The 57453-nt window shown below is 70.6% G+C and carries 44 protein-coding genes (2 of these 44 running past the window's edge); 19 read left to right on the top strand and 25 right to left on the bottom strand.

Annotation, left to right across the window (positions count from 1 at the left end; translation table 11 throughout):
• On the bottom strand, positions 1-410 hold the 5' end (the start) of the coding sequence (locus tag BP68_RS04245; RefSeq protein ID WP_496369370.1) for a DNA topoisomerase III. The gene continues 2515 nt to the left of window position 1, outside the view; the window shows 410 of its 2925 coding nt (coding positions 1-410); its start codon is at positions 408-410; the stop codon falls past the left edge of the window.
• A gap of 119 nt (positions 411-529) precedes the next feature.
• Between BP68_RS04245 and BP68_RS04240 the strand changes: the two genes are divergently transcribed.
• Genes BP68_RS04240 through BP68_RS04230 form a run of 3 tightly spaced genes read left to right on the top strand, consistent with a single transcriptional unit; the run spans position 530 to position 2742 of the window.
• Positions 530-1129 carry an SET domain-containing protein gene (locus tag BP68_RS04240; protein ID WP_496369369.1) on the top strand — a complete coding sequence of 200 codons (600 nt, stop codon included), beginning with the start codon at positions 530-532 and terminating at the stop codon, positions 1127-1129.
• On the top strand, positions 1126-2004 hold the full coding sequence (locus BP68_RS04235) for a biotin--[acetyl-CoA-carboxylase] ligase (RefSeq protein ID WP_496369368.1): 879 nt from the start codon (positions 1126-1128) through the stop codon (positions 2002-2004). The genes BP68_RS04240 and BP68_RS04235 overlap by 4 nt, the downstream gene beginning before the upstream one ends.
• A gap of 12 nt (positions 2005-2016) precedes the next feature.
• The gene (locus BP68_RS04230) at positions 2017-2742 is read left to right on the top strand and encodes an SPOR domain-containing protein (RefSeq protein WP_496369367.1); all 726 of its coding nucleotides are present in this window, start codon (positions 2017-2019) and stop codon (positions 2740-2742) included.
• Between the two features lie 33 nt (positions 2743-2775).
• Here BP68_RS04230 and BP68_RS04225 read toward each other — a convergent pair whose 3' ends face one another.
• From BP68_RS04225 to BP68_RS04215, 3 genes are all read right to left on the bottom strand, one after another.
• The gene (locus BP68_RS04225; protein ID WP_496369366.1) at positions 2776-3741 is read right to left on the bottom strand and encodes a tripartite tricarboxylate transporter substrate binding protein BugE; all 966 of its coding nucleotides are present in this window, start codon (positions 3739-3741) and stop codon (positions 2776-2778) included.
• Positions 3742-4066: 325 nt separating this feature from the next.
• Entirely contained in the window at positions 4067-4993 is a 927-nt protein-coding gene (locus BP68_RS04220; protein ID WP_496369365.1) for an N-formylglutamate amidohydrolase, read from the bottom strand.
• 18 nt (positions 4994-5011) lie between these two features.
• The gene (locus BP68_RS04215) at positions 5012-5971 is read right to left on the bottom strand and encodes a Bug family tripartite tricarboxylate transporter substrate binding protein (protein WP_496369364.1); all 960 of its coding nucleotides are present in this window, start codon (positions 5969-5971) and stop codon (positions 5012-5014) included.
• A gap of 113 nt (positions 5972-6084) precedes the next feature.
• Between BP68_RS04215 and BP68_RS04210 the strand changes: the two genes are divergently transcribed.
• Positions 6085-7023 (top strand): LysR substrate-binding domain-containing protein, encoded by a 939-nt coding sequence (locus BP68_RS04210; RefSeq protein WP_496369363.1) that lies wholly within the window; start codon positions 6085-6087, stop codon positions 7021-7023.
• Positions 7024-7113: 90 nt separating this feature from the next.
• Here the strand turns inward: BP68_RS04210 and BP68_RS04205 are convergent, their stop codons facing one another.
• Positions 7114-7827 (bottom strand): Crp/Fnr family transcriptional regulator, encoded by a 714-nt coding sequence (locus BP68_RS04205; protein ID WP_496369362.1) that lies wholly within the window; start codon positions 7825-7827, stop codon positions 7114-7116.
• 79 nt (positions 7828-7906) lie between these two features.
• On the opposite strand from BP68_RS04205, the gene BP68_RS04200 reads away from it, so the two are divergent.
• Positions 7907-9541 carry an adenylate/guanylate cyclase domain-containing protein gene (locus BP68_RS04200; protein WP_496369361.1) on the top strand — a complete coding sequence of 545 codons (1635 nt, stop codon included), beginning with the start codon at positions 7907-7909 and terminating at the stop codon, positions 9539-9541.
• A 124-nt stretch (positions 9542-9665) separates the two neighbouring features.
• Positions 9666-9983 carry a DUF4148 domain-containing protein gene (locus BP68_RS04195; RefSeq protein WP_496369360.1) on the top strand — a complete coding sequence of 106 codons (318 nt, stop codon included), beginning with the start codon at positions 9666-9668 and terminating at the stop codon, positions 9981-9983.
• 18 nt (positions 9984-10001) lie between these two features.
• On the opposite strand, the gene BP68_RS04190 is transcribed toward BP68_RS04195, so the two are convergent.
• The 3 genes from BP68_RS04190 to BP68_RS04180 form a co-directional block, all read right to left on the bottom strand.
• Complete coding sequence (locus tag BP68_RS04190; protein WP_496369359.1) at positions 10002-11435, bottom strand: sensor histidine kinase; 1434 nt, start codon at positions 11433-11435, stop codon at positions 10002-10004.
• Positions 11436-11515: 80 nt separating this feature from the next.
• Positions 11516-12190 carry a response regulator gene (locus BP68_RS04185; RefSeq protein ID WP_496369358.1) on the bottom strand — a complete coding sequence of 225 codons (675 nt, stop codon included), beginning with the start codon at positions 12188-12190 and terminating at the stop codon, positions 11516-11518.
• 65 nt (positions 12191-12255) lie between these two features.
• Positions 12256-12744: a MarR family winged helix-turn-helix transcriptional regulator gene (locus BP68_RS04180; protein WP_496369357.1), complete on the bottom strand. Its 489-nt coding sequence runs from the start codon at positions 12742-12744 to the stop codon at positions 12256-12258.
• A 150-nt stretch (positions 12745-12894) separates the two neighbouring features.
• On the opposite strand from BP68_RS04180, the gene recA reads away from it, so the two are divergent.
• Together recA and recX are read left to right on the top strand one after the other, a co-directional pair.
• On the top strand, positions 12895-14004 hold the full coding sequence (gene recA, locus BP68_RS04175) for a recombinase RecA (protein ID WP_496369356.1): 1110 nt from the start codon (positions 12895-12897) through the stop codon (positions 14002-14004).
• Positions 14005-14086: 82 nt separating this feature from the next.
• Entirely contained in the window at positions 14087-14596 is a 510-nt protein-coding gene (recX, locus tag BP68_RS04170) for a recombination regulator RecX (protein WP_496369355.1), read from the top strand.
• Positions 14597-14706: 110 nt separating this feature from the next.
• Here the strand turns inward: recX and BP68_RS04165 are convergent, their stop codons facing one another.
• The 5 genes from BP68_RS04165 to BP68_RS04145 form a co-directional block, all read right to left on the bottom strand.
• Complete coding sequence (locus tag BP68_RS04165; RefSeq protein ID WP_496369354.1) at positions 14707-17076, bottom strand: DUF1631 domain-containing protein; 2370 nt, start codon at positions 17074-17076, stop codon at positions 14707-14709.
• A 90-nt stretch (positions 17077-17166) separates the two neighbouring features.
• A complete protein-coding gene (secF, locus tag BP68_RS04160) occupies positions 17167-18120 on the bottom strand; it encodes a protein translocase subunit SecF (RefSeq protein WP_496369353.1) in 954 nt (317 codons plus the stop codon).
• Positions 18121-18135: 15 nt separating this feature from the next.
• The gene (gene secD, locus BP68_RS04155; RefSeq protein WP_496369352.1) at positions 18136-20037 is read right to left on the bottom strand and encodes a protein translocase subunit SecD; all 1902 of its coding nucleotides are present in this window, start codon (positions 20035-20037) and stop codon (positions 18136-18138) included.
• Between the two features lie 93 nt (positions 20038-20130).
• Positions 20131-20463 (bottom strand): preprotein translocase subunit YajC, encoded by a 333-nt coding sequence (gene yajC, locus BP68_RS04150; protein ID WP_496369351.1) that lies wholly within the window; start codon positions 20461-20463, stop codon positions 20131-20133.
• 294 nt (positions 20464-20757) lie between these two features.
• A complete protein-coding gene (locus BP68_RS04145; RefSeq protein ID WP_496369350.1) occupies positions 20758-24381 on the bottom strand; it encodes an indolepyruvate ferredoxin oxidoreductase family protein in 3624 nt (1207 codons plus the stop codon).
• 171 nt (positions 24382-24552) lie between these two features.
• Here BP68_RS04145 and BP68_RS04140 point away from each other — a divergent pair, with 171 nt between their 5' ends.
• Positions 24553-25059 carry an Lrp/AsnC family transcriptional regulator gene (locus BP68_RS04140; RefSeq protein WP_496369349.1) on the top strand — a complete coding sequence of 169 codons (507 nt, stop codon included), beginning with the start codon at positions 24553-24555 and terminating at the stop codon, positions 25057-25059.
• 204 nt (positions 25060-25263) lie between these two features.
• On the opposite strand, the gene BP68_RS04135 is transcribed toward BP68_RS04140, so the two are convergent.
• From BP68_RS04135 to BP68_RS04110, 6 genes are read right to left on the bottom strand one after another with little or no spacing between them, the layout of a single operon-like run.
• Positions 25264-28584, bottom strand: coding sequence for a pilus assembly protein (locus tag BP68_RS04135; RefSeq protein WP_496369348.1), 3321 nt, complete (start codon positions 28582-28584; stop codon positions 25264-25266).
• A gap of 33 nt (positions 28585-28617) precedes the next feature.
• Entirely contained in the window at positions 28618-29169 is a 552-nt protein-coding gene (locus BP68_RS04130; protein WP_496369347.1) for a pilus assembly PilX family protein, read from the bottom strand.
• The gene (locus tag BP68_RS04125) at positions 29166-30257 is read right to left on the bottom strand and encodes a PilW family protein (protein ID WP_496369346.1); all 1092 of its coding nucleotides are present in this window, start codon (positions 30255-30257) and stop codon (positions 29166-29168) included. Before BP68_RS04125 ends, BP68_RS04130 begins: the two co-directional genes overlap by 4 nt.
• On the bottom strand, positions 30254-30859 hold the full coding sequence (locus tag BP68_RS04120) for a type IV pilus modification PilV family protein (RefSeq protein WP_496369345.1): 606 nt from the start codon (positions 30857-30859) through the stop codon (positions 30254-30256). The genes BP68_RS04125 and BP68_RS04120 overlap by 4 nt, the downstream gene beginning before the upstream one ends.
• Entirely contained in the window at positions 30856-31335 is a 480-nt protein-coding gene (locus tag BP68_RS04115; RefSeq protein WP_496369344.1) for a GspH/FimT family pseudopilin, read from the bottom strand. Before BP68_RS04115 ends, BP68_RS04120 begins: the two co-directional genes overlap by 4 nt.
• A complete protein-coding gene (locus BP68_RS04110; protein ID WP_496369343.1) occupies positions 31326-31751 on the bottom strand; it encodes a type IV pilin protein in 426 nt (141 codons plus the stop codon). The genes BP68_RS04115 and BP68_RS04110 overlap by 10 nt, the downstream gene beginning before the upstream one ends.
• Positions 31752-31985: 234 nt before the next feature.
• Between BP68_RS04110 and BP68_RS04105 the strand changes: the two genes are divergently transcribed.
• From BP68_RS04105 to BP68_RS04095, 3 genes are all read left to right on the top strand, one after another.
• On the top strand, positions 31986-32843 hold the full coding sequence (locus tag BP68_RS04105; protein ID WP_496369342.1) for a DUF6502 family protein: 858 nt from the start codon (positions 31986-31988) through the stop codon (positions 32841-32843).
• Positions 32840-34300 carry a DUF5666 domain-containing protein gene (locus tag BP68_RS04100; RefSeq protein ID WP_496369341.1) on the top strand — a complete coding sequence of 487 codons (1461 nt, stop codon included), beginning with the start codon at positions 32840-32842 and terminating at the stop codon, positions 34298-34300. Before BP68_RS04105 ends, BP68_RS04100 begins: the two co-directional genes overlap by 4 nt.
• 95 nt (positions 34301-34395) lie before the next feature.
• Complete coding sequence (locus BP68_RS04095; protein WP_496369340.1) at positions 34396-36123, top strand: MFS transporter; 1728 nt, start codon at positions 34396-34398, stop codon at positions 36121-36123.
• Positions 36124-36185: 62 nt separating this feature from the next.
• Here the strand turns inward: BP68_RS04095 and BP68_RS04090 are convergent, their stop codons facing one another.
• Both BP68_RS04090 and mltA read right to left on the bottom strand, forming a co-directional pair.
• Positions 36186-38174, bottom strand: a complete 1989-nt coding sequence (locus tag BP68_RS04090; protein WP_496369339.1) for a DUF2868 domain-containing protein — start codon at positions 38172-38174, stop codon at positions 36186-36188.
• Positions 38175-38250: 76 nt separating this feature from the next.
• Entirely contained in the window at positions 38251-39465 is a 1215-nt protein-coding gene (mltA, locus tag BP68_RS04085) for a murein transglycosylase A (RefSeq protein WP_496369338.1), read from the bottom strand.
• Here mltA and BP68_RS04080 point away from each other — a divergent pair.
• Both BP68_RS04080 and BP68_RS04075 read left to right on the top strand, forming a co-directional pair.
• A complete protein-coding gene (locus tag BP68_RS04080) occupies positions 39398-39556 on the top strand; it encodes a hypothetical protein (RefSeq protein ID WP_496369337.1) in 159 nt (52 codons plus the stop codon). The genes mltA and BP68_RS04080 overlap by 68 nt on opposite strands.
• 122 nt (positions 39557-39678) lie before the next feature.
• A complete protein-coding gene (locus tag BP68_RS04075; protein ID WP_496369336.1) occupies positions 39679-40323 on the top strand; it encodes a YiaD family glycine zipper/OmpA-like lipoprotein in 645 nt (214 codons plus the stop codon).
• Positions 40324-40408: 85 nt separating this feature from the next.
• On the opposite strand, the gene BP68_RS04070 is transcribed toward BP68_RS04075, so the two are convergent.
• Genes BP68_RS04070 through BP68_RS04055 form a run of 4 tightly spaced genes read right to left on the bottom strand, consistent with a single transcriptional unit; the run spans position 40409 to position 48098 of the window.
• Positions 40409-41053 (bottom strand): response regulator transcription factor, encoded by a 645-nt coding sequence (locus BP68_RS04070; protein ID WP_496369335.1) that lies wholly within the window; start codon positions 41051-41053, stop codon positions 40409-40411.
• Positions 41053-43137, bottom strand: a complete 2085-nt coding sequence (locus BP68_RS04065) for a two-component system sensor histidine kinase NtrB (RefSeq protein ID WP_496369334.1) — start codon at positions 43135-43137, stop codon at positions 41053-41055. The genes BP68_RS04070 and BP68_RS04065 overlap by 1 nt, the downstream gene beginning before the upstream one ends.
• Before the next feature lie 36 nt (positions 43138-43173).
• Positions 43174-43989: a carbon-nitrogen hydrolase family protein gene (locus tag BP68_RS04060; protein WP_496369333.1), complete on the bottom strand. Its 816-nt coding sequence runs from the start codon at positions 43987-43989 to the stop codon at positions 43174-43176.
• Positions 43986-48098, bottom strand: coding sequence for a YhdP family protein (locus tag BP68_RS04055; protein ID WP_496369332.1), 4113 nt, complete (start codon positions 48096-48098; stop codon positions 43986-43988). The genes BP68_RS04060 and BP68_RS04055 overlap by 4 nt, the downstream gene beginning before the upstream one ends.
• 123 nt (positions 48099-48221) lie before the next feature.
• Here BP68_RS04055 and glnE point away from each other — a divergent pair, with 123 nt between their 5' ends.
• The 5 genes from glnE to BP68_RS04030 all read left to right on the top strand — a co-directional run.
• Entirely contained in the window at positions 48222-50966 is a 2745-nt protein-coding gene (glnE, locus tag BP68_RS04050; protein ID WP_496369331.1) for a bifunctional [glutamate--ammonia ligase]-adenylyl-L-tyrosine phosphorylase/[glutamate--ammonia-ligase] adenylyltransferase, read from the top strand.
• 66 nt (positions 50967-51032) lie between these two features.
• Positions 51033-51770 (top strand): CerR family C-terminal domain-containing protein, encoded by a 738-nt coding sequence (locus tag BP68_RS04045; RefSeq protein ID WP_496369330.1) that lies wholly within the window; start codon positions 51033-51035, stop codon positions 51768-51770.
• Positions 51767-53206: an efflux transporter outer membrane subunit gene (locus BP68_RS04040; protein WP_496369329.1), complete on the top strand. Its 1440-nt coding sequence runs from the start codon at positions 51767-51769 to the stop codon at positions 53204-53206. Before BP68_RS04045 ends, BP68_RS04040 begins: the two co-directional genes overlap by 4 nt.
• Before the next feature lie 39 nt (positions 53207-53245).
• Positions 53246-54418 (top strand): efflux RND transporter periplasmic adaptor subunit, encoded by a 1173-nt coding sequence (locus tag BP68_RS04035; RefSeq protein WP_496369328.1) that lies wholly within the window; start codon positions 53246-53248, stop codon positions 54416-54418.
• Between the two features lie 21 nt (positions 54419-54439).
• Positions 54440-57453 carry the 5' portion of an efflux RND transporter permease subunit gene (locus tag BP68_RS04030; protein ID WP_496369327.1) on the top strand. Its footprint extends 85 nt past the window's final position, so only the first 3014 of its 3099 coding nucleotides appear in the window; it begins with the start codon at positions 54440-54442; its stop codon lies off the right edge, out of view.

The following is a 57453-nucleotide window of genomic DNA, read 5'->3' as shown; positions in this document are numbered from 1 at the left end:
TGCACGGGCTTGCCCAGGGCGCCCTTGGCGCCGCCGGCGTACTGCTCGATCAGGCGGAAGATCAGCTCGCCCTCGCGGCCCGCGTCACAGGCGTTCACCAGCTCGGTCACGTCCTTGCGCTTGGCCTGCTTGACCACCGCGTTCAGGCGGCTCTTGGTCTTGTCCACGGGCTTGAGGTCGAAGTACGGCGGGATCACCGGCAGGTGGGCAAAGCTCCACTTGCCGCGCTTGACGTCGAATTCCTCGGGCGCCTGGATTTCCACCAGGTGGCCCACGGCGCTGGTGACGACGTAGCGGTCGTTTTCAAAGTGGTCCTCGTGCTTCTCGAACTTGCCCGCGACGGGCGTGAGGGCGCGCACGATGTCTTGCGCCACCGAGGGTTTTTCTGCAATTACCAGGGTCTTGGTCATTTTGTGGGTCGCTTTCGCCTTAGCACCTGTTTCCAGCGCTTCTACAATCCGCTCCACATGCGCGCGCATGTACGCGTACGTGCGCATGTGTGCACACAATCAAATTAACAGGTTTTTTCATGGCCCCCACCGCTTCGTCCGTTGCCCCTGCAGTTCTGCCGGGTCGGCGCATCCAGACCCGCCGTTCGGGTGTGCATGGCAAGGGCGTGTTCGCCGTGCAGGACATCGCCGAGGGCGAGGTCGTCATCGAGTACACGGGCGAGGTCATCAGCTGGCAGGAGGCGCAGGACCGGCACCCGCACGATCCGGCGCAGCCCAACCATACCTTTTACTTCCATGTGGATGAAGACCGCGTGATCGACGCCAAGTTCGGCGGCAACTCGGCGCGCTGGATCAACCACAGCTGCAATCCCAACTGCTTTGCCGACGAGCAAGGCGGCCGCGTCTTCATCACCGCGCTGCGCAACATCGCCGCCGGCGAGGAGCTGAACTACGACTACGGCCTGATCATCGAAGAGCGCTACACCAAGAAGCTCAAGGCCGAGTACCCCTGCTGGTGCGGCAGCAAGAACTGCCGCGGCACGCTGCTGGCGCCCAAGCGCGGCTGGGCGCCGCCGGGCCTGCCGCTGCCGCCGGCCAAGGCTGCCAAGAAGCCCAAGGCCGACAAGGCAGACAAGAAACCCAAGAAGGCCAAGGCCCGCAGGAGTACATCGCGGTGAGCGCCGCCCACACCCCCGTGCGCTGGCCCGCCGAGGCCATCTGGCAGGCCGTGGCGCCGCTGCTGCCCGGCTTTACCGTGGAGGTGCTGCCCAGCATCGACTCCACCAACAGCGAGCTGATGCGCCGCGCGCGCGCCGGCCGGCTGGAGCCCACGCTGCTGGTGACCGAGGAGCAGACCGCCGGGCGCGGCCGCCTGGGCCGCGACTGGCACAGTGCCGCCACCTACCGCGACACGGGCGTGGTGCCCGCGCTCACCTTCTCGCTGGGCCTGCCGCTGGCGCCGCGCGAATGGTCGGGCCTGTCGCTGGCGGTGGGCGTCAGCGTGGCCGAAAGCCTGCAGCCCGAGCTGCCCGCCGTCGGCAGCGGCCGCCCGCGCATCCTGCTCAAGTGGCCCAACGACCTGTGGCTGCACGACGGGCGCAAGCTTGGCGGCATTCTGGTGGAGACGGCCACCTTCTCCGGCCCGCAGGACGCAGCCGCGCCCTCCGGCCAGGGCGGCCAGAGCCGCTACGTGGTGATCGGCATCGGCCTGAACGTGCTGCCCGTGCTGGCCCAGGGCCTGGCCACCGCGCCCGCCTGCCTGCGCGAGGTGGACACCACGCTCACCGCCGCCAGCAGCCTGCAGCGCCTGGTCGTCCCGCTGGTGCAGGCCCTGCAGGGCTTTGCCGAGCATGGCTTCGCGCCCTTCCAGGCGCGCTTTGCGCAGCGCGATCTGCTGAACGGGCGCAGCGTGACCCTGAGCGACGGCACCAGCGGCACCGCCCATGGCGTGACCGAGGATGGCACCCTGCTCGTGCACACCGAGCGCGGCATGCAGACCATCACCAGTTCCGAGATCAGCGTGCGCCCCACCGGCCCGTCGCTGACAGCCTGAAGGACACCCGCCATGCTGCGCCTCGCCGTCCTGGTTCTGCTGCTGGCCAACGCCGGCTACTACGCCTGGTCGCAGGGCCTGCTGCGCGACTGGGGCCTGGGCCCGGCCAGCGAGTCCGAGCCGCAGCGCCTGGAGCAGCAGATCGAACCGCAGAACCTGCGCCTGCTGCCCCAGGGCCAGGGACGTAAGAGCAGCGCCGCACCGCCCCCGGCCGCCAGCGCATCGGCCGCCAGCGCATCGGCCGCCAGCGAACCGGCCAGCCAGCCCCAGGCGGCGGCGCCCGGCGAGCCGCTGGCCTGCCTGCAGGCCGGCATCTTCGACGCCCGCCAGGCCGACGCCCTGCGCCTGGCCGCGGCCCAGCTGCCCGCGGACAGCTGGAGCCTGGAGCCCACGCCGATCTCCGGCCGCTGGATGGTCTACATGGGGCGCTTTGCCGACGAGGACGCCGTGGCCAAGAAGCGCGGCGAGCTGCGCGCGCTCAAGATCGCCTACGACCGCCCGGGCGCGGCGCTGGAGCCGGGGCTGTCGCTGGGGCGTTTTTCCACCGAAGAGGCCGCCCAGCGCGGCCTGGGCCTGCTGGTCAACCAGGGCGTGCGCACGGCCCGCGTGGTGCAGGAGCGCGCCGATGCGCCGGGCTTCACGCTGCGCCTGCCAGCGGTGAGCGAGGCGCTGCGCAGCCGCCTGGACGGAGCGCTGCAGCCGGCCCTGGCCGGCAAGACGCTGCGCCCCTGCGCCTGAGGGCGCGCGCGGCCCGGCCGCGGCGCGCCGGGGTCAGGCGTCCAGGCTGATCTGCGCGAAGCGGCTCACGCGGCGCATCTTGTCCACTTCCTTCTGGATCTGGGCGCCGAACTCCTGCGGCAGCGAGCCCGACGGGAACAGTCCCTGGCTGGCCAGTTCCTTGCGCACGGCCGGCTCCTGCAGCGCCTGGGCCACGGCGTCGCGGCGGGCGCGGACCACCACCGCGGGCGTGCCGGCCGGCGCCACCAGGCCGAACCACGACGGGTCGTTGTTGGCGAACAGGCTCAGCTCGGCATAGGTGGGCACCTGGGGCAGCACGGTCAGGCGCTGGTTCCACGACACGGCCAGCGCGCGCAGCTTGCCCGCCTGGATATGCGGCAGCGACGAGGCCACCTGGTCGCAGTACACCTGCACCTTGCCCTCCAGCAGGTCGGCCACGGCGGGCGCCGCGCCGCGGTAGGGCACATGCTTCATGGAGGTGCCGGTGGTGCTTTGCAGCAGCTCGGCCCACATGTGGCCGATGGTGCCCGCGCCCGGCGTGGCGAAGGCGATCTTGCCCGGCTGGGCCTTGAGCAGCTTGATGAACTGCTCGAAGTTCTGCGCCGGCACGCTGGGGTGCACGGCCAGCACGCCGGGCGCCTTGACGATCTCGGTCACCGCCGCGAAGTCCTTGACCGCGTCGTAGCCCAGTTTCTTGTACACGGCGGGGTTCACGCCGTGCGTGGACAGCGTGGCCACGCCCAGCGTCATGCCGTCCTGCGCCGCCTTGGCCACGGTTTCCATGCCCTTGGCGCCGGCCGCGCCCGGCAGGTTCTCCACCTTCACCGGCATGCCGAGGATGCGCGCCAGCGGCTCGGCCAGCACGCGGGCCGTGATGTCGGTGGCGCCGCCCTGCGGAAAGGGCACGATCAGCCGCAGGGTGCTGGCGGCGCTCTGCGCGCCGGCCAGGCCGGGAATGGCGCCCGCGGCGGCCAAGGTCAGGATGTCTCTACGCTGCATGGAATGCTCCCTCTGGTTTCGTTCTGGGTGACGGGCCATTCTGGTAATCCCGTAGAGGGCTGACCAATGAGCATTGCGACTGACCTTATTCCATAAGGGAATGTGCCGCCCTTCCCCGTGCCGGCAGCCGACTCAGCCGCAACGTGGATTTCAAGCAAAAACAGGCACAAAGCCTTTATCCACAAGCGCAAACAGCTATTTATTTAATAGCAAACTATGTCGACAACCTCGCCTTGGAACGACAAAGGCCCGTCCAGGAGGACGGGCCTTGCGGATGGGTACCTTAGCGGCACCCGCGGGTATTGCGGCGCGTCCGGCCCGGCGCTCAGCGGCGCGGGTCGGTGGCCAGCAGTTGCTCGACCAGCGCCCGCAGGTCGGTGCGCAGCCGGTCGAAGCCGGCCTGCTCGATCGCCAGCGTCTGCTCGTTCATGTAGAGCTTGCGGTTGATCTCGACCTGGATGCTGTGGCGCTGCTGCGCCGGGCGGCCGTAGCGGCGCACCAGCTCCACGCCCTTGTAGGGGTGGTTGTAGTCCACGCTGTAGCCGCGCCCCCGCAGGAAGGCGCAGATGCGCTGCGACAGCGCCGGGTCGGCCGTCGTGCCGTCGCGGTCGCCCACGACGAAGTCGGCATGCACCAGCCCGGGGTGCAGCGTGGCGTGGCTGGCGGCCACGGCGGGCATGGAGTGGCAGTTGATGTGGATGCTGTAGCCGTGGCGGGCGTGGGCGTCGTCGATGGCGCGCGCCACGGCCGCGTGGTAGGGCCGCCAGCAGCGCTCGATGCGCGCCTGCACCTCCTGCACGGTGAGCGGGCGGTCGTAGATCGGCACGCCCTCGTCGGTGAACTTCCAGATCAGGCCCTTGCCCAGGCGCACCTTCTGCAGCACCACGGGGTCGGTGGTGACCGGGTCGGGCCAGGGGCCGTCGATCATGGTCGCGTCCACCTCGGTGGTGTCGCGGTTGGCGTCCAGGTAGATGCGCGGGAAATGCGCCTCCACCCAGCCCACGCCCAGCTCGGGGGCGAAGGCGTAGAGCTTTTCCACATGCGTGTCCTCGGCCCGGCGCAGCACGGGCAGCGCCAGGGCGGCACGGAAGTCCTCGGGGTAGACCGTGCCGCTGTGCGGCGAGTCCAGCACCAGGGGCGTGCGCCCCGGGGCGCTGGACAGCATGCGCGCGGGCGCCACCGCGGGCGCGCCGGCCGCGCCCGGCTCGGCCTGCAGGTACTGGCTGTGGATCAGTTTCAGCACGGGTTGCATAGGCAGGCTCGCAAAGACTTAGTCCAGTTTGATCTTGGCATAGGCGGCCACCTGCTTCATCTTCTCGATCTCGCGCACGATCTGCGCGGAGAAGTCCGCCGACGAGGTGCCCGAGGCGTACAGGCCCTGGGCCGCCAGGCGGTCGCGCACGGCCGGCTCCTGGAGGGCCTGGGCCACGGCCTGCTGCACGCGCTGCACCTGCGCCGCCGGCGTGGACTTGGGCGCCACCAGGCCGAACCACGAGGCGTCGTTGGCCTGCTTGTAGCCCAGTTCTGCATAGGTGGGCACGTCGGGCAGCACGTCCAGGCGCTCATGCCAGGACACGGCCAGCGCCTTGAGCTTGCCGGCCTTCACGTGCGGCAGCGACGAGGCCACCTGGTCGAAGTACACCGGCACCTGGCCGCCCAGCACGTCGTTGATGGCCGGGCCCGCACCGCGGTAGGGGATGTGCACCATGCTGGTGCCCGTGGAACTCTTGAACAGCTCGCCCCACATGTGGCCGATGGTGCCGTTGCCCGGCGTGGCGTATTCCACCTTGCCGGGGTGGGCCTTGAGGTACTTCACGAGGTCGGCGAAGTCCTTGACGGGCAGCACCTTGGGGTTGACCACGATGATGCCGGGGGCCTTCACCACTTCGGTCACGCCGGTGAAGTCCTTGATGGGGTCGTAGGGCAGCTTGGCCAGCACGGCCGGGTTCACGCCGTGCGTGGACAGCGTGGCCACGCCGAAGGTCAGGCCGTCGGTGGCGCGGGCCACGTCGGCCATGCCGATGGAGCCGCCGGCGCCGGCCTTGTTCTCGATGACCACGGGCTGGCCCAGCAGGCGCTGCAGGGGCTCCTGCAGGGAGCGGCCGGCGATGTCCGTGGCGCCGCCCGGCGGGAAGGGCACGACGATGCGCAGGGGGCGGTCCTGCGCGAAAGACATTCCAGAAGCGACAGATGTTGCGGCCAGTACGGCAAGAAGGTGACGACGTTGCATGCTTGTACTCCTCTATAAAAAAAGCAGATTACCGGAATCGGTGCCGTTGCAAAAGCAAATGGTATGCCTGTTAATATTCCTAGTAAGAATATGTTGATCCCGCTCAGCACACCATGTCCCTGCGCCGCCTCACCCCACCGCTGCACCTGCTGCGCGCGTTCTGCACCGTGGCGCGCTTCGGCGGCGTCTCGCGCGCCGCGGAGGCGCTGCACCTGACGCAGAGCGCGGTCAGCAAGCAGGTGCAGGAGCTGGAGCGCTGGGTGGGCATCGGCCTGTTCGAGCGCAGCCGCAAGCGCCTGACGCTCACCCCCGCCGGCGAGCGCTACGAGAAGGCCGTGAGCGCGCTGCTCGCCCGGCTGGAGGCCGCCACGCTGGAGCTGATCACCAGCAGCGACGACGGCGGCGCGCTGCACCTGTCGGTGCTGCCCACGTTCGCCGCCAAATGGCTGATCCCGCAGCTGCCGCAGCTGCACCGCCAGCACCCGCAGGTCACGCTGCACTTCGTGCCCTACGTGCACGGCTACGACTTCTCCAACCCCGAACTGGACTGCTCGATCCTGTTCGGCGACGGCCACTGGCCCGGCGCGCGCTCGCACTACCTGGCGGGCAACGACGTGGCGCTGATCGCCCCGCGCCAGGGCCTGGCGGAGGTGGACATCCGCCAGCCGCAGGACCTGGCGCGCTGCACGCTGCTGCGCCACGTGACGGTGCCCGAGGCCTGGCAGCGCTGGAGCGAGGCGCACGGCGTGCAGGGCATGGACACGCTGGCCGGGCCGCAGTTCGACCAGTTCCAGACCATGATCCGCGCGGTGTCGGTGGGCATGGGCGTGGCACTGGTGCCGCGCTGCCTGGTGCAGGACGAGATCGCCGCCGGCACGGTGGCCGAGCCGCTGCCCGGCGGCGGCTACACCAGCACGCTGGGCTACTGGCTGTGCTACCCCGAGTCCCGCGCGCAGCTGGGCACACTGGCGCGCTTTCGCGACTGGCTGCTGGCGCTGCCGGCCCTGCCCACCCTGCCCGGGCCGGCCCTCGACGAGCCGGCGGCCGCCTGAGCCGGCACCACCTTCAAGCCGAATCAGGCTCTACGCCTTTCTGGACAAGCGCAAACAACTATTAATTAGATAGCAATCACCGCGCCCACATCAATCGCCGCGCACCCCCGCCACCAGCGCCTCCAGTGCGTGCATGTCGGCCACCACCAGCACATGCGCGCCGTCCCTGCGCAGCACGCCACGCCGGGCCAGGGCGCTGATCTCGCGCGTCACCTGCTCGCGGTTGGTGCCGATGCGGCTGGCCAGCACGGCATGCGGGGGCGCCGGGTCGATGCGCGCCGTGCCGTCGCGGGCCACGCCCGCCGCGCGGGCCAGGCCCAGCAGCTCGGCATGCAGGCGGGTGTGCACGCCCAGCGTGCTGAGGCCGATCACGCGGTCGGTCAGGCCGCGCACCATCGCCGTGAGGTCGCGCAGCATGCGCACGGCCACGGCGGGCTCGCGCCGCAGCAGGGCCACGAAGGCCTCGGCAGGCAGGCTGGCCAGCAGCGAGGGCTCCAGCGCCACCGCGTCGGCCGAGCGCGGCCGCCCGTCGATGGCGGACAGGTCGCCGAAATGCTCGCCCGGCACGCAGTCGTGCAGGCAGACCTCGCGTCCATGGGCCGAATAGGTGGTGATGCGCACCCGGCCCGCAACCAGGAAGTACACCTCGCCGCCGCCAGTGGCGCGCAGGAACAGCGGCCGGCGTGCCTCGACGCTGCGCCAGTCGCACTCCTGCGCCAGGCGCTCCAGGCACGCATCCTCCAGGCCCTCGAACAATGCGATGCGGCGCAGGGCCAGGCTGAAGCGGGCGGCGGGAACGGTCATGCGAAACCCTGGGGCCCGGCTGCCAAACGCCGGGCATTGGCGCATTATGCGCACCGTAGGCACCCCGCTCTGCTCCGCCATGGCCCCGCCCCGCCCCCGCGCCCCGCCCTCCGTGCGCCCCCTGCGCTGGAGCAGCGGCCTGCTGCTATGGGCCTACGTGGCACTGCACCTGGCCAACCACGCGCTGGGACTGGTATCGCTGGATGCGGCCGAAGCCATGCGCGTGGCCGTGCATGGGCTGTGGCGCACCTGGCCCGGCACCGCGCTGCTCTACGGCGCCCTGGCCGTGCACCTGGGCATGGCGGCCGCCGCCCTGTGGCAGCGGCGCTGCCTGCGCCTGCCGGCCGTGGAGGCCGTGCGCCTGGCGCTGGGGCTGTGCCTGCCGCTGCTGCTGGCGGCGCACCTGGTGTCCAGCCGCTGGGCCCAGGAGACGGCGGGCGTGGAGCCGTCGTACACCCGCATCGTGCAGGCGCTCTGGACGCCGGACGGCATCGCCCTGCAGTTGCTGCTGCTGGCCGCCGCGTGGGTGCATGGCTGCCTGGGCCTGCACCTGGCCCTGCGCCGGCATGCCGCGTGGCGGCGCTGGCAGCCGCTGCTGCTGACCGGGGCCGTGCTGCTGCCGGTGCTGGCCGCGCTGGGCCTGCTGGCGATGGCGCGCGAGATCGCCGCCAGCGCCCGCGCCGCGCCCACCGGCCCCACGCCGCAGGCCGCCCAGGCCCTGCAGGGGCTGACCGATGGGCTGCGCGGCGGCTGGCTGCTGGCACTGGCCGCCCTGCTGGCGCTGCGCCACGCCTGGAACGGCGCGCGCCGGCGGCGCGCCGGCGGCCCCATCACCCTGCGCTACCCCGGCCGCGCGGTGCAGGTGCCACGCGGCTTCAGCGTGCTGGAGGCCAGCCGCGCGCACGGCATCGCGCACCTGTCGCTGTGCGGCGGGCAGGCGCGCTGCTCCACCTGCCGCGTGCGCGTGCAGGGGCCGGCGGGCCATCTGCCCGAGCCGCTGCGCGACGAGCGCCTGACGCTGGAGCGCGTGCGGGCCCCAGCCGACGTGCGCCTGGCCTGCCAGCTGCGCCCGCGGGGCGACATCGCGGTCACGCCGCTGCTGCACGCGGCCGCGCACCAGGGCGAGGAGCGCCAGGCGGCCATCCTCTTCGTGGACCTGCGGCGCTGGTCGGACCTGGCGCAGCGGCAGTGGCCCGTCGATCTGGCCTGGGTGCTGGACCAGTATTTCGCCCGCGTGGGCGCGGCGGTGCACGACTGTGGGGGGCTGGCCAACCAGTGCGTCGGCGACAGCGTGATGGCCATCTTCGGCCTGCAGGCCGACCTGCCCACCGCCTGCTGCCAGGCGGTGCAGGCGGCGGCGCTCATCGAGCAGCGCATGGAGGCCTGGGGCGAGACCTTCGGCGCGCAGTTCGGCCAGCCGCTGGACTTTTGCATGGGCCTGCACGCGGGCCGCGTGGCCGTGGGCCGCGTGGGGTATGCGGACGCGACCACCTTCACCGCCGTGGGCGAGGTGGTCAACACCGCCAGCCGGCTGCAGGACCACGCCAAGGCGGCCGGGGCGCGGCTGGTGCTGTCGCTCGACGCGGCACGCCTGGCCGGCGTGGCGCAGCGGCTGGGTCCGCCCGTGGCGGTGCAGGTGCGCGGGCGCTTGCAGCCGCTGCAGGTGCTGCAGGTGCGCAGGCCCTCGGCGCTGTGGGTCGCGCCCGCCCGCTAGGGCCGGGCCACCTGCGCCAGCCGGTGCGTTTGCGCACTGACGCGGCGAACGCAGCGGCAGACACTTTCAGTCTTGCAGGGTGCCAAGCCACCCTGCAAGGCCCCCACCATAAAGAGGCACTGCCATGAAGAACACCTACAAACCCGTCGCCATCGCCGCCATTGCCGCCGCCGCGTGGGCCGGCGCCGCCTTCGCCGCCATCCCGTCGCAGGAGGAATGGTTTGGCATGGAACCCATGACCCAGCAGGGCGCCGCCATGACCCGCGCCGAGGTGCTGGCCGATCTGAACCTGTGGAGCCGCGCGGGCCTGCGCGACTACCAGATGGGCGAGAGCACCTACGCCGGCGACCCGGCCTATGAGCGCCGGCTGGCCGAATACCACCGCATGCGCGACGGCCCCGAGTTCCAGGCCGAGGTCAGCCGCCTGAGCATGAGGAAATGAGCCGCGCGGCCGGCAGACTCAGCGCGCAGCAAAGCGCACGCTGAAGCGCGCGCCCGGCATGGTGGCGCCGGGGCGCACTTCCTCCAGCTGCACCTCGGCGCCATGCTGGCGGGCGATCTCGCGCACGATGGGCAGGCCCAGGCCGGAGCCGTCGGCTTCGGAGCCCAGGGCGCGGTAGAAGGGCTGGAACACCAGCTCGCGCTCGGCCTCGGGCACGCCGGGGCCGGAGTCTTCCACCTGCAGCAGCACCACGCGCCCGAAGGTATCGGGCAGCACGCGGGCGGTGACCACGCCGGGCCGCTCCATGCTCGACGGCGTGTAGTTGATGGCGTTGTCCACCAGGTTGCGCACCAGTTCCTTGAGCAGTGTGGGGTTGCCGTCCACCCACACGCCGGGCGTTCCGGGTTCGGCGCCGTCGTAGCCCAGGTCGATGTGCTTGTCCATGGCGCGCGGCACGCTGCCCTCCACCACCTCGATCACCAGCCGCGCCAGGTCGGTGGGCTGACGCTGCACCACGGCGCTGCCGCCCTCGGCGCGCGCCAGCGCCAGCAGCTGGTTGACGGTGTGCGTGGCGCGGATGGACGAGCGCCCGATCTGCTTGAGCGACTGCTTGAGTTCCTCCGTGCTCGTGCCCTCGCGCTGCGCCAGGTCGGCCTGCATGCGCAGGCCGGCCAGCGGCGTCTTGAGCTGGTGCGCGGCGTCGGCCAGGAAGCGCTTTTGCGTGGCGATGGAGTCCTGCAGGCGGCCCAGCAGGTCGTTCACCGAGTCCACCAGCGGCGCCACCTCCATGGGCACGGCCTTGTGGTCCAGCGGCGAGAGGTCGTCGGGCTTGCGCGCGCGGATGCGCTCCTCCAGCTGGTGCAGCGGCTTGATGCCCCGCGCCAGCGCCAGCCACACCAGCAGCACGGCCAGCGGCAGGATGACGAACTGCGGCAGCATCACGCCCTTGATGATCTCGGTGGCCAGCACGCTGCGCTTGGCGCGCGTCTCGGCCACCTGCACCAGCGCGGCGGGCGCGTCGGGCAGGGGCACGCGCACCCAGATGTAGGCCACGCGGATGTCGATGCCGCGCAGCTCGGCGTCGCGCAGCCGCACCTCGCCGGAGAAGGTGCGCTCATCAGGCGGCGGCAGCGGCAGGTCGCGCTCGCCCGACAGGTGCTCGCCCGTGGGCGAGAGCACCTGGTAGTACACGATGTCGGACTCGTCGGCGCGCAGGATCTCGCTGGCGGGCTGGGGCAGGTTGAACAGCACCCTGCCGTCCTGCACGGTGACGAGCTGCGCCAGCGCATGGGCGTTGTACTCGAGCGCCCGGTCAAAGGGCTTGTTGGCTAGGCCCTGGGCCACCAGCCAGGTGAGCGCCAGGCTCACGGGCCACAGCAGCAGCAGCGGCGTGAGCATCCAGTCCAGGATTTCGCCGAAGAGGGAGCGCTGCTCGCGCTGGAAGATTTTCAAGTGCCGGCCCTGCTGGTATGTAGTGTTTCAGGCCATCAGCGCCCGCCCATCAAGCGTGAATAGCTATTTATTTAATAGCGTCAGCTGGGGATTTTCTCCAGGCAGTAGCCCAGGCCGCGCACGGTGGCGATGCGGATGGGGCCGCGCTCGATCTTCTTGCGCAGGCGGTGGATGTAGACCTCGATGGCGTTGTTGCTCACCTCCTCGCCCCACTCGCACAGGCGCTCCACGAGCTGCTCCTTGCTCACCAGGCGGCCGGCGCGCTGCAGCAGCACCTCCAGCAGGCCCAGCTCGCGCGCCGACAGCTCGACCATCTTGCCGTCGATGGTGGCCACGCGCCCGGCCTGGTCGTACACCAGGGGCCCGTGCTTGATGGCGCTGCTGGTACCGCCCATGCCGCGGCGCGTGAGCGCGCGCACGCGCGCCTCCAGCTCGGACAGCGCGAACGGCTTGGCCATGTAGTCGTCGGCCCCCAGGTCCAGGCCCTTGACGCGCTCATCCACGCTGTCGGCCGCGGTGAGGATCAGCACCGGCAGGGCCGAGCCGCGCCCGCGCAGGCGCTTCAAGACCTCCAGCCCGTGCATCCGGGGCAGGCCCAGGTCGAGGATCAGCAGGTCGAACTCGTTGTTGGTCATGAGCGCGGCATCGACCTCGGTGCCGCTGGCCACATGGTCCACCACGGCCCCCGAGCCGCGCAGCGTGCGCAGGAGCCCGTCGGCGAGCACCTGGTCGTCTTCGGCAATGAGGATGCGCATGGGGATATCTCCTGTGGTGCCCAGGCGCTGCGGGTGCGCCTCGGGCCTTGAATTTGGGCCAAATTCTAGGCCGTACCGCCACCCGCGTAGGCCTCCAGCCCCAGCGCGACCACCGTGGCCACCTCCGGGCCCACCTCGGCGCGGAACTCCGCCTCCGCCTGCGCCACCGCGGCGCGGAAGGCCTCCAGCCACGCCAGCCCCGTGGGCGTGAAGCAGACCCGCCGCGCACGGGCGTCGTGCGGATCGCTCTCGCGCGTGACCAGGCCCCAGGCCACGCACTGGTCCACCAGGCCGGCCATGGACTGCTTGGCCATGCCGGCGCGCTCGGCCAGGTCGGTCAGCCGGTCGCCCGCCAGCGACAGATGCCGCGTGATGTGGATGTGCGCCGCGCTCACCTGGTCGCGCGCCGCCAGGTTGGACAGCGCCAGCGGCACCTCCACGTTGCGCGCCATGAGCTGCAGCACGCGCGCGTCGAAGCGGCGCATGGCATGTCCCAGCATGCGGCCCAGATGCGTCTGGCGCCAGCGGTCGTCGGGCAGGGGGAGAGCACTCATGGCTCAATTGTCAGCCAAACTGACCAAAAATTCGTTGGAACAATCGGCAGACGCCCATAGACTACTGTTCAAGCATCCAGCCTGTCATTGAAAACAGTGGCAGCCCGGCCCTACCGAACCACCCCGATTCCAGACCCGAAGGAGCATTCCATGGACGCCACCGTCAAAGGCAACGCCGCCGCCAACAGCGAAAAGGCCAAGGCCCTGCAGGCCGCACTCGCCCAGATCGAGAAGCAGTTCGGCAAGGGCACCATCATGCGCCTGGGCGAGGGCGAGGCCATCGAGGACATCCAGGTGGTTTCCACCGGCTCGCTGGGCCTGGACGTGGCGCTGGGCGTAGGCGGCCTGCCGCGCGGCCGCGTGATCGAGATCTACGGCCCGGAAAGTTCGGGCAAGACCACGCTGACGCTGCAGGTCATCGCCGAGATGCAAAAGCAGGGCGGCACCTGCGCCTTCGTCGACGCCGAGCATGCGCTGGATGTGCAGTACGCCAGCAAGCTGGGCGTGCAGCTGCCCGAGCTGCTCATCAGCCAGCCCGACACCGGCGAGCAGGCGCTGGAGATCGTGGACAGCCTGGTGCGCTCCGGCGCCGTGGACCTGATCGTCGTGGACTCGGTCGCCGCGCTCACGCCCAAGGCCGAAATCGAGGGCGAGATGGGCGACGCCCTGCCCGGCCTGCAGGCCCGCCTGATGAGCCAGGCGCTGCGCAAGCTCACGGCCACGATCAAGAAGACCAACTGCATGGTCATCTTCATCAACCAGATCCGCATGAAGATCGGCGTGATGTTCGGCAGCCCCGAGACCACGACCGGCGGCAACGCGCTGAAGTTCTACGCCTCGGTGCGCCTGGACATCCGCCGCATTGGCACCATCAAGAAGGGCGACGAGGCCATCGGCAACGAGACCCGCGTGAAGGTGGTGAAGAACAAGGTCTCGCCCCCGTTCAAGCAGGCCGAGTTCGACATCCTGTTCGGCGAGGGCATCTCGCGCGAGGGCGAGATCATCGACATGGGCGTGAACGCGCGCATCCTCGAAAAGAGCGGCGCCTGGTACGCCTACAACGGCGAGAAGATCGGCCAGGGCCGCGACAACGCGCGCGAATTCCTGCGCGAGAACCCCGGCCTGGCCGTGGAGATCGAAAACAAGGTGCGCGACAGCCTGGGCATTGCCCTGCTGCCCACGGCCACCCCGGCCAGCGCCCCCGAGGACAAGCCCGCGCGCGGCAAGAAGGCCGACAAGGCCGGCGACGCCGAGGCCTGACCCTGTCCCGCTGGATTTGCGATGAAAACCGCCTCCAGCGCTTGTGAGACAAGCGCTGGCAGCTATTTTTATTAGAGCAACCATGGGATTTGCCACGCCCTCCCTCAAGGCCCGCGCGCTGCGCCTGCTGGCCCAGCGCGAGCATTCGCGCAACGAGCTGCAGGCCAAGCTGGCGCGCCATGTACAGGAGGGCGAGGACCTGGCCGCGCTGCTCGACGAGCTGCAGGCCAAGGACTTCATCAACGCCGAGCGCGTGGCCGAGTCCGTGGTGCACCGTCGCGCCGCGCGCCTGGGAACCCAGCGCGTGCTGCAGGAGCTGCGCCGCAAGGGCCTCGACGAAGACCTGGTGCGCGCCGCCGGCGCGCGGCTGGCCGGCACCGAGCTGGAACGCGCCCAGGCCGTGTGGCGCCAGCGCTTTGGCGGCCGGCCGGTCGCCGCCACGCCGCAGGAGCGCGCGCGCCAGATGCGCTTTCTGGCCGCACGCGGCTTTGCCGGCGATGTGGTGCGCCGCGTGGTGCAGGCCGCAGGCACGCTGGAGGCGGACGATGGCGGGGACGGCTGGGACGGCACCGGCGAGGACGGCGGCGACTGATCTTGCCACTCCCGCACCGGCGCCATCCAGGTGAAAAGCGGCTCCAACGCCCGCCCATCAAGCGCCAACAGCTTCCATTTCAATAGCAACCGCCGGCCACGGCGGCGGCCTCAGCCGAGCAGGCGCTCGGGATTGGCGTCGAGCTTGGCCAGCGCATCGCGCGTGGCGCGCAGCGTGAGGCCTTCTTCCTCCTGCGCCACGAGCAGCCCGGCCTGCAGATAGGCGCCCAGGCGCCGCAGCTGCAGGAGGTAGCTGCTGCCGTCCATGGCCGCGAACAGGTGCAGCTGCTTGTGCTGGCTGTGCCAGGCGTACTGCACCTGGGCCGAGGCGCCGTTGTGGTCCAGCGTGAACCAGGTGCCCAGCTGCAGCTGCTGCGCCCAGGCCACCATCTCGTCCTGCACCGGCGCGCCGTTGTCGGCGATGACGTGGATGGACGAGGCGTCGATGCCCAGCAGCATCTCGATGTTGTCCGCGCTCAGCGGCATGTCGCCCAGCGTCGCGTCGCCGATGTAGTCCTCGAGGTTGGCCAGCCGCTTGGCCATGGCGTCGATGTGGGCCTGCGGGATCGTGGCCGTCTTGGACAGGAAGGCGTCGGCCAGCGTGTCGGTCAGCAGCTTGATCTGCGCATCCTGCTCCGCGCCCGTCACGCCGATCAGCGCCAGCCCCTGGCGCAGGCCCTGCAGCAGCGCCGGCAGGTGCTGGATGACCTGGGCGCGGTCGGCGCGGTTGGGCTTGGCGCTGGCCGCCCACACCAGGTCGGCCGCGGCGCGCTTGTAGGCGGTGGTGTCGGCGTGCTGCGGGCCGTCGCGCACGGCCGAGATGGCCAGCACCTCGGCCCAGGTCTTGAACAGGAACTCGCGGATCTCGTCGCGCACCGGCATGTCCTTGAGCATGGTGCGCAGCTCGATCGTGTACTGGATCGCCAGCGTCTCGCGCTGCTCGACCTGCTGGGCCACGCTGACGATGCGCGAGGTGCCCTGCTTCTCGGTCAGGAACTTGGCGAGGAAGCTCTCGAACTCGCCCAGCACCAGCTCGAACACGCGCCGCCCGGTCTCGGGGTACTGCTCGATCACCTGCACGATGCGGCGGATCTCGGCCTCCAGCGCGCTGCCGTTGATGGAGCTGGCATCGAAGCCCAGCACGCAGGCGCCCATGCGGTCGATGAGCTGGCGCGCGGGGTGGGTCAGGTTGCTGAAGAATTCGGGCTCGGCCAGCGCCACGCGCAGCACGGGCACCTGCAGGCGCGCGAACCACACGCGCACCGCGGGCGGGATGCGGTCCTCGCTCAGGATGCTCTGGAACATCAGCGCCACCACCTCAATGATGGCCTTCTCACTGGCCGTGGCGGCCTTTTTCTTGAACTCGGCCGAACGCTCGCGCACCACGCTGGCGACCTGCACCACCGCCTGCGGGCTGTAGTCCTCCACCAGGGTGGCCATGCCGCTGTAATAGCTGTCGGCCTGCACGCGCTGGGCCGCCAGGGCATGCACCAGCGCCGCGGATGCGGGCGGCGCCTTGGCCATGTCGTAGCCCGTGGTGGGCTGGGTCAGCAGGCGCCGCAGCTGCACCATCACGCCCTGGGCGCGTTGGCGCGCACGCACCAGCGGGTTGCCCATGCCGGCCATGGGCAGCGGCCGCACGCCGCCCGGCAGAGGCACATGCATGGAAGCAGCGCCCGCGGCGCGGGTGGCCATGAATTCGGTCTCGCGCACCAGCGATGCGCGCGACTGCTGCAGCGCCTGAGAAGCCAGCCCCGCCGGCCCCGAGGCAGGCGCGACCGCCGGGCTGGCGGTGCTCGGCCCCAGCGCGCCGGGGCCGCTGCCCGGAGCTGGGCGGCGTACGCGCGCGCGCAGGTCGTCCGTGGCCGCCACGCCCTGCTCGTCGTACAGCTTCACCAGCGCCTGGTACGCCGGCAGCGCCAGCGCCGCCAGCTCGCGCTGCAGCGGATCGAGCACGAGCTGCAGCTCCTCGCGCTTGAGGCCGGCCGCCAGCCATTGCTCCACGAGCTGCAGGCACAGGCTCTCGGGGCGCAGGATGTCGCGGCTGCCGAGCTCCTGGCCCTCCAGGTACTGGGTGCGCTGGCGCGCCGCATCGAAGGGGCCGCCCACATGCTCGGTCACGGTGAGCGCCATGCGCGAGGCGAATATCTTGTTCTCGACCACGTCGTCGCCGAGCAGCTCCAAACTGCCGGACGCCGGGGCCAGCGCGCCGCGCGAGGTGGTGGGCGCCGGCGCCAGGCTCTCGCGCCAGCCGCGGCCCAGGTGCTCCACCCAGGCCTTGTGGTGCGCCTGGTAGCTCATCCAGGCATCGCGGCGCAGCTGCATGTCGCGCTGCGTGGCCGTCTGGCCCATGAGCTCGGTCAGGAAGTCATGGACCTTTCTGTCCAGGGCCGGCAGCCCCGCGCACAGCCCGTCCACAAAGCGTTGGCGGGCCAGATGGGCCAGGCGCCGGTGGGCAGTGGGGGCGGGAGAGAAATCCATAGGACCTCGATATTAGCCTCAGCGGGGGCCAATCCCTATACCCCGTTTCCCGCACAGCACCGGCCGCATGGCAGGGGTGGCCCGCAAGACTCAGACCACGGCGCCGGAGTTGGGATCGCCGGGGTCGCCCTCCTTGCGCGCGGAGGTCTTGACCAGATCCTCGCGCTTGACGCCCAGCCACATGGCGATGGCCGCGGCCACGAAGACCGAGGAGTAGATGCCGAACAGGATGCCGATGGTCAGCGCCAGCGCGAAGTAGTGCAGGCTGGGGCCGCCGAAGAAGAACATGGCCAGCACCATGGCCTCGGTCGAGGCGTGGGTGATGATGGTGCGGCTCATGGTGGAGGTGATGGCGTGGTCGATCACCTCGTGCGTGCTCATCTTGCGGAACTTGCGGAAGGCCTCGCGGATACGGTCGAAGATCACCACCGACTCGTTCACCGAATAGCCCAGCACGGCCAGCACGCCAGCCAGCACCGACAGCGAGAACTCCCACTGGAAGAACGCGAAGAAGCCCAGGATGATGACCACGTCGTGCAGGTTGGCGATCACGGCCGCCACGCCGAACTTCCACTCGAAGCGGAAGGCCAGGTAGATCACGATGCCCAGCACCACCATGCCCAGCGCCATCAGGCCGCCGTGCACCAGCTCCTCGCCCACCTGGGGGCCGACGAACTCGGTGCGCCGCAGCGTGACCTCGGGGTCCTGGCTCTTGAGCGCGGCCAGCACCTTCTCGCTCTGCTGCGCGGACGTCACGCCCTTTTGCACCGGCAGGCGGATCATCACGTCGCGCGAGGTGCCGAAGTTCTGCACCACCACGTCGGAGTAGCCCAGCCCCGCCACCGTTTCGCGCACCTTGGCCGTGTCGGCCGTCTGCGTGTAGGCCACCTCCATGACGGTGCCGCCGGTGAACTCCACCGACAGGTGCAGGCCGCGCGTGACCAGGAAGAAGACCGCCAGGGCGAAGGTGATGAAGGAAATCGCGTTGAGCACCAACGCGTATTTCATGAATGGGATGTCTTTTTTGATCCGGAAAAATTCCATGGTCTTCCCCTCGGGTCAGTTGCTGTTGCCGCGGGTGGCCACGGAGCGCACCTCGGTCATGTCCTCGGGCTTCCACACCTGGCCGATGGACACGCTCTTGAGCTTCTTCTGGCGGCCATACCAGAGGTTGACCAGGCCGCGCGAAACGAACACCGCAGAGAACATGCTGGTCAAAATGCCGATGCAGTGCACCACCGCGAAGCCGCGCACCGGGCCGGTGCCGAAGGCCAGCAGCGCCAGACCCGCGATCAGCGTGGTCACGTTGGAGTCCAGGATCGTCGCCCAGGCGCGCTCGTAGCCCGTGTGGATGGCCGTCTGCGGCGCGATGCCGGCGCGCAGTTCCTCGCGGATGCGCTCGTTGATCAGCACGTTGGAGTCGATTGCCACGCCCAGCGCCAGCGCCATGGCGGCGATGCCGGGCAGGGTCAGCGTGGCCTGCAGCATGGACAGGATGGCGATCAGCAGCAGCACGTTCACGCCCAGCGCGATCGTGGAGAACACGCCGAACAGCATGTAGTACACGCACATGAAGACCGCGATGGCGACCATGCCCCAGACCACGGAGTCGATGCCGCGGTCGATGTTGTCGGCACCCAGGCTGGGGCCGATGGTGTATTCCTCGATGATCTCCATGGGCGCGGCCAGCGAACCGGCGCGCAGCAGCAGGGCCGTGTCGTTGGCCTCGGTGGTTGTCATGCGGCCGGAGATCTGCACGCGGCCGCCGCCGATCTCGGAGCGGATCACGGGTGCGGTCACCACCTCGCCCTTGCCCTTCTCGAACAGCACGATGGCCATGCGCTTGCCCACGTTCTCGCGCGTGATGTCCTTGAAGATGCGCGAGCCCTTGGCGTCCAGCGTCAGGTTGACGGTGGGCTCCTGGGTCTGGCTGTCGAAGCCGGGCTGGGCGTCGGTCAGGTTCTCGCCCGTCAGCACCACCTGCTTCTTGACGATCACCGCCTGGCCATTGCGGTCCAGGTATTTCTCGGCGCCGAAGGGCACGGGGCCCGTGCCCATCTCGGCCGCGCGGGCCTCGGTGCCCTCGTCCACCATGCGCACCTCCAGCGTGGCGGTGCGGCCCAGGATGTCCTTGGCCTTGGCCGTGTCCTGCACGCCGGGCAGTTGCACGACGATGCGGTCCAGGCCCTGCTGCTGGATCACGGGCTCGGCCACGCCCAGCTCGTTGATGCGGTTGTGCAGCGTGACGATGTTCTGCTTGAGCGCCTGCTCCTGCACCTTGCGCAGCGCCTCGGGCTTGATCGTGGCGCGCAGGCGCATGCCGTCGCCGTCGGGGCTGGTGGTGGCCGCCAGGTCCTGGAACTGGTCGGCGATCAGGTTGCGCACTGCCGTGAGCGTGGCCTCGTCGCGCACGCGGATGTCCACGGCCTGCCCGTCGCGGCTGATGCCGCCGTGGCGGATGTTCTTCTCGCGCAGCGAGGTGCGCAGGTCGCCCGCATACGACTCGGCCTTCTTCGTGAGGGCCGCCTGCATGTCCACCTGCAGCATGAAGTGCACGCCGCCGCGCAGGTCCAGGCCCAGGTACATGGGACGCGCGTGCAGCGCCGTGAGCCAGTCGGGCGAACGCGACACGAGGTTGAGCGCGACGATGTAGGTGGGGTCGGACGGATCGGTGATGAGCGCCTTCTCGATCGCGTCCTTGGCCTTGAGTTGGTTGTCCGGCGTGTCGAAGCGCGCGCGCACCGAATTGCCGTCGAACACCACCGAATCCGGGCTCACGCCGGCCGACTTGAGCACTTCCTCGACGCGCTGCTGCACCGCGGCATCGACCTTGATCGTGGCCTTGGCGGACGACACCTGCACGGCAGGCGCCTCGCCGAAGAAGTTGGGCAGGGTGTACAGGGCCCCAATGAGCAACACGATCACCAGGATCGCGTACTTCCAGACCGGATAACGGTTCATGATCGCGCTCTTCAATACATGCGGGGCAGCGGCCGCACCATGCGTCCCTGCCCCATTAACAAGGCCTGCAGGCCTACCAGTGGGTGGACCGGCTTACTTGACCGTGCCCTTGGGCAGCACCTGCGCCACGGCGCTGCGCTGCACCTGCACCTGCACGCCGGCGGCAATCTCCAGCTGCAGATAGCCCTCGGACATGCCGGTGACCTTGCCCAGCAGGCCGCCGGCCGTGGCCACCTCGTCGCCCTTGGCCAGGGCGTCGATCATGGCGCGGTGCTCCTTCTGGCGCTTCATCTGGGGGCGGATCATGATGAAGTACAGCACCACGAACATCAGCACCAGCGGCAGCATGCCGGTGAGCGAGCCCATCAGGCCGCCCTCGGCGGCGGCGGCAGGGGCGGTCTGGGCAAAGGCGGAAGAGATAAACACTTGGAGGAACTCCACTTCAATGGGGGTGATCGGTCAGGAAAGCCCGCCGCGCCCATACCCATGCGCACACGCGGACCCGCCTCGAAGGCAACAGGGCATTGTATTCGTCGTGCCGCGGCGGCCGGGTGGCAAAGCCTGCGGCGCATCGGGGCTTGGCGATGGGGCGGCACACGGCCGCCCCTCCGGGATTCCATATAAAAACAGCCATCAACACCCACCCAATAAGCGCTGATAGCTATTTAAAATATAGCGAACCGCACCCACCGCCTGCCGGCGGCGGTGCGGACGCCGGGCTCAGGCCATGCGGCGCTGGGCGTCGGCCGGACCGTGCCAGCGGTCCATGAGGGCGAACCACTTCTTGCGCGCGGCCTGCAGGTGGCGCTCCTTCACATGGCCATAGCCGCGGATGTCCTCGGGGATGCGCGCGATCTCCACCGCCAGCGCCAGCCTCTCGGCCGTCAGGCCGGCCAGCAGCTCGTCGATGCAGGTGCGGTACTCCTGGATCAGCGCGCGTTCGGTCTTGCGCTCTTCGGTGCGGCCGAAGATGTCCAGCGCCGTGCCGCGCAGGCCCTTCATGCGGGCCAGCACGCCGAAGGCCTTGCGCATCCAGGGGCCGTAGCTTTGCTTGAGCAGCTCGCCCTTGTCATTGTGCTGGGCCAGCAGCGGGGGCGCCAGGTGGTGCACGATGCGCCAGTCGCCCTCGAACATGCCCTCGACGCGGGCCGTGAAGGCCGGATCGGTGTGCAGGCGGGCCACCTCGTACTCGTCCTTGTAGGCCATCAGCTTGAACAGGTAGCGCGCCACGGCCTCCGACAGGCGCGTGCCCTGGCCCAGCGCGCCCTCGGCGGCCTGGACCTTCTCGACGAACGCCTGGTACTGGGCGGCATAGGCCGCGTTCTGGTAGCCGGTCAGGAAGTCCACGCGCTTGGCCACCATCTCGGCCAGCCCCGGCTTCTTCACGAACTGGATCACCTGCGCGGCCTGGAACAGCGCCTGCACCTCGGCCAGGTTGTGGGCGCAGCGGCGGCCCCACTCGAACGCGGCCTGGTTGTTCGCGACCTGCACGCCGTTGAGTTCCATGGCGCGCATCAGCGCGGCGTGCGACAGCGGCACGCGGCCCTTCTGCCAAGCGTAGCCCAGGATCAGCGGGTTGGTGTAGATGCTGTCGCCCAGCAGTTGGGTGGCCACCTGCTCCGCGTCGAACACACCCAGCAGCTCGCGACCCACGGCCGCGGCGATGGCGGCCTCGCAGCCCTCGGCCGGGAACTGCCAGTCCGGGTTGCCGACGAAGGCCGCGGCCGGCGTGCCATGCGTGTTGAGCGCTACGAAGGTGCGGCCCGGCTGCATGGCGGCCAGCGTGGCCTTGTTGGCGGCGACGATGGGGTCGCAGCCTATCACCAGGTCGGCCTTGGCCGTGTCCACCTTGGTGGTGTGGATGGCCTCGGGCCGGTTGGCGATCTGCACGTGGCTCCAGGTGGAGCCGCCCTTTTGCGCCAGACCCGCCGCGTCCTGGGTGATCACGCCCTTGCCCTCCAGGTGCGCGGCCATGCCCAGCAGCGAGCCGATGGTGATCACACCCGTGCCGCCCACGCCGGCCACGACGATGCCCCAGGCCTCTTCCGCCACCGGCAGCACCGGCTCGGGGATGGCCGGCAGGCTTGCCAGGTCGCCCTTCTTCTCCTTCTTGGGCTTCTTGAGCTGGCCGCCCTCGATGGTGACGAAGCTCGGGCAGAAGCCCTTCAGGCAGGAATAGTCCTTGTTGCAGGTGCTCTGATTGATGCGGCGCTTGCGGCCGAAGTCGGTCTCGACCGGCTCCACCGACAGGCAGTTGGACTGCACCGAGCAGTCGCCGCAGCCCTCGCACACCAGCTCGTTGATGAGCACCGTCTTGGTCGGCGCGGCCATGGTGCCGCGCTTCCTGCGGCGGCGCTTCTCGGTGGCGCAGGTCTGGTCGTAGATGATGGCCGTGCAGCCGGCCATCTCGCGGAACTCGCGCTGGATGCGGTCCAGCTCATCGCGGTGGAACACCTCGATGCCCGGCGGCAGGTCGTTCAGCAGCTCCTGGTGCTTGGCGCGGGCCGGGTTGGCGTCCAGGCTGTGCGTGCGGCCGTGGTATTTCTCGGGCTCGTCGGTCACCACCACGAGCCTGACCACGCCCTCGGCGCGCAGGCTGTGCGCGATCTGCGCCACCGAATGGCCCTCGGGCCGCTCGCCGACCTGCTGGCCGCCGGTCATGGCCACGGCGTCGTTGTAGAGGATCTTGTAGGTGATGTTGGCGCCCGAGGCGATGCTCTGGCGGATGGCCAGCAGGCCGCTGTGGAAGTAGGTGCCGTCGCCCAGGTTGGCGAACACATGCTTGTCCTTGGTGAACGGCGCCTGCCCCACCCAGGTCACGCCCTCGCCGCCCATCTGCGTGAAGGTGCTGGTCTGGCGGTCGGGCATCCAGTTGACCATGTAGTGGCAGCCGATGCCGGCCACGGCGCGCGACCCCTCGGGCACGCGGGTGCTGGTGTTGTGCGGGCAGCCGCTGCAGAACCAGGGCATGCGGTCGCCCGTGTCCACCTTCTGCTCGGCCATGCTGCGCTCGCGCGCGTCGAGGATGGCGATGTGCGCATCCATGCGCGCCGCCACGTCCTCGGGCACGCCCAGCTTCTTCAGGCGCTTGGCGATGGCGCGCGCGATGATGGCCGGCGTCAGGTCGGCCTTGGGGCGCAGCAGCCAGTTCTGGCTGGGGTTGGGCATGCTCCATTCGCCGCCCGAGTTGTCGCCCTCGATCTCGTCGAACTTGCCCAGCACGTTGGGGCGCACGTCGGCGCGCCAGTTGTAGAGCTCTTCCTTGACCTGGTATTCGATGACCTGGCGCTTTTCCTCCACCACCATGATTTCCTGCAGCCCCTGGGCGAAGTCGCGCGTGATGGTGGCCTCCAGCGGCCAGACCACGTTGACCTTGTGCACGCGGATGCCCAGGCTGCGGCACTTGTCGTCGTCCAGGCCCAGGTCGATGAGCGCCTGGCGCATGTCGTTGTAGGCCTTGCCGCTGGCGATGATGCCGAAGCGGTCGCGCGGCGTGGCGACCACGTTGTAGTTGAGCTTGTTGGCGCGCACATAGGCCAGCGCGGCGTACCACTTGTAGTCCATCAGGCGCGCCTCCTGCTCCAGGGGCGCGTCGGGCCAGCGGATGTGCAGGCCGCCGGGCGGCATCACGAAGTCCTCGGGCAGGACGATGTTCACGCGGTCCGGGTCCACCGAGATACTGCTGGAGGACTCCACCACCTCCTGGATGGTCTTGAGGCCCGACCACAGGCCCGAAAAGCGGCTCATGGCGAAGGCGTGCAGGCCCATGTCCAGGATGTCCTGCACGCTGCTCGGGAAGAACACCGGCAGGCCGCAGGCCTTGAAGATGTGGTCGCTCTGGTGCGCGGCCGTGCTGCTCTTGCTGATGTGGTCGTCGCCGGCCACGGCGATCACGCCGCCATGCGCGGCCGTGCCGGCCATGTTGGCGTGCTTGAACACGTCCGAGCAGCGGTCCACGCCCGGCCCCTTGCCGTACCAGATGCCGAAGACGCCGTCGTACTTCTTGGATTCGGGATAGATGTCGAGCTGCTGCGTGCCCCACACGGCGGTGGCGGCCAGTTCCTCGTTCACGCCGGGCTGGAAGACGATGTGGTTCTCGGACAGGTGCTTGCGCGCGCTCCCCAGGGCCTGGTCGTAGCCGCCCAGCGGCGAGCCGCGGTAGCCGCTGATGAAGCCCGCGGTGTTCAGCCCCGCGCGCGCATCGCGCTGGCGCTGCAGCATGGGCAGGCGCACCAGGGCCTGCACGCCGCTCATGAATGCCCGGCCGTGGTCCAGGGCGTACTTGTCTTCGAGGGTGACGGTTTCGAGCGCGCGGCGAACGTGCTCGGGCAGCGGGGCATTCATGTCTTGTCTCCGTGGGTGTCTTATCCGCCGCCTCTTGGGCGCGGCTCCGGGGGCGGTGCCTGTGGACCCGCCCAGGGTGCGCAGTGTATGCGCGCAACACCGATATGTGTTTGCGTTGTTTGCCGTGTTTACCCTGATGCGAGAAAGATTCTTTCTGAAAAGAATCGAAAAATGGAAAACCTCGACAGATACGACATTGCCATCCTGCGCGAGCTGCAGCAGGAGGCGCGCCTGACCAACGCCGAGCTGGCCCAGCGGGTGGGCCTGTCGGCCGCACCCTGCTGGCGCCGCGTGCGCGCGCTGGAAGAGGCCGGCTTCATCCTGGGCTACCACGCCGAGATCGACCGCCACAAGGTCGGCCTGGGCGTGCTGGCCTTCGTGCGCCTGGACGCCGAGCGCAGCACCGGCGACCTGACGCTGGCGATGGAGCAGGCCATCGCCAAGATTCCAGAGGTCGTGTCCTGCCACTACATCAGCGGCACCGGCACCTTCGAGCTGCAGGTGGTGGCGCGCGACCTGGACAGCTTCTCGCAGTTCGCGCGCACGGTGCTGCTGAACCTGCCCAACGTGAAGGACATGCACACCAGCTTCTCGCTGGGCGAGGTCAAGGCCGGCGGCGCGCTGCCCCTGGCCCATCTGAAGCCCGAACGGGCCACGGCCCGCAGCGCCGCGCCATAACCCGATTGCTGTTTATTTGATAGCTATTTGCGCTTACTGCATAAGCGCTACAGGCCTATTTGGCCTTGAATTCATGCCGCAAAGCGCCCCGCCCTGCGGCCCATGAAAAAAGCCGCCCGCAACAAGCGGGCGGCTTTGCCTCGTGCGATACCGTGCCGCGGGCGGACCAGGCGGCCCCGCCCATGGCCGGCGAGCGCCGCGCGCCTACCGGTCCTTCACGCGATTCCAGTAGGTCCGGCGCATGTTCTTCTTGATCCCGATGTTCGGCCGCTCGGCGCCCAGGGCCGACTTGCCGTCGCCGCCCTGGCCGCCACCGCCGCCGATGACGAAGGGCTGGCTGCTTGTGCTGCCGTCGCCCCTTTCGATCTCGACGATGCCCGCCACCGGCGAGGGCGGCAGGCCGCCGCCATCGAAAACCTTGGTGGTCCTCTCGCCAGTGAGGAAGTTCACCGAGTAGCCGCGCGCCTCGCCCAGATTGGGCTGGCAGGTGAGCGTGGTGCTGCGCACCGGCCGGTTGGTGCCGAAGAACACCGTGCCGCCGAAGGTGGTGGGCGCATTCACCCCCTTCTCGCCCGCGCCGGGCAGCGTGATGTAGAAGCCCTTCTGGGTGCCGTCGTACTCGGCCGTGGTGGCGTTGAACAGCGTGTCAGGGGTGGAGCTGTCGCGCACCACCTCCCATTCGCTGCCATCGACGCCGATCTGCGTGTCCTTGATCATGTAGAAGCGATTCACCACGCTGTTGGACGCGCTGGCAGGCAGCGGGTGCTCACGGTCGCCCGACACGGCCACGACGGCGTCGAAGTTCTTGGTCACGACGACATCGGGCGGGAAGAAGAACTTGCGCTTGGGCGAACCCGAGCCGCCCAGCGCGGCCAGCTGGTAGGCCTGCCAGGTGCTGATGGCGCCCGTGCCGTCCGGCTGCAGATCCACGCGCCACAGATTGCCCCCGGTGTCGCCGGCATAGAGGCGGTCGATCTTGCCGTCGAAGTCGCGGTCCACCAGGGTGATGTCACCGGGAATGGAGTGCGTCATGGCCGAGAGCCGGCAGGGATTGCCCGTGCACCGGTTGGCGCCGCCCCCGGGGCCGGCGCGCCACAGCAGTGCGCCCGTGGCGGCATCGACGACGAAGATCCCCCGGCCCATGCTGTCCTCCGCCGCGGGCGAATCGTTGTCCTGGTTGGTGTCGTAGCCCGCACCGAAGATCAGCACCGGGCCGCTATGCCCCTTCACCGTGGCCACCTTGGGCTGGGACCAGGTCTGGCCGAGTTCGCCGAAGCCCGAGGTGCTCTCGTTGATCTTCCACATGAACTTGGGCTTGGCCGGATCGCTCACGTCCAGCGCATACAGCAGGCGGCCGCCGCGCCGTGCGGACAGGAACAGGTAGGCCTTGTCGCCGTTCTGGTACACGCCCGGCGAGCCATCGAAGAAGTAGGTCTTGGGCTGGCGCGTGGCGCTGGCCGCCTCGCCCATGGTGAGCGACACCGTGTTGTCGTAGATGCGCTTGAGGCCCCCGTAGAACTCCTCGGGCACGAAGCTCCACAGCTCGCCGCCGGGCATCACATCGATGCTGGCGCCGCTGGCATCCTTGGTGGCGATGGCGCAGGTGGCGGACAGCTTGCAGTTGCCCAGGGGTTTGGTGTTGTCGCTGCGGTTGTTGGGCTGGTTGCCGTTCACCGCGCGGAACATGCCATCGTTGGCGCCGTAGAACACCACGGTGCCCACGTCCTTGTAGTTGAGCACGGCGGGGCGCGAGTGCAGCACGTCGCCGTGCACGGAGCCGCGCACGATGATGCTGGCGTCTGGCGGGACACTCATCTCCGGCCCGGCCCCGGAGCCCGGCCTGGTCACGGCCACGTCTTCGCCGCGCACCCAGTTGATGAGGTTGGCGCGCGCCGTGGCGTCTGCGGCGGCCGTGCCCAAGGCGCTGCTAGTGATGGACGCGTTGGCGGCCTCGAACTTCATGCCGCTCAGAGCCCCATTGGCGGCACAGCCCGCGCCCACGCAGGTGTAGACGTTGCGCTTGCTGACGTTCGTCAGCGCTGCCAGGCGAATCTGCTGGCCCGCGCCCCCCTTTTCGACGATGTGCCCATCGGCCAGGTCATATCCATCCACACCGCCTTGCCGGGCCACCGCGTTGAGCCAGAATCCGCCCTCCTTGCTGGGGGACACCGGTTTGTCCGGCAGCGCGCTGGTGTTCTTGCCCGTCCAGAAGCTCACGGCACTCGGGTCGATGAAGCCCGTGCCCGCAGAGCTCAGCACGGCCTTGGGCTGCCCCCCCTGGTACTGGGCTCCGCCCAGGTACAGGACGGGGTTGTTCTTGTCCGTCTCGTCCAGGCCGAACTGGTACTGCTTGAGGTTGCCCATCCAGCGCGGCAGCCCCCCGCCATCGGGACGGAACATGCCCATGAAGACCTGGTTGGCATAGGTGCCCTGGCTGTTGGCGCTCACCGGCAGCACGGGGGCGGCGAACACGCTGTTGACGGCCATGACCTGGCGGGCGATTTCGCCGAAGGCCGCGGCCAGCCCGTCGGGCTTGTCCAGGGGCACGTAGTAGACCTTGGTGCCGCTTTGGGTCGACACGTTGGCCATCAACTGCTCGTACTCCGGGTTGCTGCCGTCGTACAGGATGATGGTGTAGGCCGTGACCGGGTTGTACTGCTTGTCACCCACCTTGGCGACGGCCATGAACTTCGACCATTCGTCGGAAGGGTCCGACTGGTAGTTGCCATTGACCTTGGCGGTGGCCTTGGGAGCGTGGGGCTGGGTGTAGGACGGCAGGGTGAGCTCTGTGAACGAGCCCGTCAGGGTTCTGAGGGCATCCCTTCCCACATTGCCATCGTCCTGTGGCTTCTGGTTGTTGGTGGCCAGGGTGATGTAGACGACGAAGTTCTTGGTGCAGGCCGCGGCGTCCGGGGGATTGCCGTACTGCGTCCCCGACAGGCCATGCAGCCCGTTGTAGAACGCAAAGCTTTCCTGCAGCGTCTGGTTGAACTGGTTGTTGTTGCTTTGATCCGCACCCGTACTCAGCGTGGTGACCCGGTCCTTGAACCTGTTGATGCCGCTGCTGTCCAGGGGGATCAGATCGGCCTGGCTGAGTCCGGCACGCACTGCCGGCAGCACGAACTCGCCGCCATTCTTCAGGCTGCCCGAGCTGCGGGGGAAGTACATGAGCCCCAGGTTCAGCGGCAGCTGGGTGACCGTGGGGTCAACGCTCTTCCGGGCGGCCAGCAGCTTCTCCAGGCCCACCAGCCCACCATAGAGGCCGCAGACTTCATAGCCGAAATTCTTCTTGCCATCGATCGGCTGGAACGGCCCTGCCGGCTCGAAAGTCGGGCACTTGACGTTGGTGTTGCCATTGGCAGCCCCCGCGTTGTCGAGCACGATGACGAGGTTGGAACTCCCCCCGCCCGACGGGCTGCCATAGAGATCGATGTCTTCCGCCCGCACAAAGCCCGCAAGCCCGGCAAGGGCCATCAGGGCGCAGGCGGTGCGCTGCAAGGGGCTGGATGGTCGGCGAGTGTTCATGGAACTCATCTCCTCAAAACAAGGCCAGGCGGCTCAGCAATTGGCGCCCGGGTCCACCCGCTGGGCGACACCCTGGTTGATGGTGGCGGCGGGCTGGGTGGAGTTCGGCGGTGTCGTCACGCCTTCCAGATTCCACATCGCGTTGGTGCACAGCGAATTGCCCGATGGGACCCCGCTGGCGATGCCGGTGTTCTGTGCGGCTCCGCTGGCGAAACAGGGCTGGTCGGCCGCGCTCGCGACATCCAGCTCCACGGTCCTGATGGGCTGCTTGGCGATGCAGGTCGGCGTGACGGCCACCTTGTAGGTGGAGCCGCTCTGCCCGCTGTTGTTGACATCCACGTCCACGACGTTGGTCTTCGGCGCCTTCGTGAAGTCGCCGCTGATCGCGTCCTCGATGGCCATCTGCGCCGCGGCCTCCGCCTCTTTCTGCGTCTGCATGTTGCCGACCACGCGGGTGTTGACGTTGGTCGCCCGCATGGACGAGACGACGATGAGCGTCAGCACGACCAGAAAGATCATGGCCACCAGCAAGGTGGCGCCGCGCTGCGTGCGGGCCTGGCGCTGAATGTGTGTGACGCGCTTCATGGCAGCTCTCTGAGGCCGGACGGGTTGTTGAGACGGACGACGGTGCTGTAGACATGGCGCTTGTAGCCGTCGTTGAACGGGCCGGCAGCCGCGGACAAGCCCAGGCCATAGGTGCGGTCGTCCTTCCAGCCCCCGCTGGCCTCGGTATTGCGCGCCAGCACGTGGATGCGCACGGCCATGGCGTTGGTCCAGTTCCTGTCCGCGTTCGTCCAGTCGTACGCGGGCGTGGGCGGAATGCAGGCGCTGGGGCTGATTTGCGCGGCATCCGGGCTGGAGGGATCGCTCACGTAGCAGTCGGGCGAGCCATTGCCGTCCGTATCGATGCCGAAATCGAAGCGCAGATCGTCTATGCCGTCAACCAGCGGCCTGACGACCATGCCGCCCTCGATGTACTCGGCCACCTTCAGGGTGGGAATCTGATCCTTGCCGCACTCGTTGCAGGTGCTGACGAAATAGATGCGCTGCATGGCCTTGCGCAGCGGTGCGGGGTTGCCTTGCTTGTTGCGCAGCTCGAAATCCTCGCTGCCGCCGTGGGCCACCGTGAAGGGCACGCGCGCCGGGAAATCCGCGGCATCCCCCCCGAAGGTGGAGACCTGCAGATATGCCTCCTGCGCGTCGGCACCGGCCAGCGCCATGGAGACCGAGGAAGCCCGCGTGACCAGCAGCATGCCGGCGCCGCTCTTGACATGGCTGCCACTCAGGCAGGCAGGCGTTGTGGTCAGCGCCTGCACGGCCAGCGGCAGCTGGGGCGTGGCGCCGGAGACATAGCCGAGATCGGCCACGCTGGCCGGGCAAGCCACCGGCGCATGGCGTGTCCATGACTGCACGCCCGTCGTGCCCACGAAGCCAGCGGACTCGATGTCTTCACCCAGCACCTGCAGCGCATAGCGGCCGTTTTCAATCTGGCGCGCGCTCCGGTCCAGCTCGCTGCGATTGGTGACCGTGGAGACGACCAATGCAATGAGGGCGGCCAGCAGCAGCAGACCCAGCGCCATCGCCACCATCAGCTCGACGAGCGTGAAGCCCTGCATGCGATGCGCGGAGAACGTGGGGCGCATGGCGCGCGCCAGGGAACGGTTCGGCGTCATGGCGCTGGTGCTCCGCTGGCCAAGGCGCCAATCTGCACCTTGGTGGTGATCACGCGGTGCAGCCTGTCGTCGCCGAAGTTCCCTTGACCGCAGGGAAAGACACTGCCGTCTTCCAGCTTGGGCGCCACCGTGCGGGCCATGCCCTGCCAGGCCACGGCGATGAGATAGGTGTTGGGCGGTGCGGCCTCTTGCGTGATGCAGCCTACGGCGCCCATCATGGCCCCCACCTTGTCGCCCGACTTGAGCACCTCGGCCTGCCCCTTGAGAAGACCGTCCCAGGCATTCAGGTCGGCCGTGGCCTGGGCCTGCTGCTGCGCCGTACCCAGCGCACAGGCGGGCACGGCAGCGGCGCCCGCCCCCAGCGTGACGCCCACCGCCTCGTTGGAGTAGCAGGCCGCCACCTTGCGGTTGGCGTTCAGCCGGTTGGCCATGTCCTGGACCAGTTGCAGCGCCTGGATGCGCTGGAAGGACTCCAGCTCCGCCATGTGCGCGCGGCTGCTGACGCCCATGAGCCCCAGCAGTCCGAACATCAGGATGACCAGGGTGACCAGGATTTCGATCAGTGTCGCGCCTTGCTGGCGCGGCCGGGACATGCCGTTCATGAGCAGCCTCCCTGCGTGCTGGTGGGCTTGCCGCTGAGATCGAGCGTGACGCAGCGGTAAGTGACGCCGCCCATGTCCACCATGGGCTTGATGGTGAACTTGGTGTTCGCGCTGGAGAGGCGGCCGTCTCGCTCGTACGTCACGGCGGTGACGCCCCCCGTGTTGGTGATGCTGAGGCTCGACAGCGACTCCTGGCGACCGAAGACATTCGTGCCGTCGGTGACCGTCCACCCGGTGTTCCAGTCATCGCCGCTCTTGCGCAGGCTCACGGGGCCGTTCTGGGTGATGGCCTGGCTGCGCGCCAGCGTGAGCGCCGCCATGAGGTCGAACGATGCATTGCGCACCCGCTGATTCGCCACGAACTCCCGGAAGCTGGGCATCGCGGCCATGGTCAGGATGGCCAGGATGCTGATGGTGGTCATCAGCTCGATCAGGGTGAAGCCGCGGGAGCGCGGCCAGGCGGGTGCTACCAGCATTTGGTGGCTCCATCCGCGCCGGAAGCCGTCTTGGTGCCGGCCTCGTCAATGCCCAGCGTGCCGCAACCGGCATCGCGCGCGGCCTGCCCAGCCGTAGGGGTGGCCGTGGCGGTAAATCCCGGCGGGGTGGCGCCCGCCTTGGGCGCGGTGGTGATGGTGTAGTTCCTGCTGACTTCGGCAGGGGCGCTCATCTGCAGCGCCGTCAGGTCGGCCGCGTAGCTGCGGGCATCCAGCAGGTAGCGCTGCTGCCGGCCACTGACCTCCAGCAGGAACGCCTTGGCTGCCGCGCGGTTGGTCCGGGCGACGTAAGCCGCATAGGACGGATAGGCGATGGCCGCAAGGATGCCGATGATCGCCACGGTGATCATCAATTCGATCAGCGTGAAGCCCCCTTCTCGCCGCACCGGTGTTTTCATAGACATCGCGCCTGGTGGATTTGTATGAATGTGAAAATATCACATTCAAACGAAAGCACGGAGAATGCCCGGCGACGAACGGTCGCCCATCGCCGACGAACGGTAAAAAAGCTCCGACCTGATGGAAACTCGGGCGGCAAAGTGACACAGCGGGTGGCACACTCGCGACCTGCGCCGCCTTGCTGATCCGCCAGCGGTGACACAACACACCAGCCCTACCACACACTCCCGCCCATGCAAGATCGCCTGACCTGGACCCAGTCTGCGCTGGTGCGAATCCTTCGCCCGGCAGTGCGGCTGGCGCTGGCCATGGGGCTCAAGCATGCGCAGCTGGAAGAAATCCTGCGGGACCTGCTGCTGGACGAGGCGCGCAACCTCTGGCGCGACCAGGGCGTTGCCCGCCCCAATCTGAGCCAGATCTCCATCACCACGGGGCTCAATCGCAAGGACGTGACCGCCAGGGTGCGGCAGGAGCGCGACCCTCTGCCAGCCACCGAAGGCTCCGCGGCCGCCAAGGCGTTCACCGCCTGGCTGCAGCTGGCCGCCGATGAGCCGGACCGGCGCCGCCTGCCCATTGCGGACCCCGGCGATGGGCCTTCGTTCGAGCTGGTGGCCCGGCTGGCCACGCGGGGCAACGTGCACCACCGGACCCTGCTCGAAGAGCTGCAGCGCCTGGGCCTGGTGACGGTGCTAGCCGGGGATGCCGAAGGCGACGTGGAGCTGGCCAGCGACGGCTTTGTCCCGGCCGGCAGCCTGCGGGACATGCTGGCCTTCACGGGCGACAATGTGCGCGACCACCTGATGGCGGCCGTGAGCAACACGCTGGGGCAACAGCCCCGCATGCTGGAGCGATCGGTCTATGCCTCCGGCCTGACGGGGCAGGAATGCGAACGCATTCACCAGCTGGCACGCCAGCACTGGGAGTCGGTGCATTACCGGCTGGTACGAAAAATGACCCAGGCACATACCGAGGCGGCCGGGCAAGGCACGGCGCGCATCCGCGTGGGTATCTATGTCTACCATGAGGACGAGCCGCCAGACGCCGCCTCCACCGCAAGCCCCGGCGATGCCACCGGCAGGGAGAAACCATGACAACAGGGATATACGCGTGGACGACCGCGGCGCTGGCTCTGGCGCTGACCGCCTGCGGGGGCGGTGACGGCGTGGGCTCGGGCGGCACGGGCATCACCCTGTCCTCGGTGGCCATCGGCAGCGTGGAAAGCCTCGGCGGCGGGCAAGGCGACACACGCATCGTGGTGAACGGCGTGCACTTCGACATCAGCAAGGCCCGGGTGGAGGTGGAGGACGCCTCGCTCCTGAAGAGCGGCGCCCAAGACCTGAAACCGGGCATGACGGTGCAGGTGCGCGGCACCATGGATGCGGGGCTCAGCACCGGCACGGCCACCCATGTGCTCTCGGTGCCGGAGCTGCGCGGCGCCGTGGACGCCGTGGATGCGGCCCAGGGACGCCTCGACGTGATGGGCGTGCGGGTGTACGCCGATGGCGCGACCGTGTTCGACGGGCTGGCCAACCTGGCGGATCTGCAACCCGGCCACGGCGTACAGGTGCATGCGCTCCCCGCGAACGGCGGCCTGATGCGCGCCACCCGCGTGCAGGTCCTGGCCACCACGCTGCCGTCCGTGCCGCCCGTGCTGTGGGGCAAGGTGCAGGCGCTCGACACGGCGGCACGCCGGTTCCAGCTGGGCTCCATGCAGGTCCAGTACGGACAGGCCACCTTCTTCGACGGGCTGGAAGCGGGCCTGCTGGCCAACGGCATGCCGTTGTACGTGCATGCGGTCCAGGCGCCAGCAGGCGGGGTGCTCGCGGCGGGCCGCCTGCGCCCGGCGCACGCCCTCTCGCCGCAAGAGGCGCCAACGCCTGCGGCGCTCTCGGGGCTGGTGACGGACTTCACGTCGCTGCGGTCGTTTGCGCTGCACGGCACGCACATCGACGCCTCGGGCGCCGAGGTCACCGGGGGTACCGGCGGCGATATCGGCAATGGCGCCAAGCTGGAGGTGGCGGGCCGCATGTCTGCGAATGGCGTGCTGCTGGCCCAGCGGATTCACATCCGCCAGAAGGCCCCGGACGGCGAACCCGGCGTTCCGGCACCGGGCCAGCCCGACAACCCCAAACCCGGCCAGCCCGGTGGCAACCCCAATCCGGGCCAACCCGGCAACCCGAACCCCGGCCAGCCCGGTGGCAACCCCAATCCGGGCCAACCCGGCAACCCGAACCCCGGCCAGCCCGGCGGCAACCCCAACCCGGGCCAACCCGGCAACCCGGACCCCGGCCAGCCCGGTGGCAATCCCAATCCGGGCCAGCCCGGTAATCCGAACCCCGGCCAACCCGGCGGCAACCCCAATCCGGGCCAACCCGGCAACCCGGACCCCGGCCAACCCGGTGGCAACCCCAATCCGGGCCAGCCCGGCAACCCGGACCCCGGTCAGCCCGGTGGCAACCCCAATCCGGGGCAACCCGGCAACCCGAACCCTGGCCAGCCCGGCGGCAATCCCAACCCGGGCCAGCCCGGCAACCCGGGGCAACCATGAGGGCGCCCGTGCCAGCCAGGATTTCTGAGGTCCGCCCGGGGTGACTGCGGCCGGCGGCGGCAGGCGCACCGCATCCCCGCCACAATCGCAGGCACATGCCGCCGCAACCCACCTCTGACAGCGGACTCCTGAGTCCCCCTCCATCGCCCGAAGCACCGCCCGGCGGCACCGATACCGCCCGCGCCTCGGCCACCGCGGACGCGGCCGAGGCCGCCGCCGCGGCCGAGCTACGGCACAGCGCGGCGCAGCGCGCCTCGCCGTCGCCGTTCGCACCGCTGTCGGTGCCGGTGTTCCGCATGCTCTGGCTTACCTGGCTGGCGGCCAACACCTGCATGTGGATGAACGACGTGGCCACGGCCTGGCTCATGACCACGCTGACCGACTCGCCCGCGCTGGTGGCCCTGGTGCAGACGGCCTCCACCCTGCCCGTGTTCCTGCTGGGCCTGCCCAGCGGCGCGCTGGCCGACATTCTGGACCGGCGGCGCTACTTCATGGTCACGCAGTTCTGGGTGGCGGCCGTGGCCGTGGTGCTGTGCCTGGCCATCCTGGCCGGCGGGCTCAACGCCTACCTGCTGCTGGCCCTGACCTTTGCCAACGGCATCGGCCTGGCCATGCGCTGGCCGGTGTTCGCGGCCATCGTGCCCGAGCTGGTGAACCGCCAGCAGCTGCCCTCGGCGCTGGCGCTCAACGGCGTGGCCATGAACGCCTCGCGCATCATCGGGCCGCTGGTGGCGGGCGCCATCATCGCCAGCGTGGGCAGCGCCTGGGTGTTCGTGCTCAACGCCGTGCTGTCGCTGATCGCGGGCTTCACCATCATGCGCTGGCGGCGCCAGCCCACGCCCAACCCGCTGGGGCGCGAGCGCCTGACCAGCGCCATGCGCGTGGGCATGCAGTTCGTGCGCGAATCGCCGCGCATGCGCGCCGTGCTGTGGCGCATCTCCATCTTTTTCCTGCATGCCACGGCCCTGCTGGCGCTGCTGCCGCTGGTGGCGCGCGACCTGGAGGGCGGCGGCGCGGGCACCTTCACGCTGCTGCTCGCCTCCATGGGCGCGGGCGCGATCAGCGCTGCCATGTTCCTGCCGCGCCTGCGCCAGATGATGGCCCTGGACCAGCTGGTGGCGCGCGGCACGCTGCTGCAGGCCCTGGCCACGGCGGTGGTGGCCATCGCGCCCGACGTGTATGTCGCCGTGCCGGCCATGGTGGCCGCCGGCGCGGCCTGGATCACCACGGCCAACTCGCTCACCGTGGCGGCCCAGCTGGCGCTGCCCAACTGGGTGCGGGCGCGCGGCATGTCCATCTACCAGATGGCCATCATGGGCGCCACGGCGGCGGGCGCGGCGCTGTGGGGCCAGGTGGCGGCGCTGAGCAGCGTGCACATGAGCCTGGCGCTGGCCGCCGTGACTGGCGTGGCCGTGATGGCCCTGGTGCAGCGCCTGGTGAGCAACCGCCACAGCGAGGAAGACCTGAGCCCCTCGTCCGCCTTCAAGATGCCCCAGGCCGAGACCACGCCGGACGCGGGCCTGCGCCTGGTGGTGAGCATCGAGTACTTCATCAACCCCGCGCGCGCCGCGGAGTTCCGCGCGGTGATGCAGGAAAGCCGCCGCGCGCGCCTGCGTGCCGGCGCCCTGAGCTGGGAGCTGCAGCACGACATCGCCGACCCGCGCCGCTACGTGGAGCGCGTGGTGGACGAGTCCTGGACCGAGCACCTGCGGCGCTTCGACCGCGTCACCGCCTCCGACGTGGCGCTGCGCGACCGCAAGTTCGCCTTCCACGTGGGCGACGCGCCGCCCGTGGTCTCGCGCTACGTGGTCGAGGGCGAGTAGACCGCTCCTTTATTGATAGCTTTTAGCGCTTACTGGCAAAGCGCTTCAGGCCATTTTTGCCATCAATCTGCGCCGCCCGGCAGGCTGCGCCGCAGCACGCCCAGCAGCATGGTGTGCAGCTGCGCCTGCAGCGCGTCGGCCGGCGCCGCGCCCGCGCGCAGGGCCGGCTCCAGCCGGTCCCAGTGGGCGGCCACCGTGCCCGTGACCTCGGCGTGCCAGCGCTCGGCCAGGCGCGCGGCCTGCGCCGGCGGCACGCGGGCCTGGTGGGCGATCACCAGGTAATGGGTGCACGCGGCCTCGGCGGCGCGGCGCAACACCTCGCCCGCCGCGCTCCGGTGCTGCTGCGCGCGCAGCACCCAGGCCGCGGTGGCGCCCAGCAGCCCGCCCAGGGCCGTGCCGGCGCCCAGCGTCACCCCACCCAGTCCCAGGTCGATCAGCGCGCCGGCCTTGGCGCCCGCCGCGGCACCGGCCGCCGCGCCCGCCGAGGTGCCCACGGCCAGCGCCGTGCCGTGCGCGTGGCGTGTCCGCTGGGGGGTGCCGTCGCCCTGCGGGGCGGCGGGCTCGGGCGGCGCCACGGGCTGGCCGTGCAGCGCGCACAGCGCGGCGTCCAGCGTGCGCAGCTGCTGCGCATAGGCGGCGGCGTCACCCGCGTCCAGGGCCGCGCAGGCGCGCAGGTGCTGCGCCAGGGCTTGCAGCGACTGATTAAAGCGTTCCTCGTTGCGCCGCTCCCAGGCCTGGCGCAGGCGCTGCAGCGCGCGCTGCTGCTGCGGCAGCAGCGGGGCCAGGCGATCGAACAGCGCGGGCTCCATCAGCCAGCTCTCGCCCCAGTGCGACCAGGGCAGCGCCAGCACGGGCGCGCCCTGCCAGGCGCCGGGCAGGGGCTCGCCCTCGCCGGCCGGTACCAGGGCGACCACCGCGTCCACCGGCTCCGCGGCGTCCGCGCCGGTGAAGCGCAGCCGGTCGTCCAGCCCGGCCTCCGCATGCGCGGCCACGATGGCTTGCAGCGCCCGGGCCTGTGCGGCGCTGGCGCCCTGCAGGCCGAGCACCAGGTCGCCCGGTAGGGCGGCGCGCAACGCGTCGAAGGCGGCGTCGTCCGGGTCGATGCGGCATTGCCCGGCCAGCCGCGCCTCGCGCCAGCGCGCCCAGGCGGCCAGCAGCAGGCGCGGCAGCACGACGACCAGCGCCAGCAGACCCACGTACATCCACACCCAGCGGCTGCCGGCCGCGCCCTGGCCCGCAAAGTTCTGCGTGGCCGCGATCTCCGCCAGCGTGAACGGCGCCAGGCCGAACACGGCGGTCAGCGGCGAGAACAGCACGGCGACGATGGCGTGCACCTGCTGCGCGTCGAGGAAGGTGCTCTCCCAGCCGAACTGGTAGCGCACGACCAGCCCGCGCGCCAACAGCGACAGCGCGATGCCCGCGCCCCAGGCCGCCGCGCACAGGTGCAGCACACGCGCCGCGCGCTGCCCGAACAGGCCCGCCGTGTGCGCGAACCACTGGGCCTGGAATGGCGCCGCGATGCGCCCGGCCAGACCGCGCCGTCCACCGCGCCCGCCCGGCGTCTGCCGCGCCCAGCGGCGCAGCGCCGGCGCCAGCTCGGGCTGCCCGGCGCCGCGGCAGGCACGCCAGGCCAGCAACGCGTACATGGCCAGGTTCCAGGCCAGCACCAGCAGCAGCGGCGGCGACAGCAGGTCCACGCGATGGGCGTTGGCGATGCGGTCCGCGGCCAGCCCCAGCAGAAGCGCCGCCACGGGCAGGCCGCGCGCCAGCCAGCGCAGGCGCACGCTGGGCTGGGCCAGCGCGGCCACGGCGGTGTCCCGGCCGCTGGCGCGCCGCACCACGGACTGGGCCCAGTCGAGGGCAATGTCCGCCACGTCCACCCGCGCCGCGCCGCGCTGGCGCGCGGCCGCGACGGCGCTGCGCACGGCCTCGTCCCGCTCGGGCTCGCTGACCAGCACGCGCTCGGCGTCGGCCTGCACGATCGCCTGCGCCAGCAGCACGCTGCGCAGCTGCGGCTCGGTCACGCGCGGGCCGGTGGGGCTGTCTGTCACCCTGTGGTTCCTGTATTGGTCCTGTTTTGATAGCTGCCAGCGCTTGTCCAGCAAGCGCCGCAGGCCATTTTGGCCATTATTTCGGCCACAGCGCCCACAGCCGCAGGTTCTGCTTGAGCCGGCCGGCCACGTCGCCCGCCTCCTGGCCCCAGCCGGTGAAATAGTCGGCGCGCACGGCGCCCAGGATGGCGCTGCCCGTGTCCTGCGCCAGCACCAGCCGCGACAGCTGCACCGTGGGCCCGCTGGAGGCCAGCCACACGGGCGTGCCGTAGGGAATGCTCTGGCGGTCCACGGCGATGGAGCGCCCGGGCGTGAGCGGCACGCCCTGCGCGCCCTTGGGGCCAAAGCCCGCCTCCAGCGCGTCGAGCGGCTCCTCGCGGAAGAACACGTAGCGCGGGTTGGACCACAGCATCTCGTTCACGCGCTGGGGGTTTTGCTGCACCCAGGCGGTGATGCCCGGCCAGGTGGCGTCGCGCACCAGGCCCTGGTCCAGCAGCCAGCGGCCCACGCTCTTGTAGGGCTGGTCGTTGGTGCCGGCGAAGGCCACGCGCACCATGCGCACGCTGCCGTCGGCCTCCTGCACGCGCAGCCGGCCCGAGCCCTGGATGTGCAGCACCATGGCCTCCACCGGGTCGCGCACCCAGGCGATGGCGCGGCCGGCCAGGGCGGCCTGGGCCTGGGGCAGGGTGTCGATCTGCTGGCGCGAGTACCAGGGCTTGCGCGTGCCCAGGTCGGCCGGCGGCCGGTACAGCGGCACGCCAAAGCCGTTGCCCGGCTGGCGCACGGCATCCAGGTAGGGCTCGAAATAGCCCGTCAGCAGGCCGTCGGCATTGCCCTCGGGCGATTCGACGCGGTAGGGCTGCAGGCGCTGCGTCATCCACTGGCGCTGCTCCTGCGGGCCGGCGATGGTGAGGCGGCGCACCTCGCCGCACAGCGGCGCGAACGCCGGCGCCGGGCGCTCGCAGCTGCGCAGCCAGGCGTTCCAGGCCTCGTGCAGCGCATCGTCCTCGAAGCCGGGCAGCTCGCTCCAGGCCACGGGCACCCAGCGGCTCTTGGATTGCGCCAGCGTGCCCGGCACGGGCACCGGCGCGGCGGGCACGGCCGGCGGCTGGGCCACCGGCACCGGCACCGGCGGCGCGACGGGCGCGGGAGGGCGGGTGGAGCAGGCCGCCAGGGTTCCTACAATCAACGCCATTGCAACCAGGCGCAGGAGACGGGATTTCATGGGGCTGATTTTGCTTGAAGCATTGCTGGCGCTGCTGATCCTGGTGGGGATTGTCTGGTGGACCATGTTCTCCGGCCGCACGAAGGGAGAACTGCCCCCGCCGCCCTCCGGCGAGGGCGAGGCCGATCCCGCCCGGCGCGCCCCGCCACGCGACTGACCCGTGCCCCTGGGGCCCGGCTTGGCACCCCGTCCTACAGGCCGCGCGGGCGGCGGTTGCTACGCTGCCTTGGTCATGCATCCGTGCCACAGTAGCGGCTTGAACCACCAAGGAGTTCCCCCATGCGCAAATCTCTTCTCATCAGCAGCCTGGCCGTGGTCCTGCTGGCCACCGGCTGCGCCAACATGACCGACACCCAGCGCCGCACGGCCACCGGCGCGGGCGTGGGTGCCCTGGGCGGCGCCGCCATCGGCGCCATGACCGGCGGCCGCGCGGGAACGGGCGCCGTGATCGGTGCCGGCGTGGGCGCCCTGGGCACCTACATCTGGTCGCAGCACATGGAAAAGCAGAAGCAGGAGATGCAGGCCGCCACGCAGGGCACGGGCGTCAGCGTGACGCAGACGGCCGACAACCAGCTCAAGCTGGACATTCCGAGCGACATCTCGTTCGCCACCAACCGCTCGGACATCCAGCCCAACTTCCAACCCATCCTGGACCGCTTCGCCGAGGGCCTGCGCAACAACCCGGCCACCGAGGTGCGCATCGTCGGCCACACCGACGCCACGGGCAACGACGCGATCAACAACCCGCTGTCGCTGGACCGCGCCACGAGCACGCGCAACTACCTCACGGCCCGCGGCGTGAGCGGCGCACGCATCCAGGTGGAAGGCCGCGGTGCGCGCGAGCCCATCGCCACCAACGACACGGCCGACGGCCGGGCACGCAACCGCCGCGTGGAAATCTACGTGGGTGAACGCCAGGGCTGACGCCCTGCGGCGCCCGCGTCGCTATGAAAAGCAGAGCTGCCAGCGCTTACCCCATAAGCGCTAGCAGCCTTTTTTATGCCGAACTCTATTGCGGCGCCGAACGCAGCAGGTTGGCCAGCTCCACGGCCGACTTGACCTGCATCTTGTCGAACACGCGGGCCCGGTGCACCTCCACCGTGCGCACGCTGATGTCCAGCTGGTCGGCGATCAGCTTGTTGGGCAGGCCCTCGACCACCAGGCGCATCACGTCGCGCTCGCGCTCGGTCAGCTCGGCCAGCTTGTCCTGCAGCTGGTGCTGCGCGCGGCAGTCCTCCAGGTACTGGGCGGACAGCGCCAGCGCCGCCTGCACGCGGTCCACGAGCTGGTTGTCCGAAAAGGGCTTCTCGCAGAAATCGAACGCGCCACGCTTGACCGTGGCCACGGCCGTGGGCACGTCGGCATGCCCGGTGAGAAAGATCACCGGCATGCCGGCCGTGTCGCCGCGCTCCACCATCTTGTCGAACAGCGCCAGCCCGCTCATGCCGGGCATGCGCACGTCCAGCAGCAGGCAGCAGGGGTGGCGCTGGCGCAGGCCGCTGGCGGTGCGCTCGGCCAGCATCAGCTCGAAGGCCTCGGCGCTGGCGAAGGCCTCGCTGAGCACGCGGCGCGAGCGCAGCAGCCAGGCCAGGGCCTCGCGCACCTCGGCGTCGTCATCCACGATGTACACGGTGGCGTTGGTGGCGGGTTCCATCAGAGGTCGGTGTCCTGAAATGCGGGCAGTGTGAAGGTGAATACCGTACCACGCGGTTCGCGCGCCGCGTGGCCCAGGTAGCCGCCATGCTGCTCCACCACGGTGCGGCACAGGCTCAGCCCCAGGCCCATGCCCTCGGCGCGCGTGGTGTAGAACGGCGTGAAGAGGCGCTCGGCCACGTCCTCGGCGATGCCGCCACCCATGTCGGCCACCGAGAATTCGAGCCAGCTCTTGGCGGCATTGGAGGCCGCGCGGCGCACCCGCAGGTCCAGCACGCGCGGGTGGATCTGCGGGTCGTCCATGGACTGCATGGCGTTGCGCGTGAGGTTGAGCAGCACCTGCTCGACCATGGTGCGGTCGCACAGCGTGGGCGGCAGGTCTTCCTCGATGTCCAGCGCCACCCGCACGCCGATCTTGCGCGCCTGCAGGCGGATGATGGGCAGCACGGCGTCGAACAGCTCCTGCGCCGTGACCCGCTCGCGCGACTGGTCGCGCCGGCGCACGAAGTCGTGCACGCTCTTGATCACGCGGCCCGCGCGCTCGGCCTGCTGCGCGATGCGCTGCACGGCCACGCGCACGTCGGCCAGGTCCTGCGGCGGCGGCAGCTCCATGCCCACCGGCGGCGTGAGCAGGTTGAGCGAGCCGTTGGCGTAGCTGGAGATGGCCGCCAGCGGCTGGTTGAGCTCATGGCTCAGCAGCGAAGCCATCTCGCCCACGGTGGCCAGGCGCGCCGTGGCCTGCAGGCGCTCCTGCGAGGTGCGCGAGAGTTCCTCCACGCGGCGCTGCTCGCTCACGTCGAGGAACGAGCCCATCCAGCCCGTGTGCAGGCCCTGGGCGTTGATCAGCGGAGCCTCGTAGATCATGACCGGAAAGCGCGTGCCGTCGCGGCGCATGAAGGTCGATTCATAGCCCTCGCGCGGCGGGTCGAGCTGGCCCGACATGCGCACCACCTGCCGCTCGCCATATTCCTGCGCGTGCTCGGGCGGCCAGTAGGGCAGAGGCGAGGTCTGGCCCACGAGTTCGGCCGCCGAGAAGCCGACCATGTCGCAAAAGGCCGGGTTCACGTAGGTGATGCGGCCCTTGAGGTCGCGCGCGCGCAGGCCCGTGACCAGCGAGTCCTCCATGGCCTTGCGAAACGCCAGCGCATCGCCCAGGTCGCGCTCGGCCCGCAGGCGCCGCCGGTTGTCGCGCACCAGCACCACCAGCACCGACACCAGCGCGATCGACATGGCCGTGACCAGCGCCGTGAGCACGTTGGGGAACACGCTGGGCGCAGCGTGCCAGCCGTCCATGCGCAGGATCAGCGTGTTGCCAGGCAGGTCGAACAGCTGCTGCGCCGTGAACATGCGCGAGCCCCGCCGCATGGCGCCCACCAGCGCCAGGCGCGTGCCGTCGGCCTCGGTGAAAGACACCTCCTGCGTGCGCTGCAGGCCGGGCGCCACCAGGTCCTGCAGCACGGTCTGCAGCGCATAGGTGGCCACGACGAAGCCGCGCACGCGCCCGTCCTGCAACAACGGCAGGCAGACCTCCATCATCTCGGCGCCCATGCCGTCCGGCATGGGCTGGAAGTAGCTGGTGGAGTACGACGGGCCGGTGATGCGGCGCGCGTTCGTGCAGGCCAGTGCGGTCTCGGAATGCGTGCCGCCACGCTCGTTCGGCTCCCAGTGCAGGGGGCGGTAGGGCGATTCGGCATGGGCACGCATCTGCAGCTGGGTGTCGCGCCACTCGATGCGCACCAGCTCGCGGCGCGTGCCCAGCAGCTCGGCTGCCCGCGCCTCCCAGGAGGCCAGATCGGGGGCGCCCGCCTGCAGCGCCTGCAGGCTCTGCAGGTTGTGCGCGAAGGCATTGCGGATGTCGGCCACGGCATCCGCCGTGTCGCGCTCCAGCCGGCTTTGCACCTGGCTGGCCTCGTAGCGGCCGGCCAGCCACACCTGCGTGACCAGCATGCTGACCACCAGCGCGACCAGCAGCGTCCACAGCGACCAGCGCCGCCACGCCCCCATCCAGCGGCGCCAGCGCCGCGGCGCCCGGCCCAGTGCCTGCAGCGCCGGATCGGCCGGCAGCCCGGAGTCAGCTTCGTGCATCCCGCCTTCCACGCCCTGTTCCACCGGCTCAGGCCCTCACAGCACGCAATGCTCGAGCGCCGGCAGCTGGCCGCGCACCTGGCGCAGATGGGCCGCATCCAGCTCGCCCAGCACCACGGCCGCGCCTTCCGCCTGCTGCGCCAGCACCGTGCCCCAGGGGTCCACGAGCATGCTGTGGCCCCAGGTGCGCCGGCCGTTCTCGTGCGTGCCGCCCTGGGCCGGCGCCAGCACATAGGCCAGGTTTTCCACGGCGCGCGCGCGCAGCAGCACCTCCCAGTGCGCGCGCCCCGTGGTGTGGGTGAAGGCGCTGGGCACCAGCAGCAGGTCGGCGCCGGCGCGCGCATGCTGGCGATACAGCTCGGGAAAGCGCAGGTCGTAGCACACGGACAGGCCCACGCGCCAGGTGCGGCCGTCGCGCGCCGTCAGCGTGAAACGCACCGGCTCGCGGCCAGCCTGGATGACGCGGGCCTCGTCGAAATGCTCGCGCCCGTTGTCGAAGCGAAACAGGTGGATCTTGTCGTAGCGCGCCACGCATGCGCCCGCGGGCGAGAACACCAGCGTGCTGTTGTGCACGCGCTCCTCGCTGTCGCAGGCCAGCGGCAGCGTGCCGCCCACGACCCACAGCCCCAGCTCCCGCGCGGCGCCGGCAAGAAAGCGCTGGATCGCGCCGTCGCCCATGGCCTCGCGCAGCGCCAGCTTGTCGCTGTCGCGCAGGCCCATGGCGCCGAAGTATTCGGGCAAAACGGCCAGTTCGGCGCCGGCCTGCGCGGCCTGCTCCAGCAACCGCCGCGCCTGGGCCAGGTTGGCCTCCAGCGCCACGCCGGACACCATCTGTAGGGCTGCAACCTTCATGAGCGTTCTCCTGATGCGGTGGGTTCGGTGGTTCCCGCGCCGCCCGTGGGCGTGCCGGGCTTGCGGCGGTTTATGCGCTCCACGCGCGGCTCGTCCCAGGTGCCGTCGATGTGGAATTCCTGCGTGGCCGCCTGGATCAGCGGCCCGCGCAGGAAGACCTGGGCCAGGAAGCTGCCCAACCCGATGACCGGGTTGATGGCTGTGGCGACGAGCGAGGCCGTCATGGCATTGATCTCCGGCACCACCACGACATGCAGGTCCTGCGTTTCGCGTGCGATGTCGGCGCTGCCCTCCATGAGCACGGCCGCATTCACGCCCTTCATCTGCAGGTTGTTGGTGGTCGCCACGCCCTGCTCGATGCGCATGTCCCCGCGCACGAAGTCAAAGGCGAAGCCCTCGCTGAACACATCGCGGAAATCCAGCGCAAAGCGCCGCGGCAGCGACTGCAGGCTCAGCACGCTGAGCAACTTGGCCAGGCCCGGGTCGGCCTTGAGAAACTGCCCCGCCTCCATGTTCACGTTCATCTGCCCCGTCATGGAGTGGTAGTCGGGCGACAGCGGCGAGCCCAGCCATCCCACCTGGCCCTCGATGCGGCCCTTGCCATGGCGCACCACGCCCTCCATGCCAAAGCGCGCCAGCAGCTCGCCCGAGTCGCGGATGTCCAGCTGGAAGTTCATCGCCGTGCGCCTGTGCGCCTCGCTGCCCGAGCCGCCCAGCAGCGCCCAGTTGCCGCTGGAGGTGAGCGTGGCCTCGGGCGCCGCGAGATTGAACTTGGCCAGCCGCCATTCGCGCTGGCCGTCGTCGGCGATGCGGTTGCGCGCCTCGACCTCGATGCGGCCCAGGCGCCGACCGCGCAGCTCGAAATCCTGCACCACGATGTCCAGCGCCGGCAGCGTGCCGGGCTGCTGCGCATCGAGCAGCGCGTTCACCTGCATGTCCGCCGCCTGCGGAATGGCCAGGCGCGCCAGGCGCGCGTACAGCTGGTCCTGAGGCGCCCCTCCGCGCGCGGCGGGCGCGCCCCCGGGGCGGTATTCGAGATAGCCGTTCAGCTCGGCCGCATCCACATTGGCACGCCAGACCGCGCCCTCGCGCGTGGCGCCGGCCACCACATCGCGCAGCGTGCGCCCGTGCAAGGTGAGCGTGGAGGCACGCACCGCCAGGCGGCTGGGCAGATAGTCCTGGGCCAGGCCATCGCCGAAACGGGGCGCGGCCTGGGCCGCGGCGGACGCCGGGGCGGGCTCCTGCAGCAGCGCGCTCCAGGCATCGGCATCCAAGGCGGAAAACACCGCCTGTGCTGCAACGCCCTGCTCCGGCAGGGGCTGTGCCTCGCCCGCGGGCACGCCCACGGAGATCACGCCGCGCAGCACGCGCGCCTGTTCGCCGTCGAGCGCACGCACATAGCCGAACCGGCCCACATCGCCCAGTTCCAGCGTCATCCGGTCCTGCAGCGGAGCCGCGTCCGATGCCGCGGCCTCGCGCGTGAGCTGGTTGTCGAAGCGCACGGGCAGCGGCGTCTGCGCCGTCTTTCCCAGCGGCGCCGGCACCGCCAGCGCCATGCCCACCAGGTCGCTCGCCACCTGCATCTCGGCCACGCCCCGGCGCACGCCCAGGGCCAGCGTGTAGGCCGTGCTGCCGCTGGCGCTGCGCGCCAGCCGCGACAGCAGGCCCAGTTGCGCCGATTCGCGCAGCCCCTCGGCCGTGGCCGTGCCCTGCGCGCGCACGCGCACGGCCGATTCCCGCGACGACTGGGCCGGCGGAGCGCTCATGCCGCCCTCCAGCCGCACCTCGCCGCCCAATGCGCGGCCCTGCACGCCGACCAGCGTGAAGCCGCTCTGGCTGAACTGCACCACGCCGCGGGCACCGCTCACGGTGGGCGCCTCGGGGACGAAGCGCACGTCATTGCCGGCCAGCGTGACGCTGCCGCGCACGGTGGATTGGTCGATGTGGCTGATGGGCAGGGTCAGCCCCAGCTGCAGCTCGGCCGGGCCGGTGGCCGTGGCGCGGTCCAGCGCCCCATGGGTGAGCTGCGAAATCTGCGACGCACCCACCAGGGCCAGCATGTCGGACAGCGGGCCGCGCACTTCGGCCGCCACATCGACGATGGTGTGCTCCAGATCGGGAATCCGTGCGCTCACCTTCTGCACCCGCAGCCCGGGCCGGTCGGCGAAACGGCCCGCGGCATTGCGCACGGTCATGCCGGCGCGGTCGAAGACCAGCTCGCCGCTCAGGCCCACCAGCGCCGGCCACGGCCGGTCGCCGGGGTGCAGCAGGGCCGGCGGCACGTAGCCGTAGGTGACGTCCTTGACACGCGCCGTGATGTGGAACTCGCCGCGGCGCGGCGCATGGCCATAGGGAAAGTCATGCAGATCGCCCTTGACGCGGAACTGCACCTGGCTCGCGCTGCCCGCCAGGATGGCATCGCGCACATAGTGGCGCGACTCGACGGGGATGGTGAGCGGCAGATAGCGGTGCACGCGCGTGCCGTCGGCCCGCGACAGCTGGCCCGACAGATCCAGCACCCCCGGAAAGCGCGACCGCGCGGGCGATGTGGCCGGGTCCGCCGTCTGCCAGCTCAGGCGGGCCTCGCCCTGGGCATCGGCATTGGCGAAGCGCAGGTCGCTGGCCTGCACGGCCACGCGCTCGCCCTCGATCTGCCAGCGCACCGTGCCGCCCAGCTGCTGCACCGGCACCACCGGGTCCTCGAAGACACCGGGCAGCAGCAGCGTGCCGCCCTCCATGTCCAGCACGGCCCGTCCACCCGCCTGGGTGAGGTCGAACTCCACGTTCGCGCCGCTCAGGCCCGCCACCGCCGGCGTCTTGTCGGCCGCAGCCAGCGCCAGCCCCGCCACCCTGCCCCGCGCCTGGTACTGCCGCGGCTGCGCCAGCGGCCCGCGCCATTCGGCCTGCAGCTGCTCCACCAGCCCCTGCGGCGCATAGGCCTGCAGCGCCGTGTGCACGGCCTCGTCCAGCGGCAGGCGACTGGCCACCTGCGACAGCGCGGCCAGGTCCAGCCGGTCGGCGCGCAGTTCGCCCTGTTCCGCGCCGGCCCGCCCCTGGCCGGTATGGCGCAGCGTGAGCTTGCCGCCGGGCCAGCGCAGGCCGTCATCCGCCAGGAACTGCAGGTTCTGCGTGTTCAGCTCGAAGCCATCCTCCAGCCACCGCCCGCCCACGCGGCCCGTCACCGTGCGCAGCGCCAGCGCGCGCAGGTCCTTGCCCAGTGTGGCGTTAACCTCGTCCAGCGCCATGTCGGCCGTGCCGCCCGCGATCTTGCCGCGCCGCACGTCCACCCAGGCGCGCAGCGCGCCATGGCCCTGGGCCACCTGCAGGGCGCCCAGATCCGCATGCCGGTTGAGCCGGGACACATCCACGCGCGCGAAATGCGCGAACAGCTGGCCGCTCCAGCGCTGCCAGTCACCGCCGTGGGTGCTGAGCAGCGGCTGGCGGAACTGACCGCGCAGCGTGAAGGGATCGCCCCATTCGGGCGGCGGCGTGGCGTCCAGCCGCACGCCATGGCGCCAGCCACTGTTGCGCAGCACCAGGTCGACCTGGGTGAGCGCCAGCGGTTCGGCGCCGCGCAGCTCGTCGGTCCAGCGCAGCGTGCCCCCGCGTATCGCCACCTCGGTCTGTGAAAACAGCCAGTCGGACGCGGCGCTGCCCTCGTCCGCGCTCTCGCGGAACGCCAGGCCGGCGATGAAGATGCGGCCGTCGCGCTCGCGGCGCATGTCGAGCTCGGGGCCCTCTATGTAGATCTGCTCGAAGCCGAAGCGCAGCAGCGAGCGCGGCGACAGCGCCACCACCACGCGCGGCAGGCGCAGCGCCTCGCGGCCCTGGGCGTCCAGCAGGGCCACGCCAGACAGCTCCACGGTGGGAAACAGCCCCTCGCTGCGCGCCGAGACGGCGGCAATGCGCACGGGTACCCCCAATGCCCGCCGGGCTTGGGACTCCAACTGGGGACGGAAGTCGCCGATACGCGGCACAATCCAGCCATGCAGCCCCCCCCAGGCGGCCGCCAGCAGCAACCAGAAGGCCACCAACAAGGCCAGCGCCCATCGCGCACAGCCCGCCACGACTCTGAGCAGGCGGGAAGGATGGGATGGAGACTCTGTCATGGCGGGCGAAAACGGTGGCAGGAATTATGACCCGCCCATCCCCTGAGGGTTCAGCACCCAACGGTGTCGTGATGTACGCCCGCGCCCCGGCGCGGACCGCATGCGCGCCGTGCAGCCCTTGCCATGCAGATGCCTTCGACTGATCCCGTGGCCGCCAGCGGTCCGCTCTCGGAATATTCGCGCTTTCAGCAGCGCCTGCACCGCCGTTATGGCGCGGAAGTGGCGCTGCTGGCGCCCGGCGTGCCCGACCGCGATGCCATGGACCGGGCCTGCGACGCCCTGCTGGCGCGCGGCCACGACCTGGGGGCGGCGCTGCGCATCCTGCGCCAGCTGGCGATGGAGCGGCTCATCACGCTCGACTGCGACCACGGCGCCCCGCTGTCCGACATCACCCGTACCGTGACCCAGCTGGCCGAGCTGGCGTTGGACCGTGCCTGCCGCCATGCCCGCGCGGAGCTGGACGCACGCCATGGTGCGCCGCTCGGCCCGCAGGGCCAGCCGGTGCAGCTGTGGATCATCGGCATGGGCAAGCTCGGCGCGCGCGAGCTCAACGTGTCGAGCGACATCGACCTGATCTACGTCTACGAGCATGACGGCGAGACCGCGGGCCTGCCCGACGGCCGGGGCAAGCTCTCCAACCACGAATACTTCGCCCGCGCCGTCAAGGCCATCTACAGCCTGGTGGGCGACACCACCGAGCACGGCTTCGTGTTCCGAGTGGACCTGGCCCTGCGGCCCAACGGCAACTCCGGCCCGTCGGCCGTCTCCCTGGCGGCGCTGGAAGAATACCTGCAGGTGCAGGGCCGCGAATGGGAGCGCTTTGCCTGGCTCAAGAGCCGCGTGGTGGCGCCGCTCGATTGCCTCTCGACGCCCAATGTGCAGGCCCTGCGCGGCGTGGTGCTGCCCTTCGTGTTCCGCCGCTATCTGGACTACAGCGTCTTTGACGCGCTGCGCGCGCTGCACCGCCAGATCCGCGACCACGCTGCCAAGCGCAGCGCCGGCCACCCCGAACGCGCCAACGACGTGAAGCTCTCGCGCGGCGGTATCCGCGAGATCGAATTCACCGTGCAGCTGCTGCAGGTGGTGCGCGGCGGCCAGTTCCCCGAGCTGCGCTGCCGCCCCACGCTGGAGGCGCTGGAGCGCCTGGCGCGCGCCGGCCTCATGCCCCAGGAAACGGCCGCGCAGCTCGCCAGCGCCTACACCTTTCTGCGCCGCGTGGAGCACCGCATCCAGTACCTGGACGACCAGCAGACCCATGTGCTGCCCACGCGCGACGACGACCTGGCCTGGATCGCCCGCAGCATGGGCCTGGGCTGCTGCGACTTTCTGCGCGAACTCGACGCCCACCGCGAACTCGTGGCCCAGGAGTTCGACACCCTGCTGGGCGGCGCGGGCCACAAGCAATGCAGCAACGGCGGCTGCGGCGGACCGCGCGCTGCCGCAGCGGCGCCCGCGCCCGATCTGGATGCGCTGCTGGAGCAGTTGCCGCCCACGGTGCGCGAGCGCGTGGCCGAATGGCGCAGCCACCCGCGCGTGCAGGGCCTGCGCGACGAGGCGCGTGCGCGCCTGTTCCGCGTGGTGCAGCGCACGGGCCGCTGGCTGGCCGAGGGCCGGGTGAACGAAGACGCCGCCGTGCGTCTGGTGGGCTGGCTGGAGCCGCTGCTGCGCCGCGAAAGCTACCTGGCGCTGCTGCTGGAGCGCCCCTCGGTGCATGAACACCTGCTGCATCTGCTGGGCGCGGCACGCTGGCCGGCGCGCTACCTGCTGCAGCATCCCGGCGTGATCGACGAGCTGGCGGGCGAGGCGCTGCTGGCCGAACGCTTCGTGGCCCCGGATTTCGAGCACGAACTGGATCTGCGCCGTACCGCGTTGCGCTCCACTGGCGAGGACGACGACGAGAACCTGCTCGACCTGCTGCGCCGCGCGCACCACGCCGAGGTCTTTCGCACACTGGCGCGCGACGTGGAGCAGCGCATCACCGTGGAGCAGGTGGCGGACGACCTCTCCGCGCTGGCCGACAGCGTGCTGCGCGTGACGGCCCAATGGTGCTGGGAGCGCCTGAAGACGCGCCACCGCGAGGCACCGCAATTCGCCATCATTGGGTACGGCAAGCTCGGCGGCAAGGAACTGGGCTACGGCAGCGACCTGGACATCGTCTTCGTGTTCGACGACGACGACGAGCGCGCCCCCGAGGTCTATCCGGCCTTCGTGCGCAAGCTCATCAACTGGCTCACGGTGAAGACCGGCGAGGGCGATTTGTTCGAGATCGACACCGCGCTGCGTCCCAACGGCAACTCCGGCCTGCTCGTGACCAGCTTCACCGCCTATGCCGACTACCAGCAGCAGCGCGGCAGCAACACGGCATGGACCTGGGAGCACCAGGCCATGACGCGCGCGCGCTTCGTGCTGGGCAGCGAAGACCTGCGGGCGCGCTTCGACGCCGTGCGCGAGGCCGTGATCACAGCACCGCGCGACCCGGCGGCCCTGCGCGCCGAGATCGTCTCCATGCGCGAACGCGTGCGCGCCGCCCATGCGGTGCGCGGCGAGGGCTTCGACGTCAAGCACAGCCCCGGCGGCATGGTCGACGCCGAGTTCGCCGTGCAGTACCTCGTGCTCTCGCAGTCCGGCGCGCACCCGGAGCTGGTGGGCAACGTGGGCAACATCGCGCTGCTGCAACGCGCTGAGGCGGCAGGCCTGCTGCCGCCCGGCGTGGGCGCCGCCGCCGCCGATGCCTACCGCGAGCTGCGCCGCGTGCAGCACAAGGCGCGGCTGAACGAGACCTCCCTGCAGGTGGCGCCGGACCAGCTGGGCGCCGAGCGCCAGGCCGTGCTGGCGCTGTGGACGGCCGTGTTCGGCGCACCGCACTGAGCCCTTCCCCTGCGGCGGCGCAGGATTAAAACAAACGTTTGATTCATTGTGGTGTAATGCGCCGCAATGACCCGCGCGCTCCCCCCATCCACCGACTCTTTCGACACCGTTTCCCCGGAGGGCGGCGCGCCTGCGCGCACCCGCCTGCTGCTGGCCGCGCTCAGGCTCTTTTCCGAGCAGGGCTACGCCAAGACCTCCATCCGCGCGATCGCGGCCGCCGCCCAGGCCAATGTGGCGGCGGTGAGCTACTACTTCGGCGACAAGGCGGCGCTCTACAGCGCCGTGTTTTCCGAGCCGCTGGGCAGCATGCATTCGCTCATCCCCGACTTCACGCACCCCGACATGTCGCTGCAGGAGGCCCTGCAGAACTACTTTCGCGGTGCGCTTGAGCCGCTCAAGCAGGGCGAGCTGATGCGCCAGTGCGTGCGCCTGCACATCCGCGAAATGATCGAACCCACGGGCCAGTGGGAGCGCGAGATGGACCGGGACGTGCGCCAGCCCCACCAGGCCCTCGTGGGGCTGCTGTGCCGCCACATGGGCATGGCGCAGGCGGACGATGGCATGCACCGCCTGGCGCTGACCATCGAAGGCCTGGTCTTCCAGCTCTGGAGCCACCGCGAGGTGATCGACGCCGTGCGTCCCCAGCTGCTGGACACGCCCGAGGCGGTCGACCTCTGGATCGAACGCATGGTGACCTACGCACTGGCCATCGTGGCCACCGAACAGGCCCTGCGCGCCGCCGACGCGCCGCCGCCTTCGCCCACCGCCGCGCGCGCGCCGCGCAGAAAGAAGACCTTGCAATGACGCCCCTCCTTCGCCGCCTGCTGCTGGCCGCGTCTCCCCTGGCATTGGGGGCCTGCGCCGTGACCACGCCGCCCCCCCAAGTGAGCGCACCGGCGCCCGCGGGCTGGCAGGCCCCGTTGCCGCACGGCGGCAGCGTGGCCGACCTCGCGCAGTGGTGGAGCCGGGTGGACGACCCGCTGCTGGTGGAGCTGATCGCCGCGGCGCAGGAGGTCAGCCCCGGCATCGCCCAGGCCCGTTCGCGCTGGGCCCAGGCGCGCGCCAGCCAGGTGGTCGCGCGCGCGGCCCTGCTGCCGGGCGTGGATGCGCAGGCCACGGCCCGCCGGGGGCTGAACGAGCAGCAGGGCGGGCTCAGCACGACGGTCCAGGGCACGCTGCAGGCCAGCTGGGAGGTGGATCTTTTCGGCGGCAATGCCGCGCAGAGCGAGGCCGCGGCGCAGCGCCTGGCCGGCGCCCAGGCCCAGTGGCACGAGGCGCGCGTGTCCGTGGCTGCCGAGGTGGCGCTGGCCTACAGCGACTGGCGCCAGTGCAAGCAGCTGCAGGCCGTGGCCGAGTCCGATGCGCGTTCGCGCAGCGAGACGGCGCGGCTGGCCGACCTGTCCGAGCAGGCGGGCTTCACCGCCCCCGCCACGGCGGCGCTGGCCCGCGCCAGCCGGGCCGAGGGCCAGGCGCGGGCCGTGCAGCAGCGCATGCAGTGCGAGGTGGGCCTCAAGGGGCTGGTGGCGCTCACGGGCTGGGACGAGTCCGCCCTGCGCGAACGCCTGTCCGCCACGCCGGATGCGCCGGCGCCCGCGGCGCTGTTCGCCATCGCCGCGCTGCCGGCCCAGGCGCTGGCGCAGCGGCCCGACGTCTACAGCGCCGAGCGCGACGTGGCCGCTGCCAGCGCCGACGTGGGCAGCGCCCGGGCCGACCGCTACCCGCGCCTGGTGCTCAGCGGCACGGTGGGCGCCGGCTGGCTGAGCATGGGCGGGCAGCAGCAGGGCGCCAACGCCTGGGCGCTGGGGCCGGCCACGCTGAGCCTGCCCATTTTCGACGCCGGCCGCCGCGCGGCGCAGGTGGATGCGGCGCAGGCGCGCTACGACGAGGCCGTGACGCTGTACCGGGCCCGCGTGCGCCAGGCCGTGAGCGAGGTGGAGCAGGCCCTGGTGCGCCTGCAGGGCGCGGCCGAGCGCAGCGCCGACGCGGACAGCGCCGCCCAGGGCTACCACATCGCCTACCAGGCGGCCGAGGCGCGCTGGCGCGGCGGCCTGGCGAGTCTGGTGGAGCTGGAAGAGGTGCGCCGCAACGCGCTGGCCGCCCAGACCACGGTGGTGACCCTGCGCCAGGAGCGCATGGCCGCCTGGGTGGCCCTGTACCGCGCCGTGGGCGGCGGCTGGGAGGCCAGCGCCCCCGGGCCCGAGGCCGCCCCGGCAGCCGTGGCCGCACGCGCCACCCCATGACAACGGTTTTTCGTACCTGACCCTATGAATGGATCTGCCATGCAGCGTCTGCAGCGACTGTCTCCCTCTTCCCTGGCCTGGGCCCTGGCGGCGGCCGGCGTTCTGGCCCTTGGCGCGTGGCTGTGGCCCGCGGGCGCATCGCGCGCCGCGGACGATCCCGCCACCGCCGCCCAGCCCCGGCCCGCGCTGGCCGTGACCACCGTGCAACCCGTGCGCGCCACCATGGCGCTGCAGCTGCCCGCCAACGGCACCGTGGCAGCGTGGCAGGAGGCCAGCATCGGCGCCGAGAGCAATGGCCTGCGCCTGACCGAGGTGCGCGTGAACGTGGGCGACGTGGTGCGCAAGGGCCAGCTGCTGGCCACCTTCTCCGACGAGACCGTGCAGGCCGACGTGGCGCAGGCCCGCGCCAGCCTGATGGAGGCCAAGAGCGCCGCCGCCGAGGCCGCCGCCAACGACGAGCGCGCGCGCACGCTGCAGGCCACGGGCGCCCTGAGCGCGCAGCAGATCCAGCAGTACGCCACGGCGGGCCAGACGGCGCAGGCCCGCGTCGAGGCCGCGCAGGCCGTGCTGCGCGTGCAGCAGCTGCGGCTGGCGCACACGCGCGTGCTGGCGCCCGACGACGGCGTCATCTCCGCGCGCAGCGCCACCGTGGGCGCCGTGCTGAGCGCGGGCACCGAGCTGTTTCGCATGGTGCGCAAGGGCCGCCTGGAGTGGCGGGCGGAGGTCACCTCCAGCGACCTGCCGCGCATCCGCCCGGGCGCCAAGGTGCGCGTGACGACCGCCAGCGGCGCCCAGGTCGAGGGCCAGGTGCGCATGCTCGCGCCCACGGTGGACCCGGCCACGCGCAACGCACTGGTCTACGTGGACCTGCCCGCGCATGCCGACATCCGCGCTGGCATGTTCGCGCGCGGCGACTTCCAGCTGGGCCAGCGCGAGGCCATCTCCGTGCCGCAGTCGGCCGTGGTGGTGCGCGACGGCTTCCACTATGTCTTCGAGGTGGCGGCGGACGGCCGCGTGGCCATGCGCCGCGTGCAGACCGGCCAGCGCAACGAGGGCCGCGTGGAGATCACCGACGGCCTGTCGCCCCAGGCGGTCGTCGTCGAGCGCGGCGGCGCCTTCCTGAACGACGGCGACCTGGTGCGCATGCCGCAGGCTGCGGCCACGCAATCCAAGCCAAAACAGCCTCCAGCGCCCTCCAATAAAGCGCAATAAGCTACAAAATTAGGAGCAACCATGAATCTGTCCGCCTGGTCGATCCGCAACCCCATTCCGGCGGCCATGCTGTTCGTGCTGCTCACGCTGGCCGGCCTGCTGTCGTTTCGCGCCATGAAGGTGCAGAACTTCCCCGACATGGACCTGCCCGTGGTCATGGTCACGGCGGCGCTGCCCGGCGCCGCGCCGGGCCAGCTCGAGTCCGACGTGGCGCGCAAGATCGAGAACGCCATCGCCTCCACGCAGGGGCTCAAGCACATCACCAGCACGCTGGTGGACGGCACGGCCACCATCGCGGCTGAGTACCAGCTCGAAAAGCCGGTGCAGGAGGCCGTGGACGACGTGCGCTCGGCCGTCTCGCGCGTGCGCGCCGACCTGCCGGCCGACCTGCGCGACCCCATCGTCACCAAGCTGGAGCTGACGGCCCAGCCCATCCTGGCCTTTGCGATCGCCTCCGACAAGCTCGACGACGAGGCGCTGTCCTGGTTCGTGGACGACACGCTCAAACGCCGCCTGCTGGCCGTGCCCGGCGTGGGCGCGGTGGACCGCGTGGGCGGCGTCACGCGCGAGGTGCGCGTGGCGCTCGACCCGCTCAAGCTGCAGGCCCTGGGCGCCACGGCGGCCGAGGTGTCGCACCAACTGCGCCAGGTGCAGCTGGAGAGCGCGGGTGGCCGCGCCGACCTGGGCGGCGCCGAACAGCCGCTGCGCACCCTGGCCACCGTGCAGACCGCGCAGGAGATCGCGGCCCTGGAGATCGCGCTGCCCGGCGGGCGCCACATCCGCCTGGACCAGGTGGCCAGCGTGAGCGACACGGTGGCCGAGCCGCGCTCCGCGGCGCTGCTGAACGACCGGCCGGTGATCGGCTTCGAGGTCGCGCGCAGCCGCGGCGCGAGCGAGGTGGAGGTGGGCGCGGGCGTGCAGAAGGCGCTGGACGAGCTGGTGGCCGCCCACCCGCACCTGCAGCTCACGCGCACGGTGGACTTCGTGGACATCGCGCAGGACGAGTACGACAGCTCCATGCAGTTGCTGTACGAGGGCGCCATCCTCGCCGTGGTGGTGGTGTGGCTGTTCCTGCGCGACTGGCGCGCGACCATCGTCTCGGCCGTGGCGCTGCCGCTGTCGGTGCTGCCGGCCTTCATCGGCATGCACCTGCTGGGCTTTTCCATCAACATCATCACGCTGCTGGCGCTGTCGCTGGTAGTGGGCATCCTGGTGGACGACGCCATCGTCGAGGTGGAGAACATCGTGCGCCACCTGCGCATGGGCAAGACGCCGTACCAGGCCGCCATGGAGGCAGCCGACGAGATCGGCCTGGCCGTGATCGCCACCACCTTCACGCTGATCGCGGTGTTCCTGCCCACGGCCTTCATGAGCGGCATCGCCGGGCGCTTCTTCAAGCAGTTCGGCTGGACGGCGGCGCTGGCGGTGTTCGCCTCGCTGGTCGTGGCACGCCTGCTCACGCCCATGATGTCGGCCTACCTGCTCAAGCCGCTGGTGGACGCCGAGAAGGAGCCGCGCTGGCTGGCGGCCTACATGACCGCCTCGCACTGGTGCCTGCGCCACCGCCGGCTCACGCTGATCGGGGCGCTGGCGTTCTTCGTCGGCTCGCTGGCGCTGATCCCGCTGCTGTCCTCGGGCTTCATCCCCCCCGACGACAACGCCCAGACCCAGGTCACGCTGGAGCTGCCACCCGGCACCCGGCTGCAGGACACGCGCGCCGCGGTCGCCCAGGCCACCGCGCTGGCCATGGGCGTGGGCCATGTGCAGAGCATCTACACCACGATCGGCGGCGGCAGCGCCGGCGCCGATCCGTTCGCCGGCGGCAGCGCCGGCGACCCGCGCAAGGCCACGCTCACGCTGCGCATGGCGCCGCGCGGCGAGCGCCCGCGCAAGCAGGAGATCGAGCAGCGCCTGCGCGCCGCCATGGCCGAGCTGCCCGGCGTGCGCGTGAAGGTGGGCCTGGGCGGCTCCAACGACAAGTACATCCTGGCCCTGTCCAGCGAAGACCCGCAGGCCCTGGCCGACGCGGCACGCGCCGTGGAGCGCGACATCCGCACCATCGCCGGCATCGGCGGCGTCAGCTCCACGGCCAGCCTGGTGCGCCCCGAGATCGCCGTGCGCCCCGACTTCGCGCGCGCCGCCGACCTGGGCGTGACCTCGCAGGCCATCGCCGAGACCCTGCGCGTGGCCACCGTGGGCGACTACGACCAGTACCTGCCCAAGCTCAACCTGGCGCAGCGGCAGGTGCCCATCGTCGTGCGCCTGCAGGATGCGGCGCGCGAGGACCTCTCGGTGCTCGAACGCCTGACCGTGCCCGGCAGCCGCGGGCCCGTGCGCCTGGGCGAGGTGGCCACGCTGTCGCTGGCCGGCGGCCCGGCCGTCATCAGCCGCTACGACCGCGCGCGCAACGTCAACTTCGAGATCGAGCTGGGCGCGCGCGGCCTGGGCGAGGTGACCGAGGCCGTGCGCCAGCTGCCCGCCGTGCAGGGCCTGCCGGCCAGCGTGCGCCTGATCGACGTGGGCGACGCCGAGATGATGGGCGAGCTGTTTGCCAGCTTCGGCCTGGCCATGCTGACCGGCGTGGTCTGCATCTACATCGTGCTGGTGCTGCTGTTCAAGGACTTCCTGCAGCCCGTCACCATCCTGGTGGCGCTGCCGCTGTCGCTGGGCGGGGCCTTCGTGGCGCTGCTGGTGGCGGGCAAGAGCTTTTCCATGCCGTCCCTCATCGGGCTCATCATGCTCATGGGCATCGCCACCAAGAACTCCATCCTGCTGGTGGAATACGCCATCACGGCGCGCCAGCGCGGCATGGAGCGGCTGCCGGCCCTGCTCGACGCCTGCCACAAGCGCGCGCGCCCCATCATCATGACCACGCTGGCCATGGGCGCGGGCATGATGCCGATCGCGCTGGCGCTGGGCGGCGCGGACATGAGCTTCCGCTCCCCCATGGCCGTGGCCGTCATCGGCGGGCTCATCACCTCCACCGTGCTCAGCCTGCTGGTGGTGCCCGCCGTCTTCACCTATGTGGACGACTT

Source organism: Diaphorobacter oryzae DSM 22780 (assembly GCF_059568935.1).
Note: the sequence above shows the minus strand (reverse complement) of the source record. Positions and strands in the feature narration are given on the sequence as shown.

What these genes read in the sequence shown, in the direction of transcription:
- BP68_RS04100 (WP_496369341.1), top strand. Translation starts at nt 32,840, where the DNA reads ATGACAACAGGGATATACGCGTGGACGACCGCGGCGCTGGCTCTGGCG.
- BP68_RS04130 (WP_496369347.1), bottom strand. Translation starts at nt 29,169, where the DNA reads ATGAAGCGCGTCACACACATTCAGCGCCAGGCCCGCACGCAGCGCGGC.
- BP68_RS04125 (WP_496369346.1), bottom strand. Translation starts at nt 30,257, where the DNA reads ATGACGCCGAACCGTTCCCTGGCGCGCGCCATGCGCCCCACGTTCTCC.
- recX (WP_496369355.1), top strand. Translation starts at nt 14,087, where the DNA reads ATGGGATTTGCCACGCCCTCCCTCAAGGCCCGCGCGCTGCGCCTGCTG.
- BP68_RS04055 (WP_496369332.1), bottom strand. Translation starts at nt 48,098, where the DNA reads ATGACAGAGTCTCCATCCCATCCTTCCCGCCTGCTCAGAGTCGTGGCG.
- BP68_RS04070 (WP_496369335.1), bottom strand. Translation starts at nt 41,053, where the DNA reads ATGGAACCCGCCACCAACGCCACCGTGTACATCGTGGATGACGACGCC.
- BP68_RS04185 (WP_496369358.1), bottom strand. Translation starts at nt 12,190, where the DNA reads ATGCGCATCCTCATTGCCGAAGACGACCAGGTGCTCGCCGACGGGCTC.
- BP68_RS04240 (WP_496369369.1), top strand. Translation starts at nt 530, where the DNA reads ATGGCCCCCACCGCTTCGTCCGTTGCCCCTGCAGTTCTGCCGGGTCGG.
- BP68_RS04210 (WP_496369363.1), top strand. Translation starts at nt 6,085, where the DNA reads ATGTCCCTGCGCCGCCTCACCCCACCGCTGCACCTGCTGCGCGCGTTC.
- BP68_RS04120 (WP_496369345.1), bottom strand. Translation starts at nt 30,859, where the DNA reads ATGAACGGCATGTCCCGGCCGCGCCAGCAAGGCGCGACACTGATCGAA.
- BP68_RS04225 (WP_496369366.1), bottom strand. Translation starts at nt 3,741, where the DNA reads ATGCAGCGTAGAGACATCCTGACCTTGGCCGCCGCGGGCGCCATTCCC.
- mltA (WP_496369338.1), bottom strand. Translation starts at nt 39,465, where the DNA reads ATGGTCCACCAGACAATCCCCACCAGGATCAGCAGCGCCAGCAATGCT.
- BP68_RS04230 (WP_496369367.1), top strand. Translation starts at nt 2,017, where the DNA reads ATGCTGCGCCTCGCCGTCCTGGTTCTGCTGCTGGCCAACGCCGGCTAC.
- BP68_RS04115 (WP_496369344.1), bottom strand. Translation starts at nt 31,335, where the DNA reads ATGCTGGTAGCACCCGCCTGGCCGCGCTCCCGCGGCTTCACCCTGATC.
- BP68_RS04205 (WP_496369362.1), bottom strand. Translation starts at nt 7,827, where the DNA reads ATGACCGTTCCCGCCGCCCGCTTCAGCCTGGCCCTGCGCCGCATCGCA.
- BP68_RS04035 (WP_496369328.1), top strand. Translation starts at nt 53,246, where the DNA reads ATGCAGCGTCTGCAGCGACTGTCTCCCTCTTCCCTGGCCTGGGCCCTG.
- BP68_RS04110 (WP_496369343.1), bottom strand. Translation starts at nt 31,751, where the DNA reads ATGAAAACACCGGTGCGGCGAGAAGGGGGCTTCACGCTGATCGAATTG.
- BP68_RS04060 (WP_496369333.1), bottom strand. Translation starts at nt 43,989, where the DNA reads ATGAAGGTTGCAGCCCTACAGATGGTGTCCGGCGTGGCGCTGGAGGCC.
- secD (WP_496369352.1), bottom strand. Translation starts at nt 20,037, where the DNA reads ATGAACCGTTATCCGGTCTGGAAGTACGCGATCCTGGTGATCGTGTTG.
- BP68_RS04075 (WP_496369336.1), top strand. Translation starts at nt 39,679, where the DNA reads ATGCGCAAATCTCTTCTCATCAGCAGCCTGGCCGTGGTCCTGCTGGCC.
- BP68_RS04080 (WP_496369337.1), top strand. Translation starts at nt 39,398, where the DNA reads ATGGGGCTGATTTTGCTTGAAGCATTGCTGGCGCTGCTGATCCTGGTG.
- BP68_RS04065 (WP_496369334.1), bottom strand. Translation starts at nt 43,137, where the DNA reads ATGCACGAAGCTGACTCCGGGCTGCCGGCCGATCCGGCGCTGCAGGCA.
- glnE (WP_496369331.1), top strand. Translation starts at nt 48,222, where the DNA reads ATGCAGATGCCTTCGACTGATCCCGTGGCCGCCAGCGGTCCGCTCTCG.
- BP68_RS04215 (WP_496369364.1), bottom strand. Translation starts at nt 5,971, where the DNA reads ATGCAACGTCGTCACCTTCTTGCCGTACTGGCCGCAACATCTGTCGCT.
- BP68_RS04135 (WP_496369348.1), bottom strand. Translation starts at nt 28,584, where the DNA reads ATGAACACTCGCCGACCATCCAGCCCCTTGCAGCGCACCGCCTGCGCC.
- BP68_RS04165 (WP_496369354.1), bottom strand. Translation starts at nt 17,076, where the DNA reads ATGGATTTCTCTCCCGCCCCCACTGCCCACCGGCGCCTGGCCCATCTG.
- BP68_RS04220 (WP_496369365.1), bottom strand. Translation starts at nt 4,993, where the DNA reads ATGCAACCCGTGCTGAAACTGATCCACAGCCAGTACCTGCAGGCCGAG.
- secF (WP_496369353.1), bottom strand. Translation starts at nt 18,120, where the DNA reads ATGGAATTTTTCCGGATCAAAAAAGACATCCCATTCATGAAATACGCG.
- BP68_RS04140 (WP_496369349.1), top strand. Translation starts at nt 24,553, where the DNA reads ATGGAAAACCTCGACAGATACGACATTGCCATCCTGCGCGAGCTGCAG.
- BP68_RS04200 (WP_496369361.1), top strand. Translation starts at nt 7,907, where the DNA reads ATGGCCCCGCCCCGCCCCCGCGCCCCGCCCTCCGTGCGCCCCCTGCGC.
- BP68_RS04105 (WP_496369342.1), top strand. Translation starts at nt 31,986, where the DNA reads ATGCAAGATCGCCTGACCTGGACCCAGTCTGCGCTGGTGCGAATCCTT.
- BP68_RS04095 (WP_496369340.1), top strand. Translation starts at nt 34,396, where the DNA reads ATGCCGCCGCAACCCACCTCTGACAGCGGACTCCTGAGTCCCCCTCCA.
- BP68_RS04195 (WP_496369360.1), top strand. Translation starts at nt 9,666, where the DNA reads ATGAAGAACACCTACAAACCCGTCGCCATCGCCGCCATTGCCGCCGCC.
- BP68_RS04180 (WP_496369357.1), bottom strand. Translation starts at nt 12,744, where the DNA reads ATGAGTGCTCTCCCCCTGCCCGACGACCGCTGGCGCCAGACGCATCTG.
- BP68_RS04045 (WP_496369330.1), top strand. Translation starts at nt 51,033, where the DNA reads ATGACCCGCGCGCTCCCCCCATCCACCGACTCTTTCGACACCGTTTCC.
- BP68_RS04145 (WP_496369350.1), bottom strand. Translation starts at nt 24,381, where the DNA reads ATGAATGCCCCGCTGCCCGAGCACGTTCGCCGCGCGCTCGAAACCGTC.
- BP68_RS04040 (WP_496369329.1), top strand. Translation starts at nt 51,767, where the DNA reads ATGACGCCCCTCCTTCGCCGCCTGCTGCTGGCCGCGTCTCCCCTGGCA.
- recA (WP_496369356.1), top strand. Translation starts at nt 12,895, where the DNA reads ATGGACGCCACCGTCAAAGGCAACGCCGCCGCCAACAGCGAAAAGGCC.